57 protein-coding genes, 1 tRNA gene, 1 pseudogene and 1 riboswitch are annotated in these 54,582 nt (G+C 69.0%); of the genes and pseudogenes, 36 read left to right on the top strand and 23 right to left on the bottom strand.

All coding sequences use genetic code 11. From position 1 onward, the window contains the following. Positions 1-94: 94 nt before the first annotated feature. Together ACIBX3_RS47460 and ACIBX3_RS47455 are read right to left on the bottom strand one after the other, a co-directional pair. A complete protein-coding gene (locus tag ACIBX3_RS47460; protein ID WP_397127285.1) occupies positions 95-703 on the bottom strand; it encodes a maleylpyruvate isomerase N-terminal domain-containing protein in 609 nt (202 codons plus the stop codon). Continuing rightward, positions 700-1,584 (bottom strand): annotated as a pseudogene (locus tag ACIBX3_RS47455) (NAD(P)-dependent oxidoreductase); the annotation flags it as partial. The pseudogene ACIBX3_RS47455 and the gene ACIBX3_RS47460, both read right to left, overlap by 4 nt. A gap of 109 nt (positions 1,585-1,693) precedes the next feature. On the opposite strand from ACIBX3_RS47455, the gene ACIBX3_RS47450 reads away from it, so the two are divergent. Beyond that, positions 1,694-2,710 carry a GlxA family transcriptional regulator gene (locus tag ACIBX3_RS47450; protein WP_397127284.1) on the top strand — a complete coding sequence of 339 codons (1,017 nt, stop codon included), beginning with the start codon at positions 1,694-1,696 and terminating at the stop codon, positions 2,708-2,710. A gap of 112 nt (positions 2,711-2,822) precedes the next feature. Here ACIBX3_RS47450 and ACIBX3_RS47445 read toward each other — a convergent pair whose 3' ends face one another. Then, entirely contained in the window at positions 2,823-4,232 is a 1,410-nt protein-coding gene (locus tag ACIBX3_RS47445) for a M20/M25/M40 family metallo-hydrolase (protein WP_397127283.1), read from the bottom strand. A gap of 49 nt (positions 4,233-4,281) precedes the next feature. Here ACIBX3_RS47445 and ACIBX3_RS47440 point away from each other — a divergent pair, with 49 nt between their 5' ends. The 6 genes from ACIBX3_RS47440 (at position 4,282) to ACIBX3_RS47415 (ending at position 9,724) form a co-directional block, all read left to right on the top strand. Further along, entirely contained in the window at positions 4,282-4,629 is a 348-nt protein-coding gene (locus tag ACIBX3_RS47440) for a DoxX family protein (RefSeq protein WP_397127282.1), read from the top strand. 441 nt (positions 4,630-5,070) lie between these two features. Further along, positions 5,071-5,214, top strand: coding sequence for a putative ATP-grasp target RiPP (locus tag ACIBX3_RS47435; protein ID WP_397127281.1), 144 nt, complete (start codon positions 5,071-5,073; stop codon positions 5,212-5,214). A 167-nt stretch (positions 5,215-5,381) separates the two neighbouring features. After that, positions 5,382-6,410 (top strand): MvdC/MvdD family ATP grasp protein, encoded by a 1,029-nt coding sequence (locus ACIBX3_RS47430; protein WP_397127280.1) that lies wholly within the window; start codon positions 5,382-5,384, stop codon positions 6,408-6,410. Further along, entirely contained in the window at positions 6,403-7,404 is a 1,002-nt protein-coding gene (locus ACIBX3_RS47425) for a TIGR04500 family putative peptide maturation system protein (protein WP_397127279.1), read from the top strand. Before ACIBX3_RS47430 ends, ACIBX3_RS47425 begins: the two co-directional genes overlap by 8 nt. Then, complete coding sequence (locus ACIBX3_RS47420) at positions 7,389-7,580, top strand: hypothetical protein (RefSeq protein WP_397127278.1); 192 nt, start codon at positions 7,389-7,391, stop codon at positions 7,578-7,580. Before ACIBX3_RS47425 ends, ACIBX3_RS47420 begins: the two co-directional genes overlap by 16 nt. Beyond that, a complete protein-coding gene (locus ACIBX3_RS47415; RefSeq protein ID WP_397127277.1) occupies positions 7,577-9,724 on the top strand; it encodes a peptidase domain-containing ABC transporter in 2,148 nt (715 codons plus the stop codon). The genes ACIBX3_RS47420 and ACIBX3_RS47415 overlap by 4 nt, the downstream gene beginning before the upstream one ends. Before the next feature lie 153 nt (positions 9,725-9,877). Here the strand turns inward: ACIBX3_RS47415 and ACIBX3_RS47410 are convergent, their stop codons facing one another. Together ACIBX3_RS47410 and ACIBX3_RS47405 are read right to left on the bottom strand one after the other, a co-directional pair. Continuing rightward, complete coding sequence (locus ACIBX3_RS47410) at positions 9,878-10,258, bottom strand: hypothetical protein (RefSeq protein ID WP_397127276.1); 381 nt, start codon at positions 10,256-10,258, stop codon at positions 9,878-9,880. Continuing rightward, positions 10,255-10,812, bottom strand: a complete 558-nt coding sequence (locus ACIBX3_RS47405; RefSeq protein ID WP_397127275.1) for a MarR family winged helix-turn-helix transcriptional regulator — start codon at positions 10,810-10,812, stop codon at positions 10,255-10,257. The genes ACIBX3_RS47410 and ACIBX3_RS47405 overlap by 4 nt, the downstream gene beginning before the upstream one ends. Before the next feature lie 118 nt (positions 10,813-10,930). Here ACIBX3_RS47405 and ACIBX3_RS47400 point away from each other — a divergent pair, with 118 nt between their 5' ends. Next, positions 10,931-11,545, top strand: a complete 615-nt coding sequence (locus ACIBX3_RS47400; protein WP_397127274.1) for a TetR/AcrR family transcriptional regulator — start codon at positions 10,931-10,933, stop codon at positions 11,543-11,545. Further along, entirely contained in the window at positions 11,511-12,272 is a 762-nt protein-coding gene (locus ACIBX3_RS47395) for an alpha/beta fold hydrolase (RefSeq protein ID WP_397127273.1), read from the top strand. Before ACIBX3_RS47400 ends, ACIBX3_RS47395 begins: the two co-directional genes overlap by 35 nt. 191 nt (positions 12,273-12,463) lie before the next feature. Here ACIBX3_RS47395 and ACIBX3_RS47390 read toward each other — a convergent pair whose 3' ends face one another. Continuing rightward, on the bottom strand, positions 12,464-12,688 hold the full coding sequence (locus ACIBX3_RS47390; protein WP_397127272.1) for a hypothetical protein: 225 nt from the start codon (positions 12,686-12,688) through the stop codon (positions 12,464-12,466). A gap of 15 nt (positions 12,689-12,703) precedes the next feature. After that, positions 12,704-13,897, bottom strand: a complete 1,194-nt coding sequence (locus ACIBX3_RS47385) for a cytochrome P450 (protein WP_397127271.1) — start codon at positions 13,895-13,897, stop codon at positions 12,704-12,706. Between the two features lie 190 nt (positions 13,898-14,087). On the opposite strand from ACIBX3_RS47385, the gene ACIBX3_RS47380 reads away from it, so the two are divergent. After that, entirely contained in the window at positions 14,088-14,828 is a 741-nt protein-coding gene (locus tag ACIBX3_RS47380; RefSeq protein WP_397127270.1) for a polysaccharide lyase, read from the top strand. Positions 14,829-14,900: 72 nt separating this feature from the next. Here ACIBX3_RS47380 and ACIBX3_RS47375 read toward each other — a convergent pair whose 3' ends face one another. The 4 genes from ACIBX3_RS47375 to ACIBX3_RS47360 are packed head-to-tail and all read right to left on the bottom strand — an operon-like array spanning position 14,901 to position 19,647. After that, positions 14,901-16,571 carry an amylo-alpha-1,6-glucosidase gene (locus ACIBX3_RS47375; protein WP_397127269.1) on the bottom strand — a complete coding sequence of 557 codons (1,671 nt, stop codon included), beginning with the start codon at positions 16,569-16,571 and terminating at the stop codon, positions 14,901-14,903. A 25-nt stretch (positions 16,572-16,596) separates the two neighbouring features. After that, positions 16,597-17,403 carry a carbohydrate ABC transporter permease gene (locus ACIBX3_RS47370; protein ID WP_397127268.1) on the bottom strand — a complete coding sequence of 269 codons (807 nt, stop codon included), beginning with the start codon at positions 17,401-17,403 and terminating at the stop codon, positions 16,597-16,599. Then, the gene (locus tag ACIBX3_RS47365; RefSeq protein WP_397127267.1) at positions 17,400-18,362 is read right to left on the bottom strand and encodes a carbohydrate ABC transporter permease; all 963 of its coding nucleotides are present in this window, start codon (positions 18,360-18,362) and stop codon (positions 17,400-17,402) included. Before ACIBX3_RS47365 ends, ACIBX3_RS47370 begins: the two co-directional genes overlap by 4 nt. A gap of 4 nt (positions 18,363-18,366) precedes the next feature. Then, positions 18,367-19,647, bottom strand: coding sequence for an extracellular solute-binding protein (locus ACIBX3_RS47360; protein WP_397127266.1), 1,281 nt, complete (start codon positions 19,645-19,647; stop codon positions 18,367-18,369). Positions 19,648-19,901: 254 nt separating this feature from the next. On the opposite strand from ACIBX3_RS47360, the gene ACIBX3_RS47355 reads away from it, so the two are divergent. From ACIBX3_RS47355 to ACIBX3_RS47335, 5 genes are all read left to right on the top strand, one after another. Then, the gene (locus tag ACIBX3_RS47355) at positions 19,902-20,918 is read left to right on the top strand and encodes a LacI family DNA-binding transcriptional regulator (RefSeq protein ID WP_397127265.1); all 1,017 of its coding nucleotides are present in this window, start codon (positions 19,902-19,904) and stop codon (positions 20,916-20,918) included. Positions 20,919-21,083: 165 nt separating this feature from the next. After that, positions 21,084-21,308 carry a hypothetical protein gene (locus tag ACIBX3_RS47350; RefSeq protein ID WP_397127264.1) on the top strand — a complete coding sequence of 75 codons (225 nt, stop codon included), beginning with the start codon at positions 21,084-21,086 and terminating at the stop codon, positions 21,306-21,308. Between the two features lie 233 nt (positions 21,309-21,541). Then, complete coding sequence (locus tag ACIBX3_RS47345) at positions 21,542-22,006, top strand: hypothetical protein (protein ID WP_397127263.1); 465 nt, start codon at positions 21,542-21,544, stop codon at positions 22,004-22,006. A gap of 79 nt (positions 22,007-22,085) precedes the next feature. Next, positions 22,086-22,421, top strand: coding sequence for an ArsR/SmtB family transcription factor (locus ACIBX3_RS47340; protein WP_397127262.1), 336 nt, complete (start codon positions 22,086-22,088; stop codon positions 22,419-22,421). Positions 22,422-22,433: 12 nt separating this feature from the next. Continuing rightward, positions 22,434-23,663, top strand: a complete 1,230-nt coding sequence (locus ACIBX3_RS47335) for a GNAT family N-acetyltransferase (RefSeq protein ID WP_397127261.1) — start codon at positions 22,434-22,436, stop codon at positions 23,661-23,663. A gap of 44 nt (positions 23,664-23,707) precedes the next feature. On the opposite strand, the gene ACIBX3_RS47330 is transcribed toward ACIBX3_RS47335, so the two are convergent. After that, entirely contained in the window at positions 23,708-24,118 is a 411-nt protein-coding gene (locus ACIBX3_RS47330) for an arsenate reductase ArsC (RefSeq protein ID WP_397127260.1), read from the bottom strand. A 133-nt stretch (positions 24,119-24,251) separates the two neighbouring features. On the opposite strand from ACIBX3_RS47330, the gene ACIBX3_RS47325 reads away from it, so the two are divergent. Next, positions 24,252-24,638 (top strand): ArsR/SmtB family transcription factor, encoded by a 387-nt coding sequence (locus ACIBX3_RS47325; protein WP_397127259.1) that lies wholly within the window; start codon positions 24,252-24,254, stop codon positions 24,636-24,638. Further along, positions 24,635-25,387, top strand: a complete 753-nt coding sequence (locus ACIBX3_RS47320; RefSeq protein WP_397127258.1) for an aquaporin — start codon at positions 24,635-24,637, stop codon at positions 25,385-25,387. Before ACIBX3_RS47325 ends, ACIBX3_RS47320 begins: the two co-directional genes overlap by 4 nt. Positions 25,388-25,439: 52 nt before the next feature. On the opposite strand, the gene ACIBX3_RS47315 is transcribed toward ACIBX3_RS47320, so the two are convergent. Further along, a complete protein-coding gene (locus tag ACIBX3_RS47315; RefSeq protein WP_397127257.1) occupies positions 25,440-25,817 on the bottom strand; it encodes a metalloregulator ArsR/SmtB family transcription factor in 378 nt (125 codons plus the stop codon). 80 nt (positions 25,818-25,897) lie between these two features. Then, complete coding sequence (locus ACIBX3_RS47310) at positions 25,898-26,098, bottom strand: hypothetical protein (RefSeq protein WP_397127256.1); 201 nt, start codon at positions 26,096-26,098, stop codon at positions 25,898-25,900. Positions 26,099-26,300: 202 nt separating this feature from the next. Here ACIBX3_RS47310 and ACIBX3_RS47305 point away from each other — a divergent pair, with 202 nt between their 5' ends. Beyond that, entirely contained in the window at positions 26,301-26,921 is a 621-nt protein-coding gene (locus ACIBX3_RS47305) for a VOC family protein (RefSeq protein WP_397127255.1), read from the top strand. A gap of 53 nt (positions 26,922-26,974) precedes the next feature. Here the strand turns inward: ACIBX3_RS47305 and ACIBX3_RS47300 are convergent, their stop codons facing one another. From ACIBX3_RS47300 to ACIBX3_RS47285, 4 genes are all read right to left on the bottom strand, one after another. After that, positions 26,975-27,646 (bottom strand): hypothetical protein, encoded by a 672-nt coding sequence (locus ACIBX3_RS47300; protein ID WP_397127254.1) that lies wholly within the window; start codon positions 27,644-27,646, stop codon positions 26,975-26,977. Further along, entirely contained in the window at positions 27,643-29,181 is a 1,539-nt protein-coding gene (locus ACIBX3_RS47295; RefSeq protein ID WP_397127253.1) for a hypothetical protein, read from the bottom strand. The genes ACIBX3_RS47300 and ACIBX3_RS47295 overlap by 4 nt, the downstream gene beginning before the upstream one ends. Beyond that, the gene (locus ACIBX3_RS47290) at positions 29,178-29,495 is read right to left on the bottom strand and encodes a hypothetical protein (RefSeq protein ID WP_397127252.1); all 318 of its coding nucleotides are present in this window, start codon (positions 29,493-29,495) and stop codon (positions 29,178-29,180) included. Before ACIBX3_RS47290 ends, ACIBX3_RS47295 begins: the two co-directional genes overlap by 4 nt. A gap of 270 nt (positions 29,496-29,765) precedes the next feature. Beyond that, a complete protein-coding gene (locus ACIBX3_RS47285; RefSeq protein WP_397127251.1) occupies positions 29,766-30,191 on the bottom strand; it encodes a nuclear transport factor 2 family protein in 426 nt (141 codons plus the stop codon). A gap of 423 nt (positions 30,192-30,614) precedes the next feature. Between ACIBX3_RS47285 and ACIBX3_RS47280 the strand changes: the two genes are divergently transcribed. From ACIBX3_RS47280 to ACIBX3_RS47240, 9 genes are all read left to right on the top strand, one after another. Continuing rightward, positions 30,615-31,292: an NUDIX domain-containing protein gene (locus ACIBX3_RS47280; RefSeq protein WP_397127250.1), complete on the top strand. Its 678-nt coding sequence runs from the start codon at positions 30,615-30,617 to the stop codon at positions 31,290-31,292. A 386-nt stretch (positions 31,293-31,678) separates the two neighbouring features. Next, positions 31,679-33,634: a hypothetical protein gene (locus ACIBX3_RS47275; protein WP_397127249.1), complete on the top strand. Its 1,956-nt coding sequence runs from the start codon at positions 31,679-31,681 to the stop codon at positions 33,632-33,634. A gap of 360 nt (positions 33,635-33,994) precedes the next feature. Beyond that, positions 33,995-34,627: a vWA domain-containing protein gene (locus tag ACIBX3_RS47270; RefSeq protein WP_397127248.1), complete on the top strand. Its 633-nt coding sequence runs from the start codon at positions 33,995-33,997 to the stop codon at positions 34,625-34,627. Between the two features lie 219 nt (positions 34,628-34,846). Further along, positions 34,847-35,362, top strand: coding sequence for a nucleotide exchange factor GrpE (locus tag ACIBX3_RS47265; protein ID WP_397127247.1), 516 nt, complete (start codon positions 34,847-34,849; stop codon positions 35,360-35,362). Further along, complete coding sequence (locus ACIBX3_RS47260; RefSeq protein WP_397127246.1) at positions 35,363-36,946, top strand: Hsp70 family protein; 1,584 nt, start codon at positions 35,363-35,365, stop codon at positions 36,944-36,946. Positions 36,947-36,948: 2 nt separating this feature from the next. Further along, complete coding sequence (locus ACIBX3_RS47255) at positions 36,949-39,474, top strand: hypothetical protein (protein ID WP_397127245.1); 2,526 nt, start codon at positions 36,949-36,951, stop codon at positions 39,472-39,474. Positions 39,475-39,478: 4 nt separating this feature from the next. Beyond that, positions 39,479-40,642 (top strand): hypothetical protein, encoded by a 1,164-nt coding sequence (locus ACIBX3_RS47250; RefSeq protein ID WP_397127244.1) that lies wholly within the window; start codon positions 39,479-39,481, stop codon positions 40,640-40,642. Between the two features lie 4 nt (positions 40,643-40,646). Next, a complete protein-coding gene (locus tag ACIBX3_RS47245; protein WP_397127243.1) occupies positions 40,647-42,875 on the top strand; it encodes a hypothetical protein in 2,229 nt (742 codons plus the stop codon). Further along, positions 42,875-45,001, top strand: a complete 2,127-nt coding sequence (locus ACIBX3_RS47240) for a hypothetical protein (protein WP_397127242.1) — start codon at positions 42,875-42,877, stop codon at positions 44,999-45,001. Before ACIBX3_RS47245 ends, ACIBX3_RS47240 begins: the two co-directional genes overlap by 1 nt. Positions 45,002-45,012: 11 nt before the next feature. Here the strand turns inward: ACIBX3_RS47240 and ACIBX3_RS47235 are convergent, their stop codons facing one another. Further along, positions 45,013-45,150, bottom strand: a complete 138-nt coding sequence (locus tag ACIBX3_RS47235) for a DUF6653 family protein (protein ID WP_397127241.1) — start codon at positions 45,148-45,150, stop codon at positions 45,013-45,015. 60 nt (positions 45,151-45,210) lie between these two features. Beyond that, a riboswitch (SAM riboswitch) is annotated at positions 45,211-45,297 on the top strand. A gap of 8 nt (positions 45,298-45,305) precedes the next feature. On the opposite strand from ACIBX3_RS47235, the gene ACIBX3_RS47230 reads away from it, so the two are divergent. Further along, the gene (locus tag ACIBX3_RS47230) at positions 45,306-45,914 is read left to right on the top strand and encodes a GNAT family N-acetyltransferase (protein ID WP_397127240.1); all 609 of its coding nucleotides are present in this window, start codon (positions 45,306-45,308) and stop codon (positions 45,912-45,914) included. A gap of 50 nt (positions 45,915-45,964) precedes the next feature. Here ACIBX3_RS47230 and ACIBX3_RS47225 read toward each other — a convergent pair whose 3' ends face one another. Further along, complete coding sequence (locus tag ACIBX3_RS47225; protein ID WP_397127239.1) at positions 45,965-46,231, bottom strand: ribbon-helix-helix protein, CopG family; 267 nt, start codon at positions 46,229-46,231, stop codon at positions 45,965-45,967. Between the two features lie 463 nt (positions 46,232-46,694). Between ACIBX3_RS47225 and ACIBX3_RS47220 the strand changes: the two genes are divergently transcribed. After that, positions 46,695-47,366 (top strand): flavin reductase family protein, encoded by a 672-nt coding sequence (locus tag ACIBX3_RS47220; RefSeq protein ID WP_397127238.1) that lies wholly within the window; start codon positions 46,695-46,697, stop codon positions 47,364-47,366. Here ACIBX3_RS47220 and ACIBX3_RS47215 read toward each other — a convergent pair. Then, positions 47,343-47,858 carry an NUDIX hydrolase gene (locus tag ACIBX3_RS47215; protein ID WP_397127237.1) on the bottom strand — a complete coding sequence of 172 codons (516 nt, stop codon included), beginning with the start codon at positions 47,856-47,858 and terminating at the stop codon, positions 47,343-47,345. The two genes, ACIBX3_RS47220 and ACIBX3_RS47215, sit on opposite strands and share 24 nt — an antisense overlap. 84 nt (positions 47,859-47,942) lie before the next feature. Between ACIBX3_RS47215 and ACIBX3_RS47210 the strand changes: the two genes are divergently transcribed. Next, the gene (locus tag ACIBX3_RS47210) at positions 47,943-49,034 is read left to right on the top strand and encodes a calcium:proton antiporter (RefSeq protein WP_397127236.1); all 1,092 of its coding nucleotides are present in this window, start codon (positions 47,943-47,945) and stop codon (positions 49,032-49,034) included. On the opposite strand, the gene ACIBX3_RS47205 is transcribed toward ACIBX3_RS47210, so the two are convergent. Further along, positions 49,031-49,777, bottom strand: coding sequence for an ABC transporter permease (locus ACIBX3_RS47205; protein WP_397127235.1), 747 nt, complete (start codon positions 49,775-49,777; stop codon positions 49,031-49,033). The genes ACIBX3_RS47210 and ACIBX3_RS47205 overlap by 4 nt on opposite strands. Beyond that, on the bottom strand, positions 49,758-50,699 hold the full coding sequence (locus ACIBX3_RS47200; RefSeq protein WP_397127234.1) for an ATP-binding cassette domain-containing protein: 942 nt from the start codon (positions 50,697-50,699) through the stop codon (positions 49,758-49,760). The genes ACIBX3_RS47205 and ACIBX3_RS47200 overlap by 20 nt, the downstream gene beginning before the upstream one ends. Positions 50,700-51,240: 541 nt before the next feature. Here ACIBX3_RS47200 and ACIBX3_RS47195 point away from each other — a divergent pair. From ACIBX3_RS47195 to ACIBX3_RS47170, 6 genes are all read left to right on the top strand, one after another. Continuing rightward, positions 51,241-52,209, top strand: a complete 969-nt coding sequence (locus tag ACIBX3_RS47195) for a GH25 family lysozyme (protein WP_397127233.1) — start codon at positions 51,241-51,243, stop codon at positions 52,207-52,209. Positions 52,210-52,279: 70 nt separating this feature from the next. Next, complete coding sequence (locus tag ACIBX3_RS47190) at positions 52,280-52,828, top strand: C40 family peptidase (RefSeq protein WP_397127232.1); 549 nt, start codon at positions 52,280-52,282, stop codon at positions 52,826-52,828. A gap of 57 nt (positions 52,829-52,885) precedes the next feature. After that, complete coding sequence (locus ACIBX3_RS47185; protein ID WP_397127231.1) at positions 52,886-53,116, top strand: transposase; 231 nt, start codon at positions 52,886-52,888, stop codon at positions 53,114-53,116. A 39-nt stretch (positions 53,117-53,155) separates the two neighbouring features. Beyond that, positions 53,156-53,228, top strand: a tRNA-Thr gene (locus tag ACIBX3_RS47180). Between the two features lie 214 nt (positions 53,229-53,442). After that, positions 53,443-53,949: a hypothetical protein gene (locus tag ACIBX3_RS47175; RefSeq protein ID WP_397127230.1), complete on the top strand. Its 507-nt coding sequence runs from the start codon at positions 53,443-53,445 to the stop codon at positions 53,947-53,949. Positions 53,950-54,035: 86 nt separating this feature from the next. After that, positions 54,036-54,554 carry a hypothetical protein gene (locus tag ACIBX3_RS47170; protein WP_397127229.1) on the top strand — a complete coding sequence of 173 codons (519 nt, stop codon included), beginning with the start codon at positions 54,036-54,038 and terminating at the stop codon, positions 54,552-54,554. The last annotated feature ends 28 nt before the right edge of the window (positions 54,555-54,582 follow it).

The raw sequence follows: 54,582 nt of genomic DNA, 5'->3' as shown, positions 1-54,582 counted from the left end.
TCGTCCTGCGCCGGTGCCGCCGAGCGATGGGCGGAACTCTCGGCGCGGCATGCCCGGGCGATGCCGCGCTGAGCACTCCGATACGAAACCGTCTTCAGCGGACGGTCCCGTCCCACTGCCAGCGGTCTCTGCTGCCATGACCGGGAAGATCGGCGCGGCCGGTGCACCACAGAAGGGTCTCTGTCGCGTCATCGCCGCCCGGGGCCTCAGGGAAGAGTCGCCGCACCGCGGGGGCGCAAAGGTGCTCCGGCGGCCGCCAGCCGAGCCCGAGACCGCGGCTGATGTCCATGCCGTGGACGAGCAGTTCGACCACTCCCATGGCGGCGAAGCCGGGGCCGTCGGAGTGGCCCCATGGATGCCAGGCGCGTACGTCGCTGTCGGCCTCGCGTACGGCGGAGGCCAGGATGTTCGCCGCGATCCTGATTCCCTCCAGGCAGTGGCTGATGGGAGCCTGCGGGTCGAGCGAGGCGAAGAGGGTGATGTACCGGTCGGCCGGGCGGGCGATGAGCAGGCCGGCGTAGCCGACGACGCCCAGGGCGACATGGTCGAGCGTGGTCCGGCACGTCCACTCCAGCCCCGCAGCGTTACGTGTCCAGTCCTGGTCGGCGCCCTTCTCCAGGATCGCGGTGGTTTCGTCGGCCGCCTCGACGACGAGAGCGGCCCAGGACGTGGCGTTCATGGTGTGGAGGGCCTGAACGTTCATGCCGCGGGAGCCCTGAAGTGGTCGATGATGCGGGCGTAGCTGTCGAGGGCGTGGCCGCGGCTGATCGCCTCGGCGATGAGCTTCTCGGTGTACTCGGCCATGGTGGCGTCGATGCCCCGCATCCGGCTCTCGTGGATGAGGTGCCGGACAGGCGGGATCTGGGTCTCCAGCGTGGCGTCCTCGGCAGCGTAAGAGTCCTCGTCGATCTGGTGCGCGTACGCCGTCAGGAACGACGCCACGCCCTTGAGCCAATCCCCGGCCATCGGCAGGAAATCGGTGGCCGCGATCTTCTCGGTGCCCATGAGCGCCGCGGCGTGCATGAACCCGTTGAACGTCGCCCACATGATCCCGAGCAGCGCGACGTCGTACAGCGAAGGAAGGCCGACGTCGAAGCTGATGAGCGTGGTACCGCCACCCAGCACCGCGAGGGTCTTCTCGTGCGTCTCGTACAGTGACGGCGACCCTCCGTAGAGGATGACCGTCTCCGGCGCGCCGATGCCCGGAGGGGTCATCATGATCGCCCCGTCCAGGTATTCGGCTCCGCGTTCCGCCGCCCATGCGGCCATCGCACGTGCTTCATCGGACGCGCCCGACGTGAGATTGATCAGGACGCGGCCGGACAGCGCTGCTTCGGCCGGGGCGAGCAGCTCGCGTACGGCGTCGTAGTCCCGTACGCAAATGATCACCAGCGGTGCGGCGGCGACGGCGGCGCCGACCGTCGGGGCTTCGCTCGCGCCGGCTTCGACCAGCGCCTCCGCTTTGCCTGGGGTGCGGTTCCAGATGGTCGTGGGGTGGCCGGCGTTCATGAGGGCGGTGGCCAGCGCCCGGCCCATCATCCCCATGCCGATGACCGTGACGGGAGTTCCTGCCATGTCTGTTCTCTTCCTGTCCGTTTCGGTGGTGGCGGTTCACCACGATGGCAGCGTGCGACGCCGGCCGACACTGGCAGGAGTGCCGACATCCACCAAATTGCTGCCATATAGTGCACTCGTGAGTGCTGGTTCTGTCGCGCTGGTCGTGATCGACGACACCATTTCGATGTGGGACATGTACGAGCTGGGCATCGCCACGGCGGTCTTCGGCGTGGCTCATACCGATCTCGTGAACCCTTGGTACGACCTGCGATTGTGCGGCCTGCGCCCGGGGACGTCCTCGTCAGCGCCGGGGTTCACACTGAACGCGCCGTACGGGCTGGACGAGCTGGAGAAGGCCGACACGGTGATCGTCCCGGTCGTGCCGGAGTCGTACATGCGCGGCGACCGTGAGCTGCCCGAGGAGCTGATCAGCGCTCTTCGGCGGGCCGGCGCCGCGGGGGCGCGCATGGTCTCGCTCTGCAACGGCGTCTTCGCGCTCGCCGCCGCGGGACTCCTCGACGGCCGCCCCGCCACCGCCCACTGGGAGCACACCCGCGAACTGGCTGAGTGGTTCCCGCGGGTGAAGGTGGACGATTCGGTCCTGTACGTCGACGACGGTGACGTGCTCACCAGCGCCGGGCTCAGTGGCGGGCTCGACCTGTGCTTGCACATCGTCCGCCGCGACCTCGGCGCGCGGGTGGCCAACCAGCTCGCCCGCCGCCTCGTGGTCCCCGCGCACCGGCCGGGCGGCCAGGCCCAGTTCGTGGAACGCGCCGTCGCCGTGACCGACGACGGGATCGCCCCCGTGCTGCACTGGGCTCTGGAGAACCTCGACCGCCCGCTCACCGTTGACGACCTGGCCACGCGCGCCGGGATGAGCGTCCGCAGCTTCCACCGCAACCTCCGGGCGGCGACCGGGACGAGCCCGATGAAGTGGCTGCTCCATCAACGCCTTGCCCGCGCGCAACTCCTCCTGGAGACCACTGACCTGCCCATCGACCAGATCAGCGAATGCAGCGGGCTCGGCAGCGCGAACAACCTACGCCACCATTTCGCCGCGCACCTTGGAGTAGCGCCCACCGAATATCGGCGGGCCTTCCCCTCTCCTGAGCCGGGACCGAGAACGCCCGAACGGAGAGCCGCCCGCTCGTGAGATTTCCACAGGTTCGCCCCCTTCTCATCGAGCGGCAGAGCACGGGCCCCGTCAGAGGGCAGGACATGTCAGCCTGAGTCTCAGGCCCGTTCCGCCGGGGAACGGGCGTCATCTAGACCCGGGGAAAGGCGACCGGGCTGCGATGGCCGTCGCGGTCCACGGCGCGGAGGCCGAACTGTACGTTGTCCTTGACCAGGTCGACGGTGGCCGTGGTGACGTCGCCGACGTCGATGGCGTGGGTCCACTCCGGAGACGTGGTCTCCCGCCACACGATCTCGTAGCCGGCCAGGTCGGGCTCGGTGCCGCGGTCCCAGGTGAGCGTGGTGTCGTTGGTCAGACTCGTCGCGTTGATCCTGACGTTCTTCGGCGTGCCCGGAGCCTGGGCCAGGGACCACAGCGTCGCGGCGTTCACCTTGGCGACCCGGGCGGTGTAGGCGAAGTCGACGAACTCGGGCAGGTCGCCGAACTGGACGCCGCTCTCCACCCGCACGTCCTGGTGCTCGTGGTCATAGTTCTCGCGAGGCTCGGTGAAGCGAGCGGCCGCGTAGCCCTGCCGGATGAACGAGATGTGGTCGCTGCCGCGCAGGTATCGGTCGCGTCGCCAGATCACCCGGACCTTCATGCCGGTCTCGGCGTTCTCGGCCACGTTCTTGACGAAGCGGCCGAGCTGTCGCGACGGGCCGTCGTTCTCGCCGCCGACCGACTGACGGGTCGAGGCCTCGGCGGGGGTCTCGGTGGTCGGCACGCCCTCCACGAAGAGGCGCACCGTGTGCGGTTCGGGGCGGGTGCCGTCCCAGCCGGAGCTGGCGCCCACGATGTCGTTGCTGAACATCGCCTGTACGTCCGCGCCGGCCTCCTTCAGCCGCGCGGCCATGTGCGCCGAGCCGTACAGGCCCTGCTCCTCACCGCTGACGGCGGCGAACACCAGAGTGCCCTCGGTGCGGCGGGTAGCGAAGAGGCGGGCCAGCTCGAGCACGACGGCCACGCCGGACGCGTCGTCGTCGGCGCCGGGGGCGTCGGCGGTGGCGTTCATGACGTCGGTGACGCGGGAGTCGAGGTGACCGGTGACGACGTACACCCGCTCGGGCGATGCGTCACCGCGCAGAGTGCCGATGACGTTGGTGATGGTCGTCGGCTCGGGGATGCGCGGGCTGACCGGCTGGACGAACGACTGCTTCTCGACGGTCATCCGGCCGCCCGAGGCGGCTGCTATCTCCTGGAACCGGGAGTGGAGCCATTCCACGGCGGCTCCGATACCGCGGACAGGGTCGGTCTGGGTGGACAGGGTGTGCCGGGTGCCGAAGGCGACCATCCGCAGCACGTCCGCCTTGATCCGGGCGGGGTCGACCTCGCGTAACAGCGCGCGTAGCTCCCGGCCGGGACGTTGGGGCCGGACCGGACGGCCTGGGCCGTCGTTCACCGTGGCGGACGCGGAGTCGGCGATGAGCGGCGTGGACAGTGCGCCGGCGGCCGATGCGGTCAGGAACGTACGCCGGGTCGCGTGAGGGTGACTCGTTTCCATGACATGAATCAACCTCCTCTTCGAGGCGAGCGCCAGAGGGAGTGTCCCCATGTCCACCACCGCCACCATCGTCACCGTCCTGGCCGCCCTCTGGGTGGGTTTCTCTGCCTTCTCCCTCCTTCGCCGCGCCGAGTGGGTCGTGAAGCCGCTGATGGACTACGGCGTCCCCCGCTCGTGGTGGACCTGGCTCGGCGCAGCCAAGGCCGCAGGGTCCGCAGGCCTGCTGGCCGGCCTGTTCGTGCCGGTCGTCGGCGTCCTGGCCGGGATCGGCCTGGTGCTGTACTTCGCCGGAGCCGTCGTCACCGTGCTCCGGGCGCGCTCGTACTCGACCGTCGTCTTCCCCTTCCTGTACATGGGCCCGGTGATCGCCGCCTTGATGCTGGGACACATCGCCTGACAACAACGCGGAGACCTTCTCGCCGCGCGGTATGTGAAAATCGACTGGCCGGCCTTCCCTGAGGCGACACCGCCGGCAGGCAGATGGACCAGCGTGATGTCGACCGCGGCCATCACCACGCAGTTGGTCGTAGGGCGCGGGCGAGGCCGCGCGCGGCAGCGCGCGGATGTCACCGCCCTCATTGCGGGCCTGGCGGATGCCACAGGAACCCTCAAGACAAGCGACCACGTACGAGATGGGACCCTGTGATTCCCCCAGAGGTTTCGTCTCGGTGTTCTCCCAGCTCAGAGCGCTTGCAGAAGAATTCCAAGCCGTGAATCAGCCAGCGACAAGCCCTTTCCAAGTCGTCATCCCTAACTTCGTCATCACAAGCACGACAGGTTCCACGGAGCACCGGGGGAACGAAGACACGCCGCGGAAGCGGTGAGAGGGGAAACAAAAATGTCGAAGATCTCGCTGAACGACCTTGCCATCGACGGTGCCGAGCTGACCGACGCCGAGCTGGGCGACGTGGCCGGCGGCCGGATGTCCGTGTCCTGGTACATCGGTGGCAAGCCCGCCGAGTGGGTGGGCACCAACAACTGACCCGTACCGGGCGAGTTGTGATCAGGAAGATTCGCGGGGCTCACGGCTCCCGAAATTGAGTTCAAGAACCATCCGTTCACATTGATCTCCTTCCGCGGCGGCGGAGCGGGCCTGTCCCGCTCCGCCGTCTGCATACGGAGAGACACCGCGAGCGAGGCGACTGGAACATGATCCTCATACTGAGCGACCCTCTGGACGACACGGTGGGCATGGTGATGCCGAAGCTGCTGCGCCGCAACGTCCCGGTGACCTGGTGGGACAGCGGGGAGTTCCCCGCCAGGAGCCGGCTCACGGTGGCCTTCGCGGACGGAGAGCACCGCATCACCCTGCACACCGGCAACGGCACGCTGGATCTCTCGACGGTGACGGCGGTGTGGCGCAGGCGCCCGACCCGCTCGCAGGCGTCGGCCGAGGTGTCGGAGCCGAGCCATCGAGAGCACGTCGAGTGGCAGGCGCAGTTCCTGCTGGACGGAGCGTGGGACCTGATCCCCGCCCGGTGGCTGCCCTCGCGGCGCGAGCCCGAGCGGCAGGCCCACAACAAGATCATTCATATGGCGCGCGCGGCCGCGCTGGGTTTCTCCATACCGCAGACGTCGTTCACCAACGATCCGGCCGAGCTGGTCCCGGCGTACGAGCGCGCCGAGGGCAGGCTCATCGCCAAGCAGATCAACTCCGATGACTTCACGATCGACGGCCAGAACCATCGCACGTACACGACCGTGCTGACCCGCCGTCACCTCACCTCACGGCACCTGCTCCAGCACGAGCCGGTGATCTTGCAGCCGTATGTGTCCAAGGCCGTGGAGCTGCGCGTGATCGTCGTGGCGGAGGAGGTGTTCGCCGCCGAGATCGACTCACAGGCCTCCCGGACGGCCAGGGAGGACTGGCGCCACTACGACGACGAGCGGGTCAGGTACGCCGCGCACGCGCTTCCCGCGGAGGTGGAGAAGCGGTGCGTCGAGCTGGTCGCCTCGCTGGGGCTGACCTACGGGGCGATCGACCTGATCCTCACTCCGGAAGGCGACTACGTCTTTTTGGAGATCAACCCCAACGGCGCCTGGGGGTTCGTCGAGATGCGTACGGGCCTGCCCATCGGCGAGGCCATCGCGGCCTGGCTGGCCCGCGACGAGATCGCCGGTCAGCCGGCCGCCCATGCGCAGGCCCATGCGATGGAGGAGGGAGAGTTTCATGAGTGACTTCGGTGCGGTGCTGGAGTCCGCCGTCGCCCTGCTGCGCGGGCTGCCCCGCAGGCGCGCCCACGTGGAGGCGGCCCGCAGGAGCGCCGCGCAGTGGACGGCCGAGAACCCGGGAACCGATGCCCAGCTCGTCGTCGACATCCGGCCCGGCACACCTGTGGTCGACTACGACCTCCTGCTGGCGCACCCGGACGGCGGGACGGTCGCGCTGAGCGCCCCGGCCGAGGAGGGCGTGCCTTGGCTGATCGAGCACTCGACCCATTGGGCGGCGGGTCAGCTGGTCAGCGTGGATGAGGTTCACCTGTCCGTGGCCCAGGCGCTCACCATGCTGCGCTCGCTCTCCCGCACCACCATGTCCCCGCACGAGGAGATCGTCGAGCAGTGCCTGGTCCTGAACGAGGTGATGGCCGACGACGAGCCGCCGGCCGTTGAGGACCTCCAAGCGGCGGCCGATGAGTTCCGCAGAGGGCGCGGCCTGCACGATCGCGCGGCGACCATCGCCTGGCTGGAGCAGGTCGGAATGTCGCTGCCGCAGTTCGAGGAGTATGTCGGCGGCATCGCCCGCCGCCGCAGGTTCCGGCGGCGCAAGGAGGCGGAGCTGGCCCCGGCCCACCTCGCCACGCACCGCGCCGAGTTCGCCCGGGTGAGGGCTGTGTGGGTGACGGGTCCGGACCCTCTCGCGCCCGCCGCGCCCGCCGACCTGATCGCCGCGCCCGCCGAGCTGGTCGCCGCGTTCACGGCGGCCGCCGGTGAGGCTCAGGCGACCGTCGGCGACCGGTGGGAGTACGAGCTGCCCGAGCCGCTGCGGGGCGCCGAGCCCGGGAGCGCCGTCGGGCCCGTCCGGCATGAGAAGGGCTTCCTCACCGGCTTGGTGATCGAACGCCGGCCCGCCGAGGACGACCCCGCCACCCTGGCCGCCGCGGGGCAGGCCGCCTTCAATGCCTGGCTGGCCGAGCGCCGCGAGCGCGCGTCGATCGAATGGCACTGGTCGTGAGCCGCCCCATCTACCGGGAAGAGGCACTGCATCGGTACGCCGACCTCTCCACCCGGGAGAGCAAGCCGCTGGTCATCTCGCGAAAGTGGTTCGTGCTGCTCTGGGGGCTGGTCATTGTGCTCCTCGCTCTCGGGGGCGCTCTCGCGCTCGTGGTGGCATCAGGGATTTCGTCATGAGCAGGCGCGTACCGGTCCTGCTGCAGAACACCGTCTCCGAATGCGGGGCGGCGTGCCTGGCCATGGTGCTGTCCTTCCACGGGCACCGCGTCTCGCTCCACGAACTCACCGACCGGCTCCAGGTCGGCAGGGACGGGCTCACCGCGCTCGCCATTGTGGCGGGCGCCCGTGAGTCGGGGCTGACCGCCAAGGCCTTCTCGCTGGAACCGGAGGACCTCGCCCGCATCCCCATGCCCGCCGTCGTCCACTGGGAGTTCAACCACTTCGTGGTGGTCGAGCGCTGGGCTCCCGATCGTGTCGACATCGTGGACCCCGCGCGTGGGCGGCGCAGGCTCACGGCCGAGGAGTTCAACGCCGGATTCACCGGCGTCCTGCTGGCCTTCGAGCCGGGCCCGGCGTTTCGGCGGGGGCGCTCCAGCGCGGCCGGCGCGTGGCGGCGCCAGTTCCTGAAGAATCTCGTCATGCGCCGGCGGGGCCTGCTCGCGCAGGTCGTGCTCGCCTCGCTGCTGCTGCAGGCGCTCGGGCTGGTGCTGCCGCTGTTTTCGCAGGTGCTGGTGGATCGGGTGCTGCCGATGGGGGCCGATACGCTGCTCGGCGTGCTCGGCGCGGGCCTCCTGCTCGCCACGGTGACGCAGTTCGTGGTCGGCGCACTGCGCTCGGTTTTGCTGGTCGTGGTCAGGGCGGGCGCCGACGCCGAGCTGACCCGGGGGGTGGTCTCTCACCTGATCGCGCTGCCCTACCGCTACTTCGCGCTGCGCGGCACGGGAGATCTCATCACCAGGGCGGGCAGCGTCGCGGTGCTCAGGGAGATGCTGACCGGCCAGATCTTGTCAGCCCTGCTGGACGGGCCGCTGGCGATCGGGTACCTGATCCTGGTCTTCGTCCAGGACCCGCTGTTCGGTGCGTGCCTCCTCGGCGTGGCCCTCCTGCAGATCGTGCTGCTGCTGGCGACCAGCCGCCGGGTCAACTACCTCGCCCAGCAGGAGCTGACCGCGTTCTCGGCGACGCAGAGCCAGCTGATCCAGGCCATCGGGGGAATCGAGACCCTCAAGGCGTCCGGGGCCGAGAAGCACGCGGTCGGCCAATGGTCCAAGAACTTCACCGCCCAGCTCAACGCGGACATCCGCGGCGGCATCACCCAGGGCCTGCTGGAGGCGGCGCTCGGCGCCATCCGCGTGCTCGCCCCGCTCGGCCTGCTGTGGGTCGGGGCCTGGCGGGCACTGGACGGTGACCTCACCTTGGGCACGCTGCTCGCGCTCAACGCCATCGCCGTCGGCGCACTCACACCGCTGTCGTCGCTCATGTCGAGCATGCAGAGCCTCCAGCAGGCGGGCGCCCACTTCGACAGGCTCTCCGACATTCTGAGCTCCGACCCCGAACCTTCCGAAGGCATCGAGGTCCTGCGACTGCGCGGCGCGGTCGAGCTGCGCGACGTCGGCTTCCGGTACGACCCCCGAGCGCCGTGGACGCTCCAGGGCATCTCACTGAAGATCGAGCCCGGCCAGAAGGTCGCGTTGGTCGGCTCCTCCGGGTCGGGCAAGAGCACGCTGGCCCGGCTGCTGCTGGCACTCCACACGCCGACCACGGGCGAGATCCTTTATGACGGTGTGCCGGTGAGCGAGCTCAACCTGCGCACGCTGCGGCGGCAGTTCGGCGTCGTCACCCAGGACCCCTCGCTTTTCACCGGCTCGATCAGGGAGAACATCGCACTCAACGACCCCGAGGCGTCCTTCGCCCGGATCGTCGAGGCGGCGAAGACGGCTCGCCTGGACGCCGAGATCCGCCAGATGCCGATGGGGTACGAGACCATGCTCACCGAGGGCGCCGGACTCTCGGGCGGCCAGCGGCAGCGGCTGGCTCTCGCGCGTGCCCTGCTGTCCCGGCCGAAGATCCTGCTGCTGGACGAGGCGACCAGCAGCCTCGACAGCGAGAGCGAGGCGGCGATCGAGAGCCACCTCGCCCGGCTCACCCAGACCCGGATCGTCATCGCGCACCGGTTGAGCACGATCCGCGACGCGGATCTGATCTTGGTGGTGGACGGCGGCCGCATCGTCGAGCGGGGCACTCACGACCGGCTCCTGGCCTGCGGAGGCCGTTACGCCGCCCTGGTGGCCGCCCAGACCGTGCGCGCGGCCTCGTCGTGAGGCTTGCCGACGCGGGCGGGACCGCCAAGACCACCGAAGTGGTGCTCCGGCGACCCCGGCTCACCGAGCAGGAGTAGGTTCGAGAACACGCCCCGCTCGATCCGATCACTGGTGGGTTGTGGACGGCACGGGCCTGATGCGCAGCACGTCACCTCACGGCTCGATCTGGGCTTTCATCGACTGCCAGGGCGAGGCATCGAACAGCAGCATGATCGAGACGATCTTGCCGCCGTCCAGGCGGAAGTGCTCGGCGGTGCGCTGCGTGCCGACCGGTGTGGCGGTGTGCACGTCATACACGAGCGTCGCCTCGGCTTCGCCGTACAGCTCGCTGACGAGCTCGACTCCGGTCACGATCGACACGAACCCCGGCAACGTGGCCAGATGTCCCACCCGATCGTCGGAGTTGATGAACGGGCTTTGAAACCGAAACGGCTCACCGACATACGCCGCGGCCGCGGACACATCGCCGCGGAAGCGGGCCTCGTGATAACCGCGTACGGCGCGGCGAGTCCGGTCCTGAGCGGTCAGGGTCACGACTGAGATCCGATCTGACGAAGATGGTCGGCGAGGCGGTGTTGATTGGTGGCCAGCCGCAGGCACAGGTCGCGGAAGGCGAGCAGTTCCTCGGGCGTGAAGCCCTGGAACATCGCCCGCATCGCGAGCTGCGAGGGTTTGCGGAATGCCTCGATCCACGCCTGTCCAGCAGGCGTGATCTCGGCCAGGACCGACCGCCGGTCCTTCGGGTCGGGGACGCGGCGGACCAGTCCGTCGCGCTCCAACGTGTCCACCAAGCCGGTGACATTGCGAGAACTGACCCCGGCGGCGCGGGCAAGGTCGCCGATGCTGATGCCCTGGTCGGTCGTGCTGAGCCGGATCAGCACGTCGAGGGCGCCCGCGCTGACCCCTCTGCCTTCAGAGCCGTGGGCACGCATGCGTTCGACGGCGTGATAGGCGGTGCGGACGGCGGCGCCCGCCTCGAAGGCGAGCAGGTCGCCATCGCCATCGGCGAACTGAGTCATCGCCGCCCTGACTCGAGGATCGTAGAGGAACCCGTCCGGATCACGCTCATAGTTATATACGTCGTTCATAGTAAGGAGAGAGACTAGTACCTGCTTCCAGATTCCGTCAATGGACACCCGTCGGCCCGGTGCGGCCGCAGAGGGCTATGCTATGAACAAATAACCAATCTGTTCATATGGAGATAGTGTGCCGACGGCGTTCTCCCAAGAAGAGCGGGCACGGATATCCGGGCAACTGCTTGATACCGCGACCCGCCTTTTCGCCACCCAAGGGCTGCGCAAGACCTCCCTGGAAGAGCTGACCGCTCCCGCGGGCATCGCCAAGTCCTCGCTTTATGCCTTCTTCGACTCCAAGGAAGATCTCTACCTGGAGGCCATGCTGCGGCAGAACGAGCAGGTGCGACGACGCGTGATAGACGAGGGGCTCCACCGCGGCACCGACACCCGAGACGCGCTGCGGCGCTTCCTGCACGCCACGGTCGCCGAACTCGACGCCAGCCCGCTCTACCGGCGGCTGATGTCGCACCCCCAGGAGATGGCCGCGGTCGCGGCCAAGCTCACCCCCGAGCGGATGGCCGCCGCCGAAGGGGGCCCGATGGCCGACGTGCTCCAGTTCCTCGGCACCCATCTGGAAGGCGACCCCAGGGTGCTGCTCGGCGTGCTTCGCGCGGTCCTGCTGACCCCGCTGCACGCCGAGCACCTGGGCTCCGACATCTACCCGGCAGTGATGGACCGCCTGATCGATGCAGTCACAGAAGGGCTCGCCCATGCTGAACGACCTGCCGTACCTGTCGGCCGGTGAGGGACCACCCCTGGTCGTCCTGCTCTATACCCCGCAAGCGGCCAACCCGAAGGGGCCGGCACGCTGGTCCACCATGCGGCTGGTGCGACCGTTCACCAAACATTTCACCGTCTACGTCGTCAATCGCCCGCCGGGGCTGCCGCCGGTCACGATGATGACCGACCTCGCCGCCGTCTACGCGCGAGCGATCGCCACCACCTTCGAAGGCCCGGTTCACGTGCTGGCCATCTCCACCGGCGGCTCCATCGCCCTCCAACTTGCCGCCGACCATCCCGACCTGGTCGACCGCCTGGTCCTGGCCGGCACGGCCTGCACCCTCGGCCCCGCCGGCAAGCGAGCCCAGCGCGCCTACATCGAACGCGCACGCCACGGCAAGCGGCCCAGCGCGGCGCTGGCCGAGATCGTCACCGAATCGACGATCGGCCGCGTACTGCTCAAAGGCCTGTTGTGGCTGTCAGACGGCGGCCACGAAGACTACACCGACGCTGTCACCGTGCTCAACGCCGAAGACGGCTTCGACCTGCGAGGACGGCTGCACGACATCAAGGCGGCCACGCTGCTGATCCACGGCGGGAAGGATCTCGTCTATCCGCTGGACCTGGCCCGGCAGACGGTCGAAGGCGTCCCCGACGCCCGGCTTGTTGTCTATCCGGGTCGAAGTCACAACGGCACATTCACCGACAAGCGTTTCGCCCCTGACGCACTGGCCTTCCTCACGGACAGCTGATCAACGCGACCAGGCCCGGTCCTCACCAAGCCTGCCCGGCTCGCCAGGCTCCCGCGAGCGACCACCTCGGCCGCCCAGCATGCGAACGATCGTCCGTGAGGCCTGCCAGCAGACGCCGGCAACCTGTGGAGAGCCTCACGCCGCAGCCGGCCACGCCGGATCGGAAGCGATCGCGCGTTCTACGGCGATCTTCATGACCACACGATCGACATGGGGGACCAGACCCGCCGCAGGGCTTGGGCGGCCTGGGCGACGTCGCCGTGGACCAATCGGCCCGAAGCCTTCACCACCTGTCCTGCGACGAGGCCTGTGTCCATGTTCCAGGCGCGCTCGGTGGTGAGGACGTTGATGTCGTCCAGTCGAAGCATGCTGACGTCGGCCGGCTCGGAGCGTCCATCGTGCCACGGTGGGATCATGCGCGGCCTGCTCGGCTACCAGGTCACCGGTAACCGGTGTACGCCGTAGACCAGCATGTCCGACCGCATGGGCACCTCCTCGGCGGGCACCGCCAGGCGCAGCCCCGGCAGTCGGTCGAGCAGTGCGGGCAGGGCGATGCGCATCTCGTTGCGGGCGAGTTGCTGGCCCAGGCACTGGTGGATGCCGTGTCCGAACGTCAGGTGGCCGGTCGCGTCCCGGGTGATGTCCATGACCCCGGGATCGGCGAACCGCAGCGGGTCCCGGTTGGCCGTGGGCAGGGAAACCGTCACGGTCTCACCCGCCTTGATCGTGTGACCGTCGAGTTCCACGTCCTCCAGCGCCGTCCGGACCATGAAGTCGACCACTGTGAGATAGCGCAGCAGTTCCTCCACCGCGCCCGGCACCAGGGTGGGGTCGCGGCGCAGTGCGGCAAGCTGGCCGGGGTTGCCGAGCAGGGTGAACGTGCCCAGGGCGAGCATGTTGGCCGTCGTCTCGTGCCCGGCCACGAGCAGCAACAGCGCCACGCCGGACAGCTCGTCCTCGGCGAGCTCTCCGCCGGACGCCAGACCGCTGATCAGGTCGTCGCCCGGCCGGGCCCGTTTGTCGGCCACCAGGGCGCGCACGTAGGTGTTCAGCTCGTTCATCGCCTGCTGCTTCTGCTCGGTGCTGACATTCAACGCCACGAGTGTCGAGGCCTGCCGATGGAAGCTGTCGCGGTCGGCGTACGGGACGCCGAGCAGTTCGCAGATCACCAGGGCCGGGATCGGCAGCGCGAAGTCGCGCACCAGCTCGGCGGGCGGGCCGGTACGTTGCATCGCGTCCAGCGTGGCGGCCGTGATCTCGGTGATCCGCGGTTCAAGCAGTTTCATGCGGCGCACGGTGAACTGGCCGGTCAGCAGCTTGCGGTAGCGGGTGTGCTCGGGAGGGTCCATGCGTACGAAGAACGCGGGCGGACGGCGCATGGCCTGGTGCCGCGCTATCTGCGGCGTCGTTGGATGGTGCAGCTCGGTCCGGGTGCTGAAGCGGACGTCGCCCATCACGGCCCGGGCCGCCGCGTAGCCGGTCACCAGCCAGCCGAGGTGGCCGTCGGCGTACCGTAACCTGCGGACCGGGGCTTCCTCGCGCCACTTCTCCAATTCCTGCGGGGGATCGAGGGGGCGCTGACGCCGGGTGGGCATGGTGACCGGATGGGATGCGGCATCGCTCATGTCGAGAACTCCTCATAGATCGTTTCTGGTCGCTGCCACCTGCCCCCACAACATCCATCACCCGGAGCCGGTCATCAATGGCAACGGGGAATGCCCCTGCCCGTGTGACCGGCAAAAATTTAAGTAACTTTACTAATAATTCTGTGCATGTGATACTCGCGTCTCAATACCCCCCACGGAGGAGGATCACATGCGCCGCCGAGTGGCCACCGTCATCATCGTCGCCTTATGCGCGGTCCCCGCCCTGGCTCCGGCAAGCCCGGCGACCGCCGCTGAAGTGTTCTTCCAGGACACCGGGACTCTGACCGGCTGGAGCAACTACCCACAAAAGCCGCAGAAGCAAGGCGTGATCCGTACGGTCGGCAGCCCTGTGTACAAGGGGACCACCGCCATCGAGGCGCGGCAGACGTACGTCGACGAGGGCGGCGGGTATCACTCAGAGACCATCCAGAGCCGGACCCAGGCCGTGGGCCAGGACCGCTACTACGGCCAGGCCATCTACCTGGCGCCGAACTGGCAGTTCCACAACCAGAACGTCACCTTCCAGCAGTGGTCGCCCGAGGACCCGGAAGGGCCCTGGGAGCTGATGTTCGTCCAGAACGACGAACTCCGGATCGGCGGCTCGGGCGGCTTCGCGGCCACACTCGCCAAGATCACGAACCTTCGTGGCACGTGGATCAGGATCGTCACCCGCCTGAAGTTCCACAGCACCGCGGGCGCCTTCGAGGTCTGGGTCAACGGGCGGAAGGTGTGGAGCAGGACCGGGATCAGGGTGCTGCCCAAGACATCACAGACCATCCGCTGGTCGTCGGGGATCTACTGCACCGCATGGCGGAACGGCACGCCCGCCGGCCCGCGCGTACTGTCGATCTACCACGACCACGCCAGGATCGCCTCCTCCTACGCCCTGGCCGAGCCCGCCAACTGGTGACACACCGACGCCCGGCCATGCCCGGGCCGCCGCTCGGCCGACCTCGCGCTGACCGCGCGGCGGGAGCCGCCGTCAGCCCCTGCTTCGCTGCTCGTGGGCGGCGGCGAGGATGAGGTAAGCACTGGCCGTCCAGGTATAGGCGCGGTCGCGCAGCCCTTCGCCGGTGCGGGCGTCGAAGTTCTCGGCGAAGCCGGACTTCTCGCACAGCATGCGGAAGCGGGCGCTGATCTCGTCGGCGAGGCCGGTGTATCCGGCGCGGCGCAGGCCGTCTTCGATCAGGACGGTCGAGGGCGCCCAGATCGGGCCGCGCCAGTAGCCGTCGTCCTGGTAGTGCTCGGAGGCAGGCAGTTCGGTGGCGAGACCGAATGCGGTCAGGTGCTGCTCGATGCCGGCGGCCAGGGCGGCGCGGACGGGTTCGGGCAGTTCGTCACCGAGCACGATCGGAATGAGGTCGAGCAGGCTGGAGCTGGGCCAGGTGCGTCCCGAATGGGCGCCGCGGGCGACGAACCGCTCGCCGTCCCACAGCCCGGCGAGCAAGGCGTCGCGCATCCGGTCGGCCTCTTCCGTCCACCGGGCGGCCGCGCCCTGGTCGGTGGCCAGGCGGGCCAGCTCGCGCATCTGGAGTACGAGGAAGGCGGCCAGGTCGGCGGTCTCGACGACGCGCTCGGGATCGAAGGTGGTGGCGTTGTCCCAGCCGCTGTCGTTGCCGTGCTGGTAGTGCGGCAGTTCGCCGCCCGGGGCGCGGCGGGCTGTCAGCCAGAAGGCGGTCCAGCGTTCCAGCAGCCGATACGTGTCCACCGGCTCGGGCGGCGGAGGAAGGTGGCGCAGGGCCCAGCCGTGGATGGGCGGTTTGACGAAGTTGTAGAGGACTTCGGAGTGGGTGATGGAGTCGGGCAGAGCGCCGGCGGCGTCCTGGTGGTCGAAAGGGAGGCGGTACTGGTCCCATGCCAGGTCGGGCAGGCCGTCGGCGACGGCGATGGCGTTGAAGCAGTGGTCCCAGCTCCACACCTTGTCCATCCAGTGCTTGGACATCAGGACGGCGGGCCTGGTGACGAACCCGGCGGGGCGCACGGTGGCCGACCACAGCACGTACGCGGCCAGCTCAGCGGCGGGCGTGCGGTCGCCGCGCCAGGGCGCGACGGCCTCGGCGAACCCGTCGAACTCGGCCCGCGCCGCCTTGACCACCTGCTCGAAGGGGTCCGTGCGCGCGTATGGGGTGCGGGCGGTTTCGTACTCCTCGATGGCGATCTCCCACTCGCCGCTCAGGACGACGCCGCGCTCGGCGGTACGAAGCGCCTGTACGCCGAGGTGCTCGGCCTGCCCGCTGAGGAGGGTGATCCGGTAGCGGCGGCCGGTCTGGTAGACGGTGAAGACGTACGATCCGTCGACGGGGTCCTGGTAGAAGTACGGGCCGCTGAACGGCGTCAGGACCGGGTCGGCGGCCAGCAGGCGGAGTCCGAGGCCGCGGCCGCGCACGCGTACCGTGTCGGCGCTCTCGTAGGCGAGGTCGATCCGTCCGTCGTCGCCGGTCCAGGAGAGCTGGTGCGGGGTGGCCGTGATCGCTGCGGCGGTCGCGGGGATCAGCTTCAGGATCGGGTGCATGCCGGTCTGGTGCGAGACCAGGTGCACGTCCTGGGCGTAGGTCTTCTCCGCCACCACGGGCGAGAAGCCGAACCACGATCCGTGGTAGCTGAACGGGATTTCCCGCAGGGAGAACACCGGGCCCGAGGCGGCGACGGTCATGAAGTGAGGGTCCCTTCTCGCAAGGTCAGTCTTTGACGGCGCCCGCGGTGACGCCGGCGGCGACGTAGCGCTGGGCGACGACGAGCAGGATGGTCGCCGGGATGGAGGCGATCACGGCGGTGGCCATGATGGCGTTCCACTCCTGGTTGTTGTTGCCGATGTAGTGGTAGATGCCGAGGGTGATCGGCTGGTGGTCGCCGCCCTGGTCAAGGGTGCTGGCGAAGATGAAGTCCGACCACGCCCACAGGAACGCGAACAGCGACACCGTGATGAGAGAGTTGCGGCTGACCGGCAGCACGATCGACCAGAACGTGCGCACCACGCCGGCGCCGTCGGTGCGGGCGGCCTGCAGCAGCTCTTCGGGGATGCCGGACATGAACGTGGTGAGGATCAGCACCGCGAACGGCACGGCGAGGGTGGAGTCGGCGACGATCAGCCCGGGAACGGTGTTGAGCACGCCGGTGCTGAGGAAGATGGCGTAGAAGCCCATCGCCATGATGATCCCGGGGATCATCTGCGCGATCAGCAGCACGAAACTCAGCGTCCCGCCGCCTCGCGGGCGCAGCTTGGCCAGCGAGTACGCGGCCGGCGCCGCGAGCAGCAGCGTCAGCGCCACCGTGCCCAGCCCGACCACCAGGCTCACGCCCAGGTAGGGGAGCTGCTGGTCCAGCACCGCCCGGTAGCCCTCCAGCGTGCCGTCCACCGGGAACCAGTTCGGCGGACTCTTGCGCATGTCGGTGTCCCGGGTGAAGGACACGTTGATCATCCAGTAGACCGGGAACAACATCACGCCGGTCAGCACCAGGCCGACCGCGGTCTTCCAGTGCCTCATGCCAGTGTCTGCCTTCGCTGCACGCGGATGTAGATCAGTCCGAAGGCCAGCGCCATCACGATCAGCAGGTTGCCCACGGCCGCGCCGGGTCCGAAGGAGGGCACCAGGTTGCCGAAGCCGAGCCGGTAGGACCAGGTGGCGAACGTGGTCGACGACCCGCTCGGCCCGCCCTTGGTCATGATCCAGATGATGTCGAACACCTTCAGCGTGTAGACCAGACCGAGCAGGATGGTGACCGCCGACACCGGCCGCAGCAGTGGGAAGGTCACCTTCCAGAACCGCTGCCAGGCGGTGGCCCCGTCCAGCGCGGCGGCCTCGTACACGGCCGCGGGGATCGCCTGCAACCCGGAGTACAACACCACCAGGTTGAACGGGATGCCGATCCAGATGTTGGCGATGATGACCGACCACAGCGACCAGTCCGGCGAGGTGAGCCAGTTGATCGGCCCCACTCCGAACCAGCTGAGTGCCGAGTTGACCACGCCGGAGTCGCTGTTGAGCATCCACGACCAGGTCGAGGCCGACACGATGAGCGGCAACAGCCATGGCACCAGGAACAGCGCCCGCAACGTGGCCGACAGCCGGAAGTGCTTGACGAAGAACAGCGCCAGCGCGAGCCCGATGCCGAACTGGAAGACCAGCGACACCAGCGTGAAGACCACGGTGTGCCACAGCGCGGGCCCGAACGTCGCGTCGCCGAAGATCTTGACGTAGTTGTCGACCCCCGAGAAAGGCGCGTCGCCCTGCACGAACGAGCGCACCGTGTAGTTGCGCAGGCTCAGCTCGACGTTGCGATAGAGCGGATAGGCGTAGAACACGAGCAGGTAGACGACGACCGGGGCGAGGAACGCCCACGCCGCCCACTGCCCGGATCTGGTACGCGCCGCCCGGTGGCCCCGCCCCCGTGCCGGGGCGGAGCCATGGGCGGTACGCACCGTTGTCTGCGTGACGTGGCTCATGCCGCTACTGGGTCGCGCTCGCCGCCGCGGACTGTGCCGCTGCCATGGCGTCCTGCGGCGACTTGGATCCGCTCAGCGCCGCCTGCACCGCGCCCCACATCGGCTCGGAGATCTTCGGGTATTTCGTCCCCAGGTCGTCGCTGGTGCGGCCCTTGGCCGCCTTGACCGCATCCACCCACACCTGCAGATCGGGGTTGGCCGCCACCTGCTTGGCCTGCACCGCCTCGGTGGGCGCGATGTAGGACAGGGTCGTCGTGGTGGTGAGAGAGTTGTCGGTGCTGGTCAGGCAGGCCACGAGCTTCTGTGAGGTGGCGTAGCGGCCGGTGTCGGACTGCACCGGGATGCTGACGAACTCGCCGCCGGTCGGTGCGGGCGCGGTGCCGCCGTCCTTGCCCGGGACGGGGATGATGCCGTAGTCGAAGCCGGCCTTCTTGGCGTTGGCGAGCTGCCAGGTGCCGTTCTCGGCGAAGGCGTAATCGCCGCCGGCGAACTCCTGCCAGCTCGTGGTCTGGGTGTTGTTGATGACGGAGTTGGGGGCGTACCCCTTCTTCAGCCAGTCCGTCCACAGCGCCACCGCGGACACGCCCTCGGGGGAGTCGAGCTTGGTGAGGTTCGCCCCGGAGCCCCAGAACCAGGGCAGGAACTGGAAACTGCCCTCCTCGGTGCCGATCGCCGAGAACGTGATGCCCTTCTTGCCGGACGCCTTCACCTTCTCCAGCGCCGCGGTCAGCGACGCCCAGTCCTTGACGGAGGCGACGTCCACGCCGGCCTTCTTCAGGACTTCCTTGTTGTAGTAGAGGGCCAGGGTGTTGGCGCCGATGGGAACCCCGTAGGTCTTGCCGCCACTCTGCCCGGCGGCCAGCAGGTTCGGCGCGATCGCGGAGACGTCGAGCTTGTTCTCCTCCGTGGTGGTCAGGACCCCTCCCTCGGCCAGCGTCGAGACCACGGGGTTGTCCACGATGAGGACGTCCGGCGAGTTGCCCTGCTGGGCGGCCAGCAGGGCCTTGTTGGTCAGGTCGCTGGTGTCGTAGCCGGTCCGTTCGACCTTCACGCCGGCCTGGGTGCCGCACGTCTCCAGGAGCTTCACCCACTCCGAGCTCTTGTCGTACTGGGGGTAGGGGTCCCAGATCGTGTAGGCGCCGCCCCCGGCGGCCTGGCTCGCGCTTGTCGAGCCGCCGCCGTCGCCGCCGGACGATGACGAGCCACAGGCGGCGAGCCCGCCCACGGCGGCCAGGACCGCCAGGCTCACGCCGGCCGTACGCCGGCTTCTTGCCGCTGATCTCATTGATCTGACCTCCGCAGACAGGCGTTACACGGCTGTTTCCATTCGAAGTCGAATCGGTTCGCCGAATCGGTTCGACAGAACATAGGCCGGAGACCCCAGACGAGTCAATGGGTCGGGATCCCCGGGATTGCCTGTATGCCGTGGCCAGGTGGGGAACGGGACACATCCACGTCATAGAATCCGGCGGCGGGCTTTTCGTGAACCGATTCGATCTACCATGGTCGCCGACCGGCAGATCTGGACGAGGAGCGCATGTGAACATCGGGGAGATCGCCAAGAGGGCAGGCGTGTCGCGCAGCACCGTCTCCTACGCGCTCACCGGCAAACGTCCGGTGTCGGAGGCGACCAAGCGGCGCATCCAGGCGGTCGTCGACGAGCTGGACTACCGGCCCAACGCCGCGGCCAGGGCGCTGAAGGAAGGCAGGACCCGCACCCTCGGGCTGGTCATACCGCCGGCCAGTCAGCGCCTGACCGACATGCAGCTCGGCTTCGTCGCCAGCGTGGTCGACGCCGCGGCCCGCGCCGACCTGGACGTGCTGCTGTCGCCGTCAGGGGGCGAGCACGACCGGTCGTTCGAGCGGATCGTCGCCGGCCGCCGCGTGGACGGCGTCATTCTCATGGAGATCCGGCTGGAGGACGACCGCGTCGCCCGGCTGCGGCAGACCGGCCTGCCGTTCGTCGGCATCGGCCGCACCCGCCACCCGGAGGAGATGTCCTGGGTGGACATCGACTATGAGACGCTGATCGCCAAGTGCGTGCATCACCTGGCCGACCTCGGCCACCGGCACGTCGCGCTGGTCAACCGCAGCGCCGAGCTGGTCGCCGCCGGATATGGGCCAGGGCACCGCGCGCAGGCCGGCTTCGCCCGCGCCGTGGCGGAGCGCGGACTGGAGGGCGTGCGGGTGTGCTGCGCCGACGACGCCCAGGCCGGGGCGTCCTGCGTCGAGCAGCTCCTGGCCGAGTCGCCGGAGCTGACGGCCATCGCCACCCTCAACGAGGCCGCCGTCGCCGGCATGTACCGTGGGCTGGCCCAGGCGGGCCTGACCGTGCCCGGGGACTTCTCCATCGCCGGCGTCGCCGCGCAACGCTGGGCGGAAAACCTGCACCCGCCGCTGACCGCCGCCGACGTGCCGGCCGACGAGCTGGGCGCCCACGCCGTCGAGCTGCTCATCGAGCGTGTCGCCGACCCCGCGGCCCCGCACCGCCACCTTCTGGTCGCCCCGCCGATCTCGCTCCGCGGCACCACCGGTCCCGCACGTTCCCGGACCTGATCAGAGCAGCGGCTCACATGACGGCGGCATCCCGCGTGCGTGTCGCGGACGTTTCCTGTTCTTGACCACATAGCCCGGACGCGCCTATCGTCCAGTCGAATCGATTCGCAGAATCGATTCGACTATTCCCGCACCCCCGAATGGCAAAGGCGCATGGTCTCACTCTTGTCCCGGCGGGCACGCAGACTCGTGCCGCACGCCCTCCTCGCCTCCACGCTCGCGCTCACCTGGATCCCGTTCAGCGCTGTGCCGGCGCTCACCGCCGTCCAGGAAGCCCCGAACCTGGTCCTGCACTGCGACTTCGAAGGCGACCTGTCCGACGGCACCGTCGCCGACCGCTCCGCCTCCGGCCTCAACGGCACTCTGGCGAACCCCGGGAGATCGCGGTGACGCCGATCACCAGGTGACGCGGTGACGCGAGTGAGGCTGGGGGGACCACCACGGTCCGCCCGGCCTCAGTCGTCGTCGATCTCGAAGCGTCCGACATCCCGTGGCCGTAGCGAATGGATGGCTCTCAACGCCGCCTCAACGGAACCTCAACAGTCCCGCTCCTAACGTCGAGACCACCATCGACCGGGAACGCCGCCGAGACACCTCGGCGGCATCGCTGGAGAGGAAACTCCATGAACGCAGGTAGCAGACTCGCGATCGGCACGACGGCTCTCGCGATCGTCGCTTCGGCACTCATCGGAGGTGCCCGGATCGCGGCGGCAGACTCCGCACAGGCGGCGGCCGGCGCCTCCTTCAGCGTCCTCAGCGGCCGTTGCTCGGCCGCCCGCGACAACTACGGAACCTTCCGCGTGTACTTCTACCAGCGAGGCCGGTACGACGTGTTCAACCGCTTCAACTACCAGCTCGCCGGACCCGGCCTCCGCAACAAGAACAACGTCGAGATCTGGATCCGGGAGCGGCACAGCCGCGCCGTACTGCACCACTGGAAGTCCAAGGACAACGTGCACCGGGGCCACGGAGGCATTCCACTGAACTGGCGGGTGCCGCGCAAGGAGAACGTGGTCGTCGTCGTGAAGTTCACCTTCGACCGCCGAGGCTGGGACCCGAGCTGCGCCGACGTAACGGCTACCGTCTGACCTCCCCGGCAGGCGGTGTTCTGCGCGGCGCGCACCGGCTCTTCCGGCAAAGACATTAATCGTATATCGTCGATTAACGATGAATGAGGAGAAGGGCCCTCTGGCGCGAGCCGAGGCCGAGGAATACGCGAGCTGGTTCAAGGCCCTGGCGGACGCGACGCGGATCCAGATCGTGTCGCTGCTGGCCAGGCGGCGGACGCCGATGAGCGTGGGCGAGATCGTGACCGCCGCCGGAGTGGGGCAGTCCACCGTCTCGCATCATCTGAAGATCCTGGCCGACGTACGTTTCGTGCTGGTGGAGCGGCAGGGCACCTCCAGCCTGTACCGGATCAACGAGGCATGCGTGAGCTGCTTCCCGACCGCCGCCGATGTGGTCATGGGCAATCCGGTTCCGGTCGCGCCCTCTTGCGAGTGAAGGAGCATCGCCATGGCGCATGACGAGATCATCGACCACTACTCCGCTCTGGCCCGGGCCGCGGCCGCCGGGCGGGTCGTCGCCGACTGCGGGCCGGACGCCTTCGAGGAGGGCTGTTTCGGCTCCGCCGGCTACGACGACACGAGCGCCCTGCCGGAGGGCGCCGTGCGAGCCAGCCTGGGCTGCGGCAATCCGGTCGCGGTGGCCGAACTGCGCGACGGGGAGACCGTCCTCGATCTGGGTTCGGGTGGCGGCATCGACGTTTTGCTGTCGGCGCGCCGCGTCGCCCCGCACGGGAAGGCGTACGGGCTGGATGCCAGCCCGGAGATGCTGGCGCTCGCACGCCGCAACGCTGAGCAGGCAGGCGTGGGCAACGCCGAGTTCCTGCACGGCAGCATCGAACATGTGCCGTTGCCCGACCGGTCGGTGGATGTGGTCATCTCCAATTGCGTGATCAACCTGTCCGATGACAAGGCGGCCGCGCTCGGCGAGGCGTTCCGGGTGTTGCGGCCGGGCGGCCGGTTCGGTGTCAGCGATGTCGTGGTGGACGGGGACATCGACCCGGCCCGTCGCCGGGCGGCCGAGCAGCGCATCGGGTGCGTGGCCGGAGCATTGCCGGTGAGCGCGTACAGCGAGCTGCTCGCGGCGGCCGGGTTCGTCGGCGTCCGCATCACGCTGACGGCCGACCACGGCGACGGTGTGCACTCGGCGATCGTCCAGGCGGCCAAGCCCGCTGCCGGGCCCGGGCTGGAGATCCGGCCGATGCGCGAGGCCGACGCCGCACAGGTGCTGGCCGTCTACCAAGCGGGGCTGGACACCGGTCAGGCCGGCTTTGAGACCACCGCGCCGAGCTGGGAGGGTTTCACGGCGGGCAGGCTGACGCGCCTGCGCTATGTGGCGGCCGACATGGAGACCGGTGAGGTGGTCGGTTGGGTGGCCGCCTCGCAGGTGTCGGCCCGGCCGGTCTATGCCGGGGTGGTCGAGCACAGCATCTACGTCCATCCCGGCTGCCAGGCACACGGGATCGGCAGGGCGCTGCTGTCAGCGTTCATCGCCGCCGGTGAGGACGCGGGCGTGTGGACCATCCAGACCGGGATCTTTCCTGAGAATGCCGCCAGCCTGTCCCTGCACCAGGCGCTCGGCTTCCGCCAGGTGGGCATCCGCGAGCGCATCGGCCGTCACCACGGCGTCTGGCGGGATGTGATCCTCATGGAGCGGCGGAGCACGACCGTCGGCATCTGAGCTGCACCGCCGGCCTTATGACGATGAGACTGTGCTCTCGCTGATCAGCCGGATGCGGGCAGCAGTTCGGCGATCAGCGCCTCTACCCGCTTCCGAATCTCATCACGGATCGGACGAACGGCTTCAATCCCCTTGCCGGCGGGGTCGTCAAGGGTCCAGTCCAGATACTTCTTGCCGGGGAAGATCGGGCATGCGTCGCCACATCCCATGGTGATCACGACGTCGGAGGCCTCGACGGACTCGACCGTCAAGATCTTGGGATTCTGGTGAGAGATGTCGATGCCGACCTCCGCCATCGCCTCGACAGCGGCGGGATTCACCTTGTCGGCGGGTGCGGAGCCGGCCGAGCGGACCTCGATCGCGCCTGCCGCCAGATGATCGAGGAACCCGGCCGCCATCTGGGACCGTCCGGCATTGTGCACGCAGACGAACAGCACGCTGGGCTTGTCACTCATCGAAACCTGGCCTCCTTGGCGGGCAGAGCCGGCATGTGCTTCATATAACCGCCACCTCCTGGATGTGGATATGGTCTGCTGCCAGGCTATATTCACATGCGTTGATATCAGCGAGTGTCAATATGGAGTGCCGGTGGAGCTGCTTGAGACGCTGGAATGTTGTTCGCCTCTGGCCAGCGAACCACTCGACATCGAGCAGGCGCTCCGGCTGGCTCCGGTGTTCAAGGCCCTAGGTGATCCGGTACGGCTGCGCATCGTGTCGATCGTGGCCAGTCACGCGGGCGGCGAGGCGTGCGTGTGCGACCTGACGGCCGCCTTCGACGTGTCCCAGCCCACCATCAGCCACCACCTGAAGGTGCTCAAGCAGGTCGGGCTGCTGACCAGCGAGCGGCGCGCCTCGTGGGTCTACTACCGCGTCGTGCCCGAGATGATGGCCGAACTGTCCGCGCTGTTGGATGTCTCCAGAGCCCTGGGCGCGTCCCTGGAGGGCGGCATTTCGCGTCAGGACGGTGCCCGATGAGCCTGCCACGGCGGCTGCTGGCCGAGTTCGTGGGCACCGCGCTGCTGGTGACCGTGGTGGTCGGCTCGGGGATCATGGCCCAGACGCTGTCCCCGGATGACGTGGGCCTGCAACTGCTGGAGAACTCCACGGCGACCGTGTTCGGCCTCGGCGTGCTGATCGTCGTGCTCGGACCGGTGTCGGGAGCCCACTTCAACCCTGTGGTGTCGGCGGCCGACTGGTGGTACCTGCGGCAGGGCGGGGCCGGCCCGCGCATCGGTGACCTGGCGGCCTACGCCGTCGCGCAGATCCTCGGCGGCATCGGCGGGGCCATCCTGGCCAACGCGATGTTCGACAAGCCCGCGATCTCCTGGTCCACGCACGAGCGATCTGCGCCGCATCTGTGGCTGGGCGAAGTCGTCGCCACCGCGGGGTTGGTTCTGGTCATCTTCTGCTTGGTCCGCGCGGGCCGGGCGGCCGTCGCGCCGGTCGCGGTGGCCGGCTACATCGGAGCCGCCTACTGGTTCACCTCCTCCACCAGCTTCGCCAACCCCGCCGTCACGATCGGCCGGGCATTCTCCGACACCTTCGCCGGGATCGCCCCGTCGTCGCTGCCCGGCTTCATCGCGGCGCAGGCCGTCGGCGGAGTCGTTGGTCTCCTGCTGGTGCGCGGCCTGTTCGGTCGCGTCGAAACCGTCGTCCAGGAGCCTGTCGTGCCGCGTGCGGACGGTCCCGATCCCGCCGCCGGCGCGGGTCCTGCCGCCCACTGAGGTCTGCCTGGCGGGGGGCGGCTGTCGGCGCGGCCGAGCTGCGCAGCAACGGTCATGCAGTGACGAGTTCCACGTCGACCGGCCCGGCGGACGCGGGCTCGGCCAGCGGGGCGAACAGGGCACCCAGCTTGTTCACCGTCTCGGGGATGATGCGGTAGTAGACCCAGGTGCCGCGCCGCTCCCCGTCGATGAGCCCGGCGGTGCGCAGCACCTTGAGGTGGTGGGAGATGGTGGGTGCGGTCAGGTCGAAGGCGTCGGTCAGGTCGCACACGCATGCCTCGCCGCCCGCGTGCGAGCCGATCATGGACAGCAGGCGCAGGCGTACCGGGTCGGCGACGGCCTTGAGCAGGCCGGCCAGCTCGGCGGCGTCGTTCTCGCTGAGCGGCTCCCGGGCGATCGGGGCGCAGCACGCACCTGGTGTGGCGGTCACGACGACACCTCCTGATTCGACAATTGTCTAAATGATAGGCGATGGCAGGCGACGAGCGCGAATGCGGCGCAGGCCGTTGTTCAGTCGCAGCAGCTCCCGCCACCGGAGGCGGACACCGTGGCCGACGGCAGCGGGGTGGCGAGCAGACCGCCGCTGATCCCGGTGGCCAGACCGACCCGCTGTTCCTGTGCCTCGGCCAGGCTGGAGGAGCACACGCCGGTCTCGGGCAGGTCGAGCTGGACGTCCCGGGCGGCCTCCCAGTCGCCTGACACCGCGGCCACGACGGAGCGAGCCTGCTCGTAGCCGGTGGCCAGAAGGAAGGTCGGTGCGCGGCCGTAGCTCTTGACGCCGATGGCGTAGTAACCCGGCTCGGGGTGGGCGAGCTCGTCCGCGCCGTGGGCGGGGACGGTGCCGCGACGGACTGCTCAGTGCCGGACGGTCTCGGCTGATCACCTCGATGCCGTCGCCGGTGGCGTGCACGTGGTGGGTGAAGAAGCCGGTCAGCAGCGTGATGCGGCCGGAGGCGACCAGGGCGTGCAGGCGGGGCAGCAAGCGGGCCGCTCCGTCGTCGCCGCCCTGGCCGGAGACTGGCGGGCCGCCCGCGACGTCCGACCGGAGTCGCCCGAATCCGGCGTCCGCTCCGTCGCCCTGGGCGCGATCACTTCGTCATCGTGCTCGCACAACGCCGAGAGGACCGCGGAATTGGGTCGCGCGGGCGGCGGCCGCGGAGTTACCTTCGGCGGCATGCGACTCAATCACCTCGCCTTAGCCGTGCGCGACATTGAGCGGTCACGGCGTTTTTATGAGAAGTACTTCGATTTCGGCGCCGGTCCCGCGAGCGAATACCCGGACGGCACCGTGATCATCAGGGATGCGGACCGCTTCGATCTCGCGCTCCACCCGGATCCCGATCCCCGGAAGATGCCTGACTTCAGCCACTTCGGGTTCGCCTGCCCGGACGGGGCGACGGTCAACCAGCGGTTGGAACTGCTGACTGCCGACGGCGTGCCGATCGTTGAACGTTACGACGAGCCACGCTTCAGCAGCTTCAAATGCCTCGACCCGGACGGCTACGTGATCGAGGTGTACTGGGAGCCGGCGTAGCCGCTATATGACCGCCATTGACCAGGACAAGTCAGCATGAAACGACGAGCAAACTAGCGCACGTTGTCGTTCCGCGGTTCCTTGCCGGCCTGGCCGGGTCCGCTCTCGCCCATGACCACCGCGGGGCCGTTGATGACTTTCTTGGCCGGGAGGCCCCCGGCTTCCACGCAACTGGCTCCCACCGGTAGTGGCGGTGGCCGCTCGGGGAACAGATCGGAAACCGGCTCTCGCGAGCTCGGCGCGCGCATTTCGATGTACATCTCGATACTGCCCGGCAACTGCCCGAGCCCTTCGGCGATGGCGAAGTAGGACACCCCGTCGACAACCTTGTACGCGTGTGCGGTGAAAGACCACGCGTCCCAGGCGCCCTCCTGAGGCGGGTTGGGGTCATCGGACTTGCGCGGTGGCAGGCAGACCGTGGCGTAGACCGTCCAGCCGCTGTCGCGCAGCTTTTGCATGCCTTTCGCGGCCCACTGCCGCGCGTCGTCAGCCGGAGCCGCCGCCGGCTGGTCGGCCAGAACCGCTGTCACCATGCCGCGGGTCGCGGGGAGCCGGTCCGACTTCTGGAACGCGACCCGGGTGGACGGCTTGTCGATGGCTTCCCTGACAAAGGGCTGTGACAGCATGACCTCGAGCTGCTCATGATCGGCTTGCGTGGTGGCGCTCGAGGCGAAACACCCGCTCAGCAGCACGCAGATCGGCACCAGCAGCAGTCGTCGGGTCATTTGGGGGTCACCACGCCCTGGACGTGTTTGTAGCCCAGCGCCGAGACGTTGCCGTTGCGGAAATCGTCCTCGCTGACGCGGACCATTTCTCCGCTCGGGTTGTAGAAAATCAAATCATCGCCCTCGTGCCCGACGAGCAACACATAGTGGGCAGGGTAGGAGTCCCCGATGAGGACCGGCACCGTGTGGCCGGCGTCCACCGCGCCGACGGCATCGTTGAGCGCAGGGTTGACCGAACCGGCGGAAGTGTCGTCGACGAGCCGCCAATCATAGTTCGCACCGAAGGAGTCGGCGTGCTTGTTCATCTCGTCGGTCAGTCCCCATGGGCTGGTGCCCAGGCTCTGCGGCCACACGGTGTTGGTGGAGTCGTGGATGCGGTTCTGCTCGGAGGTGAACTTTTCCTGGAGTTCGGTGGTCGACAGCGGGTTGCCTTTTTCATCGGTGGTCAGGCTCATCGCGTACAACGGGTCGTTCATGGCACGCGCCACCATGATCGAGGTTGAGCCGCAGGTCGTCTGATTCTGCTGCTCCAGCTCGACTCCGTTGACGCGGACCGTCCCGCTGCTCCCCGGGTTGACCAGGCTGAGATGCTCGCGTAGCCAGGTCTCGCTCTTGCCGTGAATGAGCGAGGCGAATTTGGCGATGTCATCGACCGAGTGCCCGGCCGCGAGCGCTTTCATCAGATAGGCGCGCTCGGCCTCGGAGCCCGCGCTGTCGAGAAGCCGCTGCATGTGAGCCCGATCCGCCTCCGACAGAGCGTCCATCTTGGACGCCGCCTGGGCCAGCTGCGTCGTGGTCAGGATGCCGTTTTCTTCCCGCGCGATGCCGTCGATTCCCGCGTTCGCCAAGAGGACCGCATCGAAGGCGTCTATGTGGGGCGACCGGACGGCGCCTGCGCGTGCCTTGCCCTGTACGTCACGCAACCCGCGTCGCAGTGTGTCTGACGCGGTCTGAAGCTGTTCGAAGACCTCGATGGCACCGCCAATGGCCCCGAGGGCTTTGCGGATCTCGTCGACGATGCCGCCGTCACCGTCGAACGGCCACACGCTGTCCAAGACGTTGCGCAGGATGTCCTGAGTGCTGTTGAGCTCGTTCACTGCTTCGACCAGGCGTTGCCGGTGATGGCCCAGTTCCCGCTTCAACCTGCGGACCTCGTCGGCGTACTCCTGCAGCAACGTGTCCGCCTTGCGCATGGCCGGCGCGGCCTGCTGCAGCAGATCGTCAGTCGCCTTGAGCGCGGCGAGCGCCTCCGTGGCGGCGTCGCCTTTCCATACCGATGGGACCGAAGTCTTTGTATGGTCGATATCGGTGCTGGCGGTGTCGAGAGCGGTCGCCATCTTCTGAAAGGCCTTGCCGAGCTCGTCGATACCGTCCGGATTCCCCGGCACGTCTCGGAATATCGAGGTCAACGTGGACAGGGTGCTGACGATCTCGCCGATCATGGCGACCGGGTTGGAAATCGTCGCGAGGAAGTCCCTGACCTGCTTGAGCCGGGTGATCGCGGTGGTCACCTGCAGGTAGTCGTCCGAGGTCATGTGCCGCCGCCCGGGTCGGGCCGTTTCCCCGCGGCGATGTAGTCATCGACCGACTTGAATCCCGCGGCTGACGCGCGGGTCGCCAGGCACCATTGTTCGAGCACCTCGCGATAAACGTCGAACTCTTTCTCCCAGACTTCGCGCACCGCCACGACGGCTGCGACCGGATCGGTGAGCTTTAATTGGTCCTCAGGTGACTGAAGCGCGTTCTTCCAGTCGCGGCGGGCGATCCGGATGTCATCGGCGGCATCGCAGATGATCCCGGCTTTCCGCGTGATCGCGCCATGCGTGTAAAGGACCTCTGGTAAGCTCATGTTTTTTCCCGGGATATATCTAAAATGCGCGCTGAATGGAACATGCGGCTTTACGAGGTGGACGACAAACGCCGGGACAGCCTACCGCCCGTCCCGTCGCCCACGCCATGCTCCTGGAGGCGCAGTGATCCCGCAGGTCTTGCCCGCGCCGGGGCAGGGATGGGTCCGTGCCCCGGCGCGGGCAAGAGGCTGACTCACCTGCCGAGGCGGAAGGGATGCGCGCCCGTCACCTCCCGGACGGCGGATGCGGGGCCGGAGTCAGACCGTTGATCAGCCGCGCTTCGCGGCCGGCCAGCCGTACCCCCAACCGCCCTGGATCATCGTCTGGAAGGCCCACCCGTCCTCGGTGCGCACGAGCAGGTCGGCGTAGTGCATGCTTTGCCGCTCGCCCTCGACCGTCATCGTCGCCTCCGTTTCCACCACCACGAGGTTCTGACTGAGGAAGTGCGGGGTCCTTTTCGACTCGAGTCCCAGCTCTGCCGTGCCGCCGCCCATGGCGTCGTTCATCGCCTCGATGTATTCCGCTCGTGTCCACTGGCGTACGGCCGCGTAGCCGTCGGGCACGTCGGTGGCGAGATTCATCGGGAAAACCGCCAGGTCGGCCAGTTTCTCGATCGCGGCCTGCTCGGCCAGCGCGTCGTATTCGGCGAACCACTCCTCGACGCTCTTCAGTTCCTCGTTGCTCGGCTGATACATGACTGCCCCTCTCCCTTGAACCGTATAGTGTACGGTACAGCATACGGCAGCGCATGGCGAGCCGATTCTCGCGGGTTCCTGGCCATGACCTGTCGTCGGCAGGGCGCACGTGCCGGAGCGTGGCTCCTTCGATGTTTCCCTCGATGCCGGCGGAAGGGATGAGGCTGTGGTGCAGCCTGCGGATGGTCATGTTCACGGCGAGTGGTCGAGGCCCAGGGCTTCCGGCCGGGCCGCCATCCTTATGGCTTCTGGGTGCGTTCGGACTGACCTTGACGGCGGCTGACGTCGTCCGCCCTGTCGGGGGCTGTCCGGCATGAGCCGTGCGATGCATTGGGTCAAGATGACCTTAGGTATCCTGTGGACGTGGTGAACCGGGCCTCAAAGCATGACGGGACGGCGCGGGCAGCGGTGACCGTGGACTTGGTGATCTTCACAGTGCGCGACGCCAGCCTGCGTGTCCTGTTGATCGAGCGGGGGAAGCCGCCGTTCGAGGGTGACTTCGCGTTGCCCGGAGGCTACGTCCGGGAAGGCGAGGACCTCGATCAGGCGGCCCTCCGCGAGCTGGCGGAGGAGACGGGTGTCACCGGGCTCTACCTTGAGCAGCTGCGCACGTTCGGCGCGCCGGATCGCGACCCGCGCGGCCGCACGTTCACCGTCGCCTACCTGGCGCTGGGCCCCGACCTGCCCACGCCGGTCGCGGGCACGGACGCCGCGAAGGCCCACTGGGTGCCGATCGAGACCGCCCTGTCGTACGAGCTGGCCTTCGACCACATGGCGATACTCAAGGAGGGCCTCGACCGGGCCAGGGCGAAGCTCGAGTACACGACGGTGGCGGCGGCGTTCTGCCGCGAGCCGTTCACGATCGCCGAGCTGCGGCACGTGTACGAGGTCATCTGGGGATTCCCGCTGGACCCCAGCAACTTCCGCCGCAAGGTCACCAAGGCGGCCGACTTCGTGGAGCGCACCGGCGAATTCCGGACACCGGAGACCGGCCGGCCCGCCGCACTCTACCGCCGTGGGTCGGCGGCGCTGCTGTTCCCGCCCATGCCGCGATCGGGCGACGTGGGCCGCGAGGCGTACCCGTCACCGGTCACCGCCTGACCCTGAAGGAAACGCTCTCGAAACGACATCCGCGCCCGCTTCCACGGCTCCCACCTCATCGAACCATCCGCCACACGACCCCGCGCCTCGCGGCGGCGCCGGTTTCAAGGGCCGCTATGGGTGCGCGCCCAAGGAGCCCGCGTACGGCCACGTCGCGCGGGAGTTGCGCCCCATAGCGCCGCGTCCATGGCGTTGCGGGTCCATGACGCCGCGTCTCATCGCATTGCGGTCTCATCGCGCTGCGGTTCCGTGGCGGCGCGGTCCCATGTCACGCGGAAAGCGGGTCACAACGGAAGCGGCCGGGCGGGGCGTGTCGTCCCATACCGGCCGCGACACGTCTCGAAACGACGGCCGCGTTCTCTCCTCGGATGCGGCATGGTGGACGCGTGTCTCCTGAGCGTCCGCCGGAGACTCGCCCGCCGGGGGAGGCGAGCTCGGATCGGCTGCGAATATCGTTCCGGACCGCGCGAGAGGCGGCCGCGATGCTGCGCCGCGCCGAGCGCGGCAAAGCAGCGAGGAACACGATCCGGCCGAGGGGCATCTTCGGCCTGATCAGGTCGCGCGGCCCACTGTCGATCATCCTGTACGCCGCCGCGCGCGACGGGCTGCTCGTCTGGCGGGGCGTGGACGCCTTCGCGGTGCTGGACCCTCCACATGGCGAGCGGTACGTCGGGAGGCCGGGCGGGTTGGCGCGCCATCTCGACAGGCGCTGGGAGTTCGTGCTCTTCTTCGGCCCTCCCACTGTGCTGCTGGTGCTGATGGCGGCGATGGTGCCGCTCGTCCTCCTGTGGCAGTGGGCCCCCGCCGTGTTGATCGCGCTGATCCTGGGGCTGATGGTGATGCTGCACGTATTGCTGCTGATGGGCGCGATGCTCGTCACGGCGATCGGCAGGTGGCTGCTGGGTCTGCCGGTCCGCCGTCGGCGGGACATGTCGGTGACCGAGGACATGAGGTTCCGGCACTGGTCACTGCCGCTGTGCCACTGCGCGGACCCTGCCGCGGCGCCCGCGTTGCTGGACCAGGTCACCGAGCGGTTGCGCGGGCTGGTGCGGTCGCAGATCAGACAGGCGATCAAAGGGATGGGCGCGCGCACGGAGACCCATGAGGTGAACGAGCCGCTGCTGTGCCTGCTCGACGGCGCGACCACCAGCACGATGCGCGAGGCTGTCGAGGCGGCGGCCGCCGGCGGGAGCGTGGGCGGGGTGACGTTCCTGGCCACGGGGTCACGGTCGGCCGTGCGTCCCCAGCAGATCGTCAGCCTGGCCCCGGGACTGGGGTTGTACGTCATCGGGGTGGGGATCGTCGTGGCGATCGAGGCCTACGTGCTGGCGGGCTGGGAGGAGGAGGCGTGCGCCCCGGACTGCGCCGGCCGGCCCGCGACCTTCGGCACCGCATTGCGCTGGCTGGCCTGGCGGCTGATCGGCGGCGACCCCGCCGACCTCGTGCCCGCCACCTCTCAAGCCTGGACGGTCGGCTGGCTCACCACGCTCATGGGGGGCGTGACCCTGCTGTTCTGCCTGGTCGCGATGTGGCAGGCGCCCAAGGTCCACAGGCAACGCCTGAACAGTTTCCTGGAAGGGATGGATCCCGTGATCGGAACCACGACCGTACTGATCATGGTCGCCACGCCAGAGGAGAAGCAGGCCGTCATCGAGGCCGTCACCGAAGCCACGGGAGCGCAGCCGGGGCATCGGAACCTGAAGTTCCACACCGCGTTCGAGCTGGGGGTGGTGAGCCGCGCCCGGGTGCTCGTCTCGCAGTCGAGGCCGGCCTCCGCCGACCCCGGCGGCGCCGTCCTGGCCGCGCAATCGTTGATCGACCAGCTCGACCCCGACTACCTGGTGCTCACCGGGATCTGCTTCGGCCTGCGCGAGGACAAGCAGCGGCTCGGCGACATCCTGGTCTGCAGCCAGCTGCGGGTCACGGACCACAAGAAGATCGTCGAGCCCGTCCCCGGCGAGCCGGTCGAGATTCCGCGCGGCGATCGGGTCGCCCCCTCGGTGACACTGCTCGACCGATGCCAGAACGCCCGGCTGCCGCGGGAGGAGCCCAAGGTCCACTACGGTCCGATGCTTTCCGGAAACGTGCTGATCGACTCGCCGACGGCGCGCCGGCGCATGATCGAGGCGGAGCCCGACGCGATCGGCGGCGAGATGGAGGGGCACGGGGTCTACGCGGCGGCCGCCAAAGGCAAGGTCGACTGGATCGTCGTCAAGGCCATCTGTGACTGGGGCATGGGCAAGACCGACGACTGGCACGAGCGGGCGGCGCGCAACGCGGCCGAGTTCGTTCTCGACGTACTGCGTCAGGGCGGCCTCGACCGGCCTCCCGGGCAAGCATGACCACTCTTTAGGTCACCTTGACTCAAAGCGGGCGCCGCGATATGGTCAGGATGACCTTAGGGTGGCGCGTTGATCGCCGGTGCTACGCATATGGCCGCCTTCTTGTTTTATGTGATATGGCGCGCCAGTTTATAAATCCTACCGATAAATATCATTCCTTTGCGGCAAGCGGCGTCATATTCTGTTTTCTCGCAGCCTGTCGCGATGGAGGGGAAGATGTGCGCAAATCGCCTCCGGCTCCCGGGGAATTCCCCGGGACGGCTGCCCGGCGGGGGCAGTGGGGACCCGCCGGGCAGTCCGGGGAGATTAGCCGGAATTGCCGTAATTGGCGTGCTTTTCTTGGCGGTTGCCGGAGCGGGCGTGATCTGGTACCTCAACGGCGGCGGGCGCAGCGATTCGCTGGGTGACGCGACCCTGGCCGGCGCGCGGCAGACCGATGGCCGGGTGTGCCTGGACGTGGCCGGCGACTTCTCCGGCTCCATGGAAGACAACGTCGAGACGAGGAGCGCGGCGCTGGCCCTGCTCAAGCCCTTCATGGCGCGGGAGATGCGACCGGACGACCTGCTGACGACGGTCGCGTTCGCCCGCACGGCCTCGCTCACCCTCGCTCCCACCAGGGCGGCCGATCTGGCCGAAGCCGCCGGGACGCCGGGAGACCAGAAGCCGGGCCAGTACACGTACTTCGCCCCCGCGCTCAAGGCCCTTGACCGCGGCCACGGCGAGGGCGGCGGCAAGTGCGTCAGGCGGGTCCTCGTCGCGATCACCGACGGGGAGTTCTCGGACGACGTGAACGAACTCGTGCCCCTCATCCACCACTTCGACCGTGTCTACCTGGCCGTGCCGGACCAGGCGGCCGGCTACCGCCCGGTGGTCTTCGCCGACGCCAGGCTGACCGCCGTCGTCACCGAGGGTTTCGACGACGCCGAGGCCCTCAGCCTGCTGTACGGCAAGGCGCTCGCGGCGGCCACCGGCCAGCGGCTCGTGCATCGCTAGCCCGAAATCCTCAATAAGCGCAAGCCGGATCCGGCGCCGTCGATCAACAAGTCCTGTTATAGCGCAACATATCCCGCTTCGACCGTATTCATATCGCCGCGAGTCTCGATACACTCGGGCTCGCAAATATTCAAAGCTCCCCCTAGCAATGGGACACCGGTTATGACGATCCCACCCCCCGACCCCGAGGCCACACCAGAATCTCCTGAAATAGGCACTATGCCGGATATCAGCCCGACTGTGGCGGCTCTTGACCGGCTGACCGAGGAAATCAAGGCGAAGTTCAAAGACGACCACGACCGCGCCGTCCACCGCGAGGAGATCATCGACCGGCTCTTCGAGGAGAACAAGGCGCTGCGCCACGGCCTGCTCCAGGAGGCGCTGACGCCGGTGCGGGCCGGCCTCTACCGCCTGTACGACCTGACCGGCCGGGAGGCGGCCAGGCTTCGGGAGGCCCCAGGGGAGGAGGGGCGGTTCGGCGCGCTCCTGGAGGCGATCGCCGCCGAGGTGGCCGAGGTGCTGGCCAGGGCCGGGGCCGAGCTGCTCGAGGTCGTGCCGGGCGACCCGTACGACTCCGCCAGGCACCGGGCGGTCAGGACGGAGCCGGGACCGGACGGCCAGGTCACGGCGGTGATCGCGGCCGGGTTCCGGCAGGGCGAGCGCGTCCTGCGCAAGGCCGAGGTGGTGGTGGGCAAGGGCGACCCGCCGCTGGAACAGCAGAGGAAGGACGGATAAATGGCGGTATACGGGATCGACCTCGGCACCACGTACTCCTGCATCGCCGGCATCGACCAGATCGGCCGCGCGGAGGTGCACCGCAACAGCGAGGGCTCCGACACCACGCCTTCAGTGGTGTTCTTCGAGACGGCGGACAACGTCGTGGTCGGCCAGGCGGCCAAGGACAGCGCCGTCGTCCAGCCCGACCTCGTGATCAGCCGGATCAAGCGCGACATGGGCCACGAGGTCACCAGGACCCTTCACGACCGCTCGTACTCACCCGAGGAGATCTCGGCGTTCGTGCTGCGCAAGCTCGCCGAGGACGCGCAGGTCGCGACCGGGGAGACCGTGTCGGACGTGGTCATCACGGTCCCGGCGTATTTCGGCGCGGCCGAGCGCGACGCCACCAGGAAGGCCGGCCGCATCGCCGGGCTCAACGTGATCGACATCATCTCCGAGCCCATCGCCGCCGCCATCACCTACGGTGTGCTCAACCCGGACCAGGACCGTCACATCCTGGTCTTCGACCTGGGCGGCGGCACGTTCGACACGACCGTCATCACTCTGAGCGGCGGCGACATCGAGGTCGTGTGCACCGACGGCGACCACAACCTCGGCGGCGCCGACTGGGACGACCACCTGGTCGAGCACCTGGCCGAATGCTTCAGGCACGAGCACCCCGACGTCGGCGACCCGCTGGAGAGCAGCGCGACCGAGCAGGACCTGCGCAAGATCGCCGAAGACCTCAAGAAGACCCTGTCGTCCCGGGTCAAGCACACGGCCCGGGTCATGCACGAGGGCCGGGTGACCACGGTCGAGCTCACCCGGGAGGCGTTCGAGGCGCTCACCCGCAACCTGCTGGAGCGGACCGTGGCCATCACGCGCCGGACGCTGGAGACGGCACGGGCGAAGGGGGTCACCACGTTCGACCACCTGGTGCTGGTCGGCGGCTCGTCGAGGATGCCCGCCGTGACGGAGATCCTGCAGAAGGAGTTCGGCATGACGCCCCGGCTCCAGGACCCCGACCTGGCGGTGGCCAAGGGCGCGGCGCTGTATGCGTTCGAGGAGACCTACCGGCGGCTGGTGAGCTCCGGGGAGCAGGCCAAGGCCGAGGCGATGGCGCTGGAGGCGGGGCTGTCGGGCACGCAGCGGCGGCAGATCGCGGGCCGGACGATCAAGACGGTCGCGTCCCGCTCCTTCGGCATCATCACGAGCGACCCCAAGACCCGCCACCGCTACGTCGCCCACCTCGTGCACGCCAACGACCCGCTCCCGGCGTCGGTCACCGAGGGCTTCGCCACGCTGGACGACAACCAGGACACCGTCGCCATCCGCGTGATGGAGCAGGCGGGCAGCGCCGAGTCCAAGGATCTCGACGACAACAACAAGATCGGCGAGGGCGAGCTGCGCATCCCGCCGGGCAAGCCCGCGGGCTTCCCCATCGACGTCACGTTCTCTTTGGACACCTCGGGCCTGCTGCACGTCACCGCGCGCGAGAACGAGCGGGGCGAGCAGCTCGACCTCGACATCCAGATCGGCGGCATGTCCGAGGAGGACGTCGCCTCGTCGCAGGCGTCGTTGTCCCAGATCCGCGTGGACTGACCGTGCCGTTCGACGAGGCCCGATACGTACGGGAGGTGCTCGATCCGGCCAGGCTGGCCGGCGGCGCGCCCCCCGTGGACGTGCGGCGGCGTTACCAGCTCACCGACGCGATGAGCGCCGCCGAGATCACCGAGACCGTGCGGCAGGTCCGGCAGTGCTGGCGGCGCTCGCGGCAGAAGCTCAAATACCGCAAGGTGATCGACGCGCTGGAAGCCGACCACGCCAAGCGCTACACCGCGATCTTCCAGGATGCGGCCAACGGCGACCTCGGGAAGCTGAAGGCCGAGATCAAGCAGTCCGCCGAGCAGGAGGGCAGGCGCCTGGCGGACGTGCGGCGGCGGCTCGGCGACGCGGCGGGGAAGCTGCGCCTGCTCGCGCCCGACGTCGTCGCGGGCATCGCCAAGTCGGCCGGGATGCGGAGCGAGGACGCCGAAAAGCTCGCCGCCGAGCTCCGGATCGAGGTGCGCGAGCCGGACCAGCTCCCGCAGTCGCCGCCGTACGCGGCCTACGCCAAGGTCCGGGCGGCGCTCGACACGATGGGGCAGCGCCATCTGGCCGGGTTCGTCTTTCCCGAGGTCAGCACCGGGATCCGCGTCATGGGCGACATCCCCGGAATCATGGACAAGGTCGCCGGGCTGGAGCGGGAGGCGCAGCGCAAGACGCGGGGCCCGTGGACGGAGAGCGCCGACACGGTCTTCTCCGGCCTGCGCAACACTCCTGACCCGGCGGCGCTGCTGCGCTACGACATCGCCGCCAGGCTGCGCGAACGCGTCCGCGAGCACCCGTACGACGACACGCTGATGCGGCACGTCACCGACGACCTCGGCCTCGACCCCGATGACGCCAAACGGCTGGTCTTCGCGATCCGCCAGGAGAGCGGCGTGTCGGGCGGCCCGGGGGGACGGCTGCGCGAGCTGATCGAGGCGGGGCAGGTCCAGGCGGCCGTGGACTTCGCCGAGGCGCTCCCCGCCCAGGCGCTCACCGGCGAGTCGGCCGAACTGGTGGCGGAGGTGCGCGCCCGGCTGGCCAAGGCCGCGCGGTTGCGTGATGCGTCGCGTGCGCAAACCGATCCGGACCAGGCGTGGAGCATGCTGGAGGAGGCCCTGAGCGCGGTCCCCGACCTGCCGGGGGCCGAGGATCTGCTCGCCCGCCTGCCGCCCGAGCCGCCGGCCGGGGCACGGGCGCACCTGCAGGACGACGTGGTCGCCATCACCTGGCAGCCGTCCACGTCCCGGGCCGGCGAGATCGGCTACGAGGTCTACCGGAACGGCGTGCTGTTCGCCGAGGTGACGCGCCCGAACGCGGCCGACGAGCGGCCGCCGGTGAACAAACCCGTCGTCTACTCGGTCGCCGCCCGCCGCAAGCAGGCCACGTCCGCCCCGGTGGCGTGCGCGCCGCTGACATTCCGTCCCGAGCCGGAGGAGCTGCGGCTGACCGCGGTGGACGGCGTCGTCACCGGCCGCTGGCGCACGCCACCCGAGGCGCTGCGCGTCGTCGTCACGCGCGATGGCAGGCCGATCCCCGCGGAGGGTTCCGGTTTCCGCGATCGCGACGTGCGTGACGGCACCACGTACGTGTACGTCGTGGCCGCCGTCTACCCCGACGGCCGGGGCGAGGTCGTCACGCCGGGGCTGCGGCGTTCCGTGACGCCGCAAGCCAGGCCGGAGCCGGTCGAGAGCTTCACCGTGGAGTCCGACCCGGGCGGCCAGGGCGAGCTGCTGATCCGCTGCGCCGAGCCGCCGTCGGGCGTGCTGGAGTTCGTGATGCTCCCGGCGGAGCCGCGCTGGCCGTACGGGGCGACCGTCCCGCTCAGGGAGGTGCGCGCGGCCGGCCCGGTCCTGCCCGCCACGCCCACGCGTGACGGCTATCTGGTGCGTCCGGCTCACGTGTCCGGCGTGCTGCTGGCCGTCACGGTCGTGGGCGACGGCGCCACCATCGGCGCGCATCGCGAGCACGTCAATCTGACCGCGCCCCGCCGGGTGAGCGCGGTGCGCCGCGGCGGGACCGTGCACGTGGGCCTGGAGTGGCCAACGGATGTGCCGGAGATCGAGGTCCAGTGGGGGGAGCGGCGCCTGGTGGTGTCCTCGGCGGCCTACAGGTCGCAGGGCGGCATCCGGCTCGACATCCCCGAGGTGGAGTCGCCGACGATCCAGCTGACCCCGACGACCGTGGTGAAGGGCGCGCGGATCCGCGGCCCGGCGGTGCCCGTGACGCTGTCCGCCGTCGTTCCCATCCGTTACGAGGTGCGGGCAGAGGGCGCGCCGTGGCGGCGGGAGCTGGTGGTCAGCCTGACCGCGGAGCGGCCCGTGCAGGTGACACGGCTGGTGCTCGTGATCAAGCCGGGCCGGATCCAGCCCGGCTCGGCCGACGACGGCCGCGTGATCGGCGAGTGGTCCGACGTCAGCCCTCCGGCCCGGCTGACCGTCCCGATGCCCCGGCAGGCCAAGCCGTACTGGCTGCGCTGCTTCGCCGAAGGACCGGTCGAACTGGTCGATCCACCCGTACGCATGCTCAAGGTGGGGAAGTGAGGCCGTGATCACGTGCCCGTACTGCTTCGTCAAGGTGGCACCGAACAACATCGCGTTCCGCTGCATGGGGACGAGCGGCCGGAGCAAGGGCTGCCAGACGCGGCCGGACGAGGCGCTCGGCGCCTTCCGTGGAGGCCCGCCGCCCGTGCTGCCGCCGGTGTTCACCGTGAAGCGCCCGGGACGTCGCGCCGTGTGCCCGCACTGCTCGCGGGAGACCGCCTGGCGGGTCTGCCCGTCGTGCCACAGCAGGCTCCCCGCCGAGTACTGCGCCAACCCCGGCAAGATCGTCGCGCTCGTCGGCGCCAAGCACGCGGGCAAGAGCACCTACATCGCGGTCCTGATCCACGAGCTGATGAACCGGGTCGGCGAGGAACTCGACGCCTCGCTCGTGCCGTGCGACGACCGGACCATCGAGCGCTACAAGACCGACTTCGCCCGCCCCCTCTACGGCGATCACAAGCTGCTGCCGATGACGCAATCGTCGGGTACGGTCCCGCGCGACCCGCTGGTCTACCTGTTCACGAGGACCGTCCGCGGCCGGTTGCGCAGCCGTACGACCTCTCTGACCCTGGTCCTGTTCGACACCGCCGGCGAGGACCTGCGCCAGCGTGAGATGAGCGAGCTGCACCTTCGCTACCTCAACGCGGCCGATGCCGTGATCTTCCTGCTGGACCCGCTGGAGCTGCCCGGCGCGCAGGCGGCGCTGACCGGCGCGGCCAAGGAGCGCGGCGGGACGCTGGCCAACGACCTGATGAGCGACCAGCTGGACGTCGTCGTCCGGGTCACCGAGTTGCTGCGCAAGAGCGACAAGGGACGGCTGGCGATTCCGGCGGCCGTGGCGCTCAGCAAGATCGACGAGCTGCGGGAGTCGATGGAACGCCAGTCCGCGCTCCACCGGACCCGCGACCCGATCGGGGCGCTCGACCTGGACGACAGGGAGGCCGTGGACGAGCAGGTCCGCGCCCTCTTGCACCAGTGGCAGGCCGGCATGATCGACCGCTACCTGAGCCAGCACTACCACGACTACGCCCTGTTCGGGCTGTCCGCCCTCGGTGCGGTGCCGGACGGCGAGACGGTCGCGCGCAGCGGGATCCGGCCGTACCGCATCGAAGACCCGCTGCTGTGGCTGCTCTACCGGTTCAAGATGCTCGACGGCAGACGGAGGTAGTCCCGTGGCTTGGCAGCTCCACTACACCTCGGCGGCGGAAGGGCCGTCCGGACGCGCGGGATTCCAGATCGTGGCCGAGAGCCCCGGGCTGACAGCCGATCTGTCGTCGCAGGTGACGCCCTATCTCACGTACCGGCCGCCGCCGGACACGCCGACGGCGCCGTCGCCGGAGCGCATCCGCGCGATGCCGGTCGCGCTGTCGTACGGCCCCGTCGGCGACCGCTTCGCCCTGGTCCGCTGCGTCTACCTGGGCCAGGACTATTCCGGCCGCTACGGCAACTTCCTCGGCCACGCCCTGCTGATGGCCGACGGCGACCTGGTCGGGCTGCGGCCGATCGAGTTCTGGCAGGCCCCGCTCTGGGCGGACGCGCCCGCCCGGCCGGGCTCCGAGCTGCCCGAACTGGCCGATCTCATGCCGGGCGCCGCGCTGGACCCCGAATCGCTGGGCCAGTGGCTGCGCTCCAGCGGTCCCGCCGCCTACCAGCGGCTGAGCATCCTGCTCGAGCTCGTACGCCGCGGCCTCGTCCAGGAGTACGGCCGGCTCATCCTGGTCAGCGCCGACTGCGAGGAGATCGTCCGCTGGATCGCGGTGATCTCGTACTCGCTGCCGTGGGAGGCGGTCACCCGGCTGTCGTTCGTCACCTACAGCGGGGACCCGGCCGCGACCGCGCAGCTCATCGTGGGCACCACGCCCGACGTGTGGATCCCGTCCGACGTGGACGCGACCGTGGTCGTGCTGGCCGAGGAGCCGCAGCCGATCGAGACCGGCCGGTTCTCCGAGACGGTGCGCGAGCTGTGGCGGGCCATGGACTTCGACGGGATCGACGAGCTGGCCGCGTTCGAGGCGGCCGACCCGGACGCGGCGGCCGCGCTGGTGGCGCTCTGCCTGACCGGCGCCTCGCTGTCGGCGGAGGAGCAGGAAGCGGTCGCCGAGCTGGTCGAGGGCGGGGTGCCCGACTGGGTGTGGCCTTTCCTGGGGAATCGGGCCGACCTGCTCGGATACCGGCTCGCCGCCGCGGTGGCCGCCAACGGCCCCGCCGAGGCGGCCGGCCCGTGCGCCGCGCGGTGCGTCCAGCTGGCGCTGCGCGACTCCGGGCTGGGGCCACCGCGCGTGCGGCTGCCCGAGGCGTACCACCAGAACGCGACGGCCTCGGCCCAGGCCGAGCTGGGCGCCGTGGACCGGCTCGACCGCCTGATCGGCGTCCTGCGGGTGGCCGACGCGGCCGAGCTGGAACTGCCCGTGGCGCAGGTTGAGCACACGATGGCCACGCTCGTCGGCCCGCGGCTCACCGGCGTGCCGGAGCAGCTGGAACGCGCCCCGGTCGGCTGGCGGGAACCGCTGCTGGCCGGGCTGATCGCCGGGCTGGAGCAGGCTCCACCCGGCGTGCGCGCCCGCCTGCTCACCGCGGACCTGTGCCGGTGGCTGGCCGGGCGGGAGCTGCGGGCCGCGCCCGCCACCGCCCTCGCCGTGATCGCGTGGCAGGTCGCGGGCGGGCTCGACCGCGTGGAGGCCACCGTACGGATGCTGGCGCTGGACCTGAGGCTGGCGGAGCGGGACGCGGCGCTGAAGACGGTCTGGGAGGACGAGCCGAAAGCCGCCGAGCTGCGCAGGCTCATCGAGGCCGTCGGCGAGCGGCTGCAGGACTATCACACGCTGAACAGCCTGCCCGCGCGCCTGTTCGTACGGGCCGGGATGAAGAGCGGCGAGACCGTGGAGATCGCCGAACGGATCAGGGCAACCGGGGTGCCCGGGTTCCCGGCCGACGACGCCGAGGCCGTGCTGCTGGCGACCGGCCTGTCCCGCGTACGCACTCCCGGCCATGCCGCGGGCGAGGTCGAACGCCTCACCGCGCTGACCGGTCACGCCGACCCCCGGCTCCTCACCCTGGCTCGCGCCTGGGCGGCCGAGAAGCTGACCGAGCAGGACCCGCCGTTCCGGATGGCGCTGCTGCGGCAGCTCACGAGAGCGGCCAGGGAGTGGCTGATCGACTGCTGGCTCGTCGCGCGCGCGAGCCGCGACGAGCAGGCGGCGTTGCTGGAGATCGCGATCCGGCTCCGGGGAGCCGGCGTGGTCGACGCAGCCCTGGAGGAATGGGCGCATTCGGTGGCCGGCAGCAGATCGCCGTTCGGACCCGTGGACAGCCGGTTCAAAAAGGACCCGGAGCTGTCCGAGGGTCTGCGGGACCTCATGAAGCCGCGACGCCGGAGGCTCCTGCGGCGAGAGGACACCTGATGTGGTTCCTGGCCTTCGCCGTCATCGCGTGGGTGGTCGCGGTGATGCTCGGCGCGTTCGTCGCCATTGTGCTCTACCCCCTGGTCCTGCTGGGCAGCACGCTCGTCGCCGTGGGCATCTACCTGATGCAGGCGCGGGCGATCCTGGTGCCCGACTCCGCCGCGGGCCTGTCACCGGTCCCCCCGCCGGGCACCGGCACGGGGCGTGATCCGGCCTTCCCCCACTACCTGTCGTCGCAGGTGTGGAAGGACTGGCGGGCGATCCTGCGCACCACGGCCCCGGCGATCGGCAACAAGGCGGACAGGGCGCTGCGCAGCGTCAGCAGCGCCCTGGTGAGCGGCGAGCAGGCGTGGTTCCTGTTCCCCGTCTGGCTCGGCGTCTGCGGCGGGATCGTGTCGGCCATCGTCCCCGTCGCCGTGATCGGCGTGCTGATCATGGGGGTCTACGCGGTGACGGTCGCGCTCGGCATGCTCGCCTGGCTGGCCTGCGTGGGCGTGCTGCGGGCCGTGGAGCAGGTGTTCATGCTGGTCAAGCGGATCCTGCAGACCTGCCCCTACCCCGGCTGCTACGCGCGGTTCACGCTGCCGGTGTACGCGTGCTCGACGTGCGGGCGCAAGCACGCCAGACTGCGGCCCGACCTGAACGGGGCCGTCCGGCACGTCTGCGAGTGCGGCACGCGGCTGCCGACGATCGTCCCGCTCGGCCGCTACCGCCTCCAGGCGTACTGCCCCCACTGCGATCGCCTGCTGCCGACCCGCGTCGGGCGGGTGCGCATCGAGCCGCTGCCGTTCGTCGGCGGGCCCGACGCGGGCAAGACCACGTTCATGGCCATCGGAGTGGACGCGATCCACGGGGCGGTGACCGCGGCGGGAGGCCGCGCCCTGTTCGCCGACAAGAGCGACGAGCAGGCCTTCCGGCAGCTCCGCAGGGAGTTGTCGTCGGGGAGGATCAGCAAGACGCTGCCCAACCTGCCCAAAGCGGTGATGCTGGACGTGGAGCTGCCGGGCAAGCCCGGCGGAAACCGGATCCTCTATCTGTTCGACCCGTCCGGCGAGCACTACACCGGGGCAAGCAAGGTCGAGGAGATGCGCTACCTGGCGCACGGCGAGGCGCTGATCCTGGTCATCGACCCGTTCGCGCTGCCGGACGTGCAGGACCACCTGCTGGAGTCCGAACGGCAGGCGCTGGACGCGAAAGGGGTCGTGCTGTCACGCGAGGACCCCGCCGACACCTTCACCCGGCTCCGCAACGAGCTGGCCACCCGCGCCGACGGCGGAAAACAGCGGCGGGTCGCGGTCGTCCTCACCAAGGCGGACCTGCTGCGGGCAACCACCTCCGGGCACGGTGTCGAGGATCTGCCCGGCTGGCTCACGCTCATGGGTCTGGGCAACCTCGTACGTGAGCTGAACCACCAGGGCGCGGAGGTCCGCTACCTGGCCTCCGGCCTGCCGCCCCAGGGCACGCAGATCGCCGAGCTGCTGGGCTGGCTGAGCGGGCTGCGGCTGAACGGGCGCCTCGCCGAGGGGAGGAACACCGGCGAGTTGACGGCGGGCGACGCGCGACGTCCGTGGGAGACCAAGCCACGTCCCCTCGGCAGCCTCCCGCTGAGCTATCTGATCTTCCGCCGGGCGCTGGCCGGTGCCACGGTGACGGCCTCCGCCGCGATGCTGGTCCTGCTCAGTCTGCTCCTGCTGAACCTGTGGCTGCCGGCCGACGGCTCGGCGGTGCCGGAAGCGGCGGCCGCCCCGCAGCTTGTGGCGGCGCCCATCGGGAAGTCGCTCGCCGGGACCTGGAAGGGCACCGTCCACCAGAACGGCGCCAAGGACTACCACGTCACGCTCACGCTCACCAAGGGCGCGACGCTCGGCGAGCGGGCCGGCAAGGTGGCGTACCCCGACCTGAAGTGTTCCGGGACCGTCACACTCGAACCGGCCCACTCCACTGGCGTCACCGTGGTCAGGGAGCAGATCACCGACGATCCCCAGCACAGGTGCGTGCCCACCGGGTGGATCACACTGAAGAAGACTTCTTCCGGGAAGGTCGACTACCGATGGTTCAGGAGGCTGGAGGACGTCTCCCAGGGAGTGACTCCCGACGCCGTCGCAAACTTGATCAAGAAGACCTGACGGCTTTCCGTTCAGTGGACGGCGCCGAGGCGCTTCTGCTCCTCGTACAGCAGCCCGAAGCGGTCGATACGCCACAGCCGGCCGAGCACCACCAGCGTGGCGCCGAACACCGTCGGCCAGATCTCCAGCGTGACCAGCTGGAAGGTCAAAGTGGAGAAGCCTCGCCGTTGACGTCTCTTCGCGTGGTCGTGCATCATCGCCACACCGAGATTTCATCCAGAGGATCCGAGGGACCTGGCCCTACGACGGTCCGGCAACCTGCCGAGGCAAGGTGCCAATGCCAGGAACGATGAGGAGGGTTCCGATGAGTGTGCGGCTCGACGTTCCGGTGTTGTGCGGATCGCTCGTACGGCTGGAGCCGCTGCACCCACGGCATGCGGGGGATCTGGCGCGGGCGGCGGAGGAAGATCGGTCCGCCTACGGCTTCACCCTGGTGCCGAGGGCCGAGGAGATGGATGCATACGTCAAGGCGCAGCGGGAGCGTGCGGGGCTGACGCCGTTCGCGCAGGTGCGGGTGGCGGACGGCAGGGCCGTGGGGTGTACGGCGTACTGGGATCTGCGGACGTGGCCGGGGCGGCCCGAGCTGCAGGCGGTCGAGGTGGGCTGGACGTGGCTCGCGGCGTCGGCGCAGGGGACCGGGATCAACGCCGAGGCGAAGTTCCTGCTGTTCACGTATGCGTTCGAGGCGCTCGGGGTGGTGCGGGTCGATCTCAAGACGGATGCCCGCAACCTGCGGTCGCGGCGGGCCATGGAACGGCTCGGCGCCCGGTTCGAGGGAGTGCTGCGTAACTGGTCGCCCTCGTGGGCGCCGGGCGAGGAGGGGAAAGTGCGGGACTCGGCCATGTTCTCCGTGATCGCTGAGGAGTGGCCGGAGGTCAAGGCGGCCCTGATCGCTCGCCTCACCCGTCCATAGGGGTCGTCCTCAGGAGCGCGGGCTCGACGTCGAGCCCGCGCTGTCCGTGTTCAGAGGATGAGCACTTTTCTGGGGGTTCCATCGGCTTCGACCACGGCGAGCTCGTGGCCCTGCGACAGCTGGTCTTCGACGAATTTCCAGATGGTGATGGCCTGGCGGATCGCCTCCGTGAAAGACAGACCTTTGCGCTCGGCCAGGGTCTTGAACGTATCGGCGGTTTCGTGGCTCAAATTTACCGAAAGCCGGACGAAATTCGAGTTGTTGGTCCTTTCGGACTGGTCGAGCCGGCTGTTCCTGGTTGCGGACTCACGCGTCATGGTGTCTGGTCTCCTGGCCCTTCGGCGGCGGTGGGGGCACGCGGAGTGAGGGGGTTCTGATTTGCTCCGGCGTCTTGATGGTGGTAGTCGGGTTCATCGTAGGTGCCTGGGTTATGCACACTGGTTTTCCAAGTGGTGCGGGTCAAGCCCATACGCCCTGCATACGGCTCTCCATAAATCAGCCCCAAAGTCTTGGCTGATGGAGGAAAGAAAATGAGTGAAGTCAGTCGATCGCCGAGCGCCGGAGGGCGATCGGAGTCCTCCGGAGTGCCCGCATCCTGGGTTCCGCGTTCCTGCCCGCGCAGGCCTGGAGCCAGATGAAGCCCGAAGTGGCCGAGGTGCGGTTCTGGGTGTTCCAGTCAGGCGGCGTCATGGGCGGCTACCTCTTCGCCGAGAAGAGACTGAAATAGGGGGTCCGATGGCCGCCAGCGCAGTGCTGTGACGAGCGGCGACAGTGGTGCGCATGAGCATCGTCGTGGACACGCACACCAGCATCGAACCGAACATCCTCTACTTCGGCACGCCGGTGGTACTGATCTCGTCCATGAACGAGGACGGAACCCCCAACCTCGCCCCCATGTCGTCGGCCTTCTGGCTCGGCTGGCGTGCGCTGCTGGGGCTCGGCGCGCGGGCCAAGACGGCGCAGAACCTGGTCAGGACCCGGGAGTGCGTCCTGAATCTGCCGTCCGACGCCCTCGCCGACGCCGTCGACCGGCTTGCGCTCACCACCGGGTCGGATCCCGTCCCGGAGCGGAAGCAGGAGCGGGGATATCGGTACGTGCCGGACAAGTTCCGGCGGGCCGGGCTGACCGCCACGCCCTCCGAGACGGTGGCGCCGCCACGGGTGGCCGAGTGCCCGGTCAGCATGGAGGCCGTGGTGGAGGCGGTGCATCCGGTGGGCGATGACGGTGGGGTGCTGGCGTTCGAGGTGCGGGTGCAGCGGGTCTGGGTGCACGAGGAGATCCGGATGGCGGGGACTGACGATCGGATCGACCCCGACGCGTGGCGGCCGCTGATCATGAGTTTCCAGAAGCTGTACGGGCTGGGGCCGCAGGTGCGTCCGTCCACGCTTGCCCGGATTCCCGAGCGGATGTACCGGCCGGACGAAGATCTAGAGCGAGCCCACGTCGTCTAGCAGCACCAGCCACGTGCGGTGCCCGCACAGGCGCTCGATCTCCTTCCGGGGCAACCAGTCGGCGTGCGTGCTCTCCGAGCCGGCCGGCGGGCGGGTCGGGGCGCCAGGACCAGGCAGAACAGCCCGGAACATGGCCATGTACGTCAACGACGCGTACCGGTAGTCGGCGGGCGGCGGGTCCAGGAGTTCGATGCGCTGCCAGGCGAAGTGCGACAGGGCGGAGACCGGCAACCGCAGGCCGGTCTCCTCGTGCAGCTCGCGTACCGCGGCGTCGATCGCGCTCTCACCGGGATCGAGGTGGCCGCCCGGGATGTCCCAGCCGCGCCCCACCCGATCCACGCACGTCATCAGCGTCCTCCCGAGGCTGTCCGAGACGAACGCGAAGGCCGACGTGGTGTGATCCGCGGGCGGGAGCTCGCCGGAGAGGATGACGTCCAGGCGGTGTGCCACGGGGATCCAGGGCACGGTGGTCGTGGCGATCAGGTGGGTCATCAAGCCACCTTCATTCCCCCTTAAAACGGATGTCAAGGCATGATCAGGGTGAAACTCGTATCGAGATAGGAGAGCCCCCTGTACATGATCCGTAACGTTGCGAGGTTGTGGACCGTTCTCATCCCCGCTCTGGCGCTGCTCGCGCTGGGGCTGACCTGGGGCCGCGAGCTACCGGCCGTGCTGGTGATCGTCGTGGCCCTGCTGCTGGCCGGCGCGGTGCTGGCCGCCGTGCACCACGCCGAGGTGATCGCGCATCGCGTGGGGGAGCCGTTCGGCTCGCTGGTGCTGGCCGTGGCCGTCACGGTGATCGAGGTGGCGCTGATCGTCAGCCTCATGATCTCCGGCGGTGAGCAGACCGCGACGCTGGCCCGGGACACCGTGTTCGCGGCCGTGATGATCACCTGCAACGGCATCGTGGGACTGTCCCTGCTCACCGTCACCCTGAAGCGGCGGATCGCGGCATTCAACGCGGAGGGCACGGGCAAGGCACTCGCCACGGTGGCCACGCTCACCACGCTGAGCCTCGTGCTCCCCACGTTCACGACGAGCGCACGGGGACCGGCGTTCTCGCCCGCGCAACTGGGCTTCGCGGCGGTGGTCTCGCTCGCGCTGTACGGGTTGTTCGTGGTGACCCAGACCGTACGCCACCGCGATTACTTCCTGCCGGTCGCCCGGGACGGCGCGCCCATCGACCCGGATGACCACGCGCCCCGGCCCTCCGGGCGCACCGCGCTGGCCAGCCTCGGGCTGCTGCTGGTCGCGCTCGTGTCGGTGGTCGGCCTGGCCAAGATCGAATCGCCGGTGATCGAGCTGGCGGTGTCGTCGGCCGGGCTGCCGCAGGCCGTCGTGGGCGTCGTGATCGCACTGCTGGTGTTGCTGCCCGAGACGATCGCCGCCGTCCGCGCGGCCCGGCGCGACCAGGTCCAGATCAGCCTGAACCTGGCGCTCGGGTCGGCGATGGCCAGCATCGGGCTGACCATCCCGGCCATCGCGGTGGCGTCGATCTGGCTCGACGGGCCGCTGTTCCTCGGGCTCGGCGGCACTCACCTGGTGTTGTTCGCCCTGACGATCGTCGTCTCCACGCTCACCGTCGTGCCGGGGCGGGCGACGCTCATGCAGAGCGGGGTGCATCTGGTGCTGTTCGCGGCGTTCCTGTTCCTGGCGATCAGTCCCTAGACGACCCCTTGGCGCAGGGTGCGGTTGCCCAGCCACAAGCCGGCCGCGGCGATCAGGCAGGCGGACGCGGTGCCGTACAGGATGGAGGGGGCGGCGAGATCGCCGGAGAAGAGGGAGCGCTGGGCGTCCACGATGTACGTCACCGGATTGAACTGCCCGACCGTCCGCAGCCACCCCGGAGCGGTCTCCAGCGGCAGCAGCACGCCCGACAGGAGCAGCAGGGGGAACAGGATCGACTGGCTGACCACGTAGAACAGCGTGCCGCTCGGGGCCGACTTGATGGCCAGGACGAAGGAGAACGCGCCCAGCCCGACCCCGAAGACGACCAGTTGGGCCAGACCCGCCAGGACGCCGGCCGCGTGCAGCTCGAATCCCAGCGGGATCGCCAGCAGGATGATCAGCACGGCCTGGACCAGAAGGACGATCACCGCCTTCGCGGACCGGCCCACCAGCATCGCCGTCCGGTTGAGCGGCGTGACCAGCATGCGCTCCATCGAGCCGCCGATCAGCTCGACCAGCAGCGTGTATCCGGCGGACATGGGCCCCGTCAGGCACATCATGACCAGGATCCCCGGTACGAACCACTGCCACGACGAGCCCATGGCCCCGTCCAGCAGCGAGCCGAACAGAAGCAGGAACAGCAACGGCTGCCCCATCTCGAACAGCAGCCCGTAGGGATCACGCAGCGAAGGCTTGAACTCGCGGGAGAAAACGGTGGCGGTGTCACGCAGGAATGTCATCATCGGTGAGGCTTCTCCCGGTAAGAGCGAGGAACACGTCGTCGAGGGTGGGGCGGACGGTCTCGGCGGTGGTGACCTTGATGCCCGCCCCGTCCAGGGTCCGGAGGCATTCCGGCAGCGCGGCGGCCGCGTTGGCGGCCCGCAGGCGCACGGTCGTGCCCTCCGCGGTGCCTCCGGCCGTTTCCGCGGCCCTCCGCGCCTCCTCCTCCGTGCTGGTGGTGAGTGCGATGTGGTCGCCGGCCAGGTCGTTCTTGAGCTGCTCGGAGGTGCCGTCCGCGATGATCTCCCCGTTGTCGATGATCACCACCCGCTCGGCCATGTTGTCGGCCTCCTCCAGGTAGTGGGTGGTCAGGAACAACGTCGTCCCGTACGTCTCCCGCAGCCGCAGGATGTGCTGCCAGATCTCGGCGCGGCTCTTGGGGTCCAGGCCGGTCGAGGGCTCGTCGAGGAAGAGCAGGTCGGGGCGGTGGACGAGGCCCAGCGCGATGTCGAGGCGACGGCGCTGGCCGCCGGAGAGCGTGCCGGGCCTCCGCTTGGCCAGCGGCCTCAGCTCGAGCAGGTCGAGCAGCTCGTCGGCGCGCGCCGCCGCCTCCTTGACCGGCAGGCCGTAGCAGCGGCCCTGGGTGACCAGCTCGTCGCGGACCAGGAAGTCCTCGCCCGCGCTGTTGCGCTGGCCGACGTAGCCGATGCGGGAACGTACGCCCGCCGGGTCCGTGGCCACGTCGTGGCCGGCCACGGTGGCGGTGCCGGAAGTGGGCGGCAGGAGGGTGGTGAGGATGCGAAGTGTGGTGGATTTGCCGGCGCCGTTCGGGCCGAGGAACGCGACGAGCTGACCGGGTTCGACGTCGAGGTCGATGCCGCGGACGGCCTCGACGGACTCCTTCTTGACTTTGAACGTCCGGGTCAGGCCCCGAGTGTGGATCATGGTTGGTCTCCTGCGGGCATGGCGAAGAAACCCCAGGTCGGGGGCTCGATGGTGGATCGCATCCAGTTTGAGCAGGGGAAACCGGCTTTGGCAAACGCGAACACAACATTCATATAGGGCTCTGACCTGCAAAAACGTCACGCCGGACGATGTGCTGACGGCGGCGATTTCAGGGGCCCTGAAGTGCTGTTTTCCGATATACGGCGGGTTATTTTCAAGGTCATGCTTGTGGTGCTGGTGAACGGCCCGCCGGGATGGGCGTGCGGGAGTGGAGCCGGCGGCTTGGGGCGGCCGCGGGGGAGAGCATGTGGACGCTGCCGGCCGGCGCCGGGCGCGGCGCGGTGATGGTGAGCCCGTGGCCGGCACCGCTACGGCCTGTCGTCCTGACGGGCCTGGCGAAGGCCCGGAGGCTTGGGGCCGGTGTATTGGCTCGATACCTCGAAAGCGCTCTATATTTCTGGACTTGCGGAATTGTGTGAGGCTCCGCAATGATCTGCGCGTGAAACGTCTGGGGTTATTCGCGGTAATTATGGCGCTTGGGATGGGTGGCGGGGTCGCGCAGGCGGCCGACGGCGTTGCCGGGATCGATGTCAGTAACTGGACCGGCGACATCGACTGGGAAAGCGTGGCCTCCGAGGGTGCGAAGTTCGCGTTCGTGCACGCCTCCGAGGGGACGAACTACCGTAATCCCCGTTTCGACGCTCAGTACGGAGGCGCCGCTTCGGCCGGACTGGTTCGCGGGGCATATCACTTTGCGCAACCGCACGAATCCGATGGGACGACCCAGGCCGAGTATTTCGTGCATAACGGCGGCAACTGGGTCGCCGACGGCCAGACCCTCCCAGGCGTCCTCGATATCGAGGACAACCCCTACAAGGACAAGAACGGCAAGAACAACTGCTACGACCTGTCCCCAGAGGACATGGTCACCTGGCTGAAGGACTTCACGAAGCGGTACCGCCAGCGGACCGGCCGGCACGCGATCATCTACACCACCACGAGCTGGTGGCAGACCTGCACGGGGAACTCCACGAAGTTCAGGTCCAACCCGCTCTGGCTCGCCCGCTGGGGCGACGATCCGGGGGAGCTGCCGAAGAGCTGGAAGAGGCACACGTTCTGGCAGGCGGCGGAGAAGGGGCCGCTGGTCGGCGGCGGGAACCTGTTCAACGGCTCGGAGTCCCAGCTCAAGGCCATGACCAACCCGCCGGCCGAGGTGACGGTCAAGGGAGCGGCGCGGAGCAGGAAGACGTACACGGTCACCGTCGCGAACACCGGCCCGCACGCCGTCACGAACGTCAAGCTCGCCGGGCGGACGTTCGGCGGGCAGCACGTGGTGCGGGCGGCGCCCGGGTGCACGTTCAGCGGCACGGCGGTGCGCTGCACCATCGACGAACTGCCGCGCGGCAAGAAGGTGACGTTCACCTTCACCACCAAGCCGCGCAAGCCGAGGGGGACGGTCGGCATCAACGTCACCGTCGGTTCGGTAAAACTCACCCTCAAAGCGGGATAAAGCCGATAGTGCAGGATGAATCCCGAGGCCCACGAAGCTCGCGGAGCTCGAGGAGTTCGAGGGGGACGGGATGAGGCGGCGGCGGTTAGCCGTGGCGGTGGCGTTGGTCATGCTGACCGCCACGGCCTCCATGCCGCTCGCGACCCGGGCGCTGCCGCTGATCGTGCGGATCGCGTACGAGATCGAGCAGCGCGGGATCGTGTACTCGTGGGGTGGCGGCCACGCGGAGCGGCCCGGGCCGTCGAACGGCACCTGCAGGGGTTACAAGGGCCGGATCAAGCCCTGCCCGGCCGCGAGGACACGCGGGCTGGACTGCTCGGGCTTCGCCCGGTGGGTGTACGCGCTGGCGCACGGTAAGGACGTGCTGGGGCCGGGGAACACCAACGATCATGTACGGAGAATGCGCCGGGTGGACGCGGCGCCCGTGCCTGGCGACCTCATCTTCTTCGGAAAGATCACGAAAAAGCGGGTCAAAACCCACCATGTCGGTATCTATCTGGGACGGGGCAAGATGATGAACGCGCCCGAGACCGGCGCCATGGTGCGGATCGACGACATCTCACGCCTGAAGGACTTCGCGGGCTTCTACCGGTACTCGATGTCTGCCAAGTCGGCATAGTTGTAACGCCTGTGGCGTGGCGGAAATTGAGAGACCCGGAGGCTACTCTGTGCCGCTATGGAAAGGCGATGGGTCGGTCTGGACGGCTATGAGGTCGTGAGCGCCGTGCGAGCCGGGCGGCAGGTGCTGCGCGTGCGCAGGAACGGGTGGGTGGTCGCCGACTGCTCGACCGTGGCGGAGGTGGCTGAATACGTCGATCTGGCCGATCTGTGCGAGGTGATCGAGTTGCCGGCGCAGCAGGCGTCGGAGGGGATCGTACGAGCCGGAATCAGTTCGCATCATCGCTGAGCGCCGTGTATGGTTACACCTGTCCGCAGCGACGGACAGGCCCCTATAGCTCAGTCGGCAGAGCGTCTCCATGGTAAGGAGAAGGTCAACGGTTCGATTCCGTTTGGGGGCTCTCGTTCTGAGCAGGTAATGCGCCCGGACCAAGGTTTCTTGGGGCCGGGCGTTTCGCGTTTGCAGGCATTGCGCTGACCATCCCGTGTAACAGGGTGCCCTGACCATGGCGCTCCTGGTGCGGTGCCCCTGCGGCTTGACGGAGACTCAACAGATCCTCAACACGCCCCGGCCTACCTTCCTCTCGTCAAGGACACCTCACTTGAGGAGAGGCAATGACCAGGACGAAGGTCCGGGCGGCGATGATCGCCTCAGCGCTCGCGGGAGCAGTGCTGATCGGCGGAGCAGCCAGTGCGGACAGCAAGGTCTCGGCGTCGAGCGAGCTCACCGCGTCGACGGCCGGCACCGCGGATTCCAGCGCGGCGAGCGCCTACTGGTTCCCGTGCAGCGACGGCTACATCAGGATGGCCGCTCCCTGGAAGAGCGGCAGGTACATCAAGATCTCCACGATCGCCCACTGCAGTGCCTACCGCGGTCCCATCGGCCGCGGTGGCCACGTCGACGCCCGCCTGGACCAGTACCGGGGCGTGGGCGTCTGGCGCAACAAGGCACACAAGATCCACTACGTGAACAAGCGCGCGTTCACCGTCACCCTGCAGCCGTCCTGGAGGTGCTCGGGCGGCAACCAGCTCTACCGCAACCACACGAAGGGCTGGATCGCCCAGGGAGGCGGGAAGGCGAAGAACTTCAAGCACAGCGCGCAGCGACGGATCACCTGCTGACCCCGGCGAGACCAAGGTGACGCCCTCGGGGCCGGGACGTCCGGCGGACCTCCCGGCCCCGAGGGCCCGTTCCGAAGGAGTGACAGGTGAACATCTCCAGACGCACGGCCGCCGCGGCCACGATGTTCGCGGCCACGGCCGTCGTGGCCGCGGCGGCCTGGGCCCAGGCGGCCTGGCCGGAAGAGGACGCGGCCGCCGAGAAGCGTCGTTACATCGCGGCCGTGGACGCCGTGTGCCATGACGCCGAGCGGCAGACCGACACCGAACGATTCCCGGTGGACACCGCGCAGCAGCAGGTGGCAGAGCTGGCGCGGTCCGCCATCGCCATGAAGGCCGCCATCGGGCGGATCGCCGCGATCCGGCCGCCGGAGGAGGACGCCGAGCAGGTGAACGCGCGCTTCCTCGAGCCGGCCCGCCTCATCGCCACCGACTTGAGCGGCTACGCGGAGCAGGCCCGCACCGCTCTCGACAGGCATGACCTGGAGGCGGTCCAGCGCATTGTGGACCAGTCGCTGCAGCCGGACCCCAGGGAGCGGGCGATGCGCGCCTTCGCCACCACGTACGGATTCGTGATCTGTGCCGGGCAAGAGGCGGCGTCCCAGTGAGCTGCGTTCGGGCGTGGACATCAGGACG

Origin of the sequence: Nonomuraea sp. NPDC049480 (assembly GCF_044465905.1) — a bacterium.
Lineage (GTDB): Bacteria > Actinomycetota > Actinomycetes > Streptosporangiales > Streptosporangiaceae > Nonomuraea.
Note: the sequence above shows the minus strand (reverse complement) of the source record. Positions and strands in the feature narration are given on the sequence as shown.

Excerpts from the sequence above, each read along its gene's own strand:
- ACIBX3_RS47460 (WP_397127285.1), bottom strand. The coding sequence starts at position 703 with ATGAACGTTCAGGCCCTCCACACCATGAACGCCACGTCCTGGGCCGCT.
- ACIBX3_RS47445 (WP_397127283.1), bottom strand. The coding sequence starts at position 4,232 with ATGGAAACGAGTCACCCTCACGCGACCCGGCGTACGTTCCTGACCGCA.
- ACIBX3_RS47440 (WP_397127282.1), top strand. The coding sequence starts at position 4,282 with ATGTCCACCACCGCCACCATCGTCACCGTCCTGGCCGCCCTCTGGGTG.
- ACIBX3_RS47435 (WP_397127281.1), top strand. The coding sequence starts at position 5,071 with ATGTCGAAGATCTCGCTGAACGACCTTGCCATCGACGGTGCCGAGCTG.
- ACIBX3_RS47430 (WP_397127280.1), top strand. The coding sequence starts at position 5,382 with ATGATCCTCATACTGAGCGACCCTCTGGACGACACGGTGGGCATGGTG.
- ACIBX3_RS47425 (WP_397127279.1), top strand. The coding sequence starts at position 6,403 with ATGAGTGACTTCGGTGCGGTGCTGGAGTCCGCCGTCGCCCTGCTGCGC.
- ACIBX3_RS47420 (WP_397127278.1), top strand. The coding sequence starts at position 7,389 with ATGGCACTGGTCGTGAGCCGCCCCATCTACCGGGAAGAGGCACTGCAT.
- ACIBX3_RS47415 (WP_397127277.1), top strand. The coding sequence starts at position 7,577 with ATGAGCAGGCGCGTACCGGTCCTGCTGCAGAACACCGTCTCCGAATGC.
- ACIBX3_RS47405 (WP_397127275.1), bottom strand. The coding sequence starts at position 10,812 with ATGAACGACGTATATAACTATGAGCGTGATCCGGACGGGTTCCTCTAC.
- ACIBX3_RS47395 (WP_397127273.1), top strand. The coding sequence starts at position 11,511 with ATGCTGAACGACCTGCCGTACCTGTCGGCCGGTGAGGGACCACCCCTG.
- ACIBX3_RS47390 (WP_397127272.1), bottom strand. The coding sequence starts at position 12,688 with ATGATCCCACCGTGGCACGATGGACGCTCCGAGCCGGCCGACGTCAGC.
- ACIBX3_RS47385 (WP_397127271.1), bottom strand. The coding sequence starts at position 13,897 with ATGAGCGATGCCGCATCCCATCCGGTCACCATGCCCACCCGGCGTCAG.
- ACIBX3_RS47380 (WP_397127270.1), top strand. The coding sequence starts at position 14,088 with ATGCGCCGCCGAGTGGCCACCGTCATCATCGTCGCCTTATGCGCGGTC.
- ACIBX3_RS47375 (WP_397127269.1), bottom strand. The coding sequence starts at position 16,571 with ATGACCGTCGCCGCCTCGGGCCCGGTGTTCTCCCTGCGGGAAATCCCG.
- ACIBX3_RS47370 (WP_397127268.1), bottom strand. The coding sequence starts at position 17,403 with ATGAGGCACTGGAAGACCGCGGTCGGCCTGGTGCTGACCGGCGTGATG.
- ACIBX3_RS47365 (WP_397127267.1), bottom strand. The coding sequence starts at position 18,362 with ATGAGCCACGTCACGCAGACAACGGTGCGTACCGCCCATGGCTCCGCC.
- ACIBX3_RS47360 (WP_397127266.1), bottom strand. The coding sequence starts at position 19,647 with ATGAGATCAGCGGCAAGAAGCCGGCGTACGGCCGGCGTGAGCCTGGCG.
- ACIBX3_RS47345 (WP_397127263.1), top strand. The coding sequence starts at position 21,542 with ATGAACGCAGGTAGCAGACTCGCGATCGGCACGACGGCTCTCGCGATC.
- ACIBX3_RS47340 (WP_397127262.1), top strand. The coding sequence starts at position 22,086 with ATGAATGAGGAGAAGGGCCCTCTGGCGCGAGCCGAGGCCGAGGAATAC.
- ACIBX3_RS47335 (WP_397127261.1), top strand. The coding sequence starts at position 22,434 with ATGGCGCATGACGAGATCATCGACCACTACTCCGCTCTGGCCCGGGCC.
- ACIBX3_RS47330 (WP_397127260.1), bottom strand. The coding sequence starts at position 24,118 with ATGAGTGACAAGCCCAGCGTGCTGTTCGTCTGCGTGCACAATGCCGGA.
- ACIBX3_RS47320 (WP_397127258.1), top strand. The coding sequence starts at position 24,635 with ATGAGCCTGCCACGGCGGCTGCTGGCCGAGTTCGTGGGCACCGCGCTG.
- ACIBX3_RS47300 (WP_397127254.1), bottom strand. The coding sequence starts at position 27,646 with ATGACCCGACGACTGCTGCTGGTGCCGATCTGCGTGCTGCTGAGCGGG.
- ACIBX3_RS47295 (WP_397127253.1), bottom strand. The coding sequence starts at position 29,181 with ATGACCTCGGACGACTACCTGCAGGTGACCACCGCGATCACCCGGCTC.
- ACIBX3_RS47290 (WP_397127252.1), bottom strand. The coding sequence starts at position 29,495 with ATGAGCTTACCAGAGGTCCTTTACACGCATGGCGCGATCACGCGGAAA.
- ACIBX3_RS47285 (WP_397127251.1), bottom strand. The coding sequence starts at position 30,191 with ATGTATCAGCCGAGCAACGAGGAACTGAAGAGCGTCGAGGAGTGGTTC.
- ACIBX3_RS47265 (WP_397127247.1), top strand. The coding sequence starts at position 34,847 with ATGCCGGATATCAGCCCGACTGTGGCGGCTCTTGACCGGCTGACCGAG.
- ACIBX3_RS47260 (WP_397127246.1), top strand. The coding sequence starts at position 35,363 with ATGGCGGTATACGGGATCGACCTCGGCACCACGTACTCCTGCATCGCC.
- ACIBX3_RS47240 (WP_397127242.1), top strand. The coding sequence starts at position 42,875 with ATGTGGTTCCTGGCCTTCGCCGTCATCGCGTGGGTGGTCGCGGTGATG.
- ACIBX3_RS47230 (WP_397127240.1), top strand. The coding sequence starts at position 45,306 with ATGAGTGTGCGGCTCGACGTTCCGGTGTTGTGCGGATCGCTCGTACGG.
- ACIBX3_RS47225 (WP_397127239.1), bottom strand. The coding sequence starts at position 46,231 with ATGACGCGTGAGTCCGCAACCAGGAACAGCCGGCTCGACCAGTCCGAA.
- ACIBX3_RS47220 (WP_397127238.1), top strand. The coding sequence starts at position 46,695 with ATGAGCATCGTCGTGGACACGCACACCAGCATCGAACCGAACATCCTC.
- ACIBX3_RS47215 (WP_397127237.1), bottom strand. The coding sequence starts at position 47,858 with ATGACCCACCTGATCGCCACGACCACCGTGCCCTGGATCCCCGTGGCA.
- ACIBX3_RS47210 (WP_397127236.1), top strand. The coding sequence starts at position 47,943 with ATGATCCGTAACGTTGCGAGGTTGTGGACCGTTCTCATCCCCGCTCTG.
- ACIBX3_RS47205 (WP_397127235.1), bottom strand. The coding sequence starts at position 49,777 with ATGATGACATTCCTGCGTGACACCGCCACCGTTTTCTCCCGCGAGTTC.
- ACIBX3_RS47200 (WP_397127234.1), bottom strand. The coding sequence starts at position 50,699 with ATGATCCACACTCGGGGCCTGACCCGGACGTTCAAAGTCAAGAAGGAG.
- ACIBX3_RS47195 (WP_397127233.1), top strand. The coding sequence starts at position 51,241 with ATGGGTGGCGGGGTCGCGCAGGCGGCCGACGGCGTTGCCGGGATCGAT.
- ACIBX3_RS47190 (WP_397127232.1), top strand. The coding sequence starts at position 52,280 with ATGAGGCGGCGGCGGTTAGCCGTGGCGGTGGCGTTGGTCATGCTGACC.
- ACIBX3_RS47185 (WP_397127231.1), top strand. The coding sequence starts at position 52,886 with ATGGAAAGGCGATGGGTCGGTCTGGACGGCTATGAGGTCGTGAGCGCC.
- ACIBX3_RS47175 (WP_397127230.1), top strand. The coding sequence starts at position 53,443 with ATGACCAGGACGAAGGTCCGGGCGGCGATGATCGCCTCAGCGCTCGCG.